The 50,794-nt window shown below is 29.4% G+C and carries 50 protein-coding genes, 1 tRNA gene and 2 other annotated features; of the genes, 46 read left to right on the plus strand and 5 right to left on the minus strand.

Annotated features, from left to right (window positions below; translation table 11 throughout):
* Positions 1–178: 178 nt before the first annotated feature.
* The 3 genes from HUU89_RS08665 to HUU89_RS08675 form a co-directional block, all read right to left on the minus strand.
* Positions 179–255 (minus strand) — tRNA-Arg (locus tag HUU89_RS08665).
* Between the two features lie 61 nt (positions 256–316).
* Positions 317–787 (minus strand): metallophosphoesterase family protein, encoded by a 471-nt coding sequence (locus HUU89_RS08670; protein WP_117864403.1) that lies wholly within the window; start codon positions 785–787, stop codon positions 317–319.
* 33 nt (positions 788–820) lie between these two features.
* Positions 821–1,726: a hypothetical protein gene (locus tag HUU89_RS08675; protein ID WP_175301548.1), complete on the minus strand. Its 906-nt coding sequence runs from the start codon at positions 1,724–1,726 to the stop codon at positions 821–823.
* 111 nt (positions 1,727–1,837) lie between these two features.
* Between HUU89_RS08675 and HUU89_RS08680 the strand changes: the two genes are divergently transcribed.
* The 36 genes from HUU89_RS08680 to HUU89_RS08855 all read left to right on the plus strand — a co-directional run bounded on the left by HUU89_RS08680 (position 1,838) and on the right by HUU89_RS08855 (position 39,123).
* Positions 1,838–1,987 carry a hypothetical protein gene (locus HUU89_RS08680; protein ID WP_022002244.1) on the plus strand — a complete coding sequence of 50 codons (150 nt, stop codon included), beginning with the start codon at positions 1,838–1,840 and terminating at the stop codon, positions 1,985–1,987.
* Positions 1,984–2,904, plus strand: a complete 921-nt coding sequence (locus HUU89_RS08685; RefSeq protein ID WP_022002243.1) for a hypothetical protein — start codon at positions 1,984–1,986, stop codon at positions 2,902–2,904. Before HUU89_RS08680 ends, HUU89_RS08685 begins: the two co-directional genes overlap by 4 nt.
* A gap of 76 nt (positions 2,905–2,980) precedes the next feature.
* Positions 2,981–4,264: a trigger factor gene (gene tig, locus HUU89_RS08690; RefSeq protein ID WP_107029915.1), complete on the plus strand. Its 1,284-nt coding sequence runs from the start codon at positions 2,981–2,983 to the stop codon at positions 4,262–4,264.
* 43 nt (positions 4,265–4,307) lie between these two features.
* Positions 4,308–6,629, plus strand: a complete 2,322-nt coding sequence (lon, locus tag HUU89_RS08695) for an endopeptidase La (RefSeq protein ID WP_032091604.1) — start codon at positions 4,308–4,310, stop codon at positions 6,627–6,629.
* A gap of 52 nt (positions 6,630–6,681) precedes the next feature.
* A complete protein-coding gene (gene yihA, locus HUU89_RS08700) occupies positions 6,682–7,281 on the plus strand; it encodes a ribosome biogenesis GTP-binding protein YihA/YsxC (protein ID WP_032091603.1) in 600 nt (199 codons plus the stop codon).
* Positions 7,282–7,342: 61 nt separating this feature from the next.
* Entirely contained in the window at positions 7,343–8,032 is a 690-nt protein-coding gene (locus HUU89_RS08705; protein ID WP_032091602.1) for a LysM peptidoglycan-binding domain-containing protein, read from the plus strand.
* On the plus strand, positions 8,001–8,921 hold the full coding sequence (locus HUU89_RS08710; protein WP_175301549.1) for a hypothetical protein: 921 nt from the start codon (positions 8,001–8,003) through the stop codon (positions 8,919–8,921). Before HUU89_RS08705 ends, HUU89_RS08710 begins: the two co-directional genes overlap by 32 nt.
* 15 nt (positions 8,922–8,936) lie before the next feature.
* Positions 8,937–9,144: a binding site (T-box leader), on the plus strand.
* A 32-nt stretch (positions 9,145–9,176) separates the two neighbouring features.
* Positions 9,177–9,851 (plus strand): hypothetical protein, encoded by a 675-nt coding sequence (locus HUU89_RS08715; RefSeq protein WP_032091600.1) that lies wholly within the window; start codon positions 9,177–9,179, stop codon positions 9,849–9,851.
* Complete coding sequence (locus tag HUU89_RS08720) at positions 9,829–12,450, plus strand: valine--tRNA ligase (protein ID WP_317992335.1); 2,622 nt, start codon at positions 9,829–9,831, stop codon at positions 12,448–12,450. Before HUU89_RS08715 ends, HUU89_RS08720 begins: the two co-directional genes overlap by 23 nt.
* A gap of 125 nt (positions 12,451–12,575) precedes the next feature.
* Positions 12,576–12,734: a hypothetical protein gene (locus HUU89_RS08725; protein ID WP_167389340.1), complete on the plus strand. Its 159-nt coding sequence runs from the start codon at positions 12,576–12,578 to the stop codon at positions 12,732–12,734.
* Positions 12,735–12,801: 67 nt separating this feature from the next.
* Entirely contained in the window at positions 12,802–13,185 is a 384-nt protein-coding gene (locus HUU89_RS08730; protein WP_032091598.1) for an SPOR domain-containing protein, read from the plus strand.
* Positions 13,186–13,278: 93 nt separating this feature from the next.
* Positions 13,279–13,737, plus strand: a complete 459-nt coding sequence (locus tag HUU89_RS08735) for a biotin transporter BioY (RefSeq protein ID WP_254697739.1) — start codon at positions 13,279–13,281, stop codon at positions 13,735–13,737.
* On the plus strand, positions 13,738–14,421 hold the full coding sequence (radC, locus tag HUU89_RS08740; RefSeq protein WP_119362975.1) for a RadC family protein: 684 nt from the start codon (positions 13,738–13,740) through the stop codon (positions 14,419–14,421).
* 23 nt (positions 14,422–14,444) lie between these two features.
* Positions 14,445–15,326 carry a rod shape-determining protein MreC gene (mreC, locus tag HUU89_RS08745; protein WP_022002231.1) on the plus strand — a complete coding sequence of 294 codons (882 nt, stop codon included), beginning with the start codon at positions 14,445–14,447 and terminating at the stop codon, positions 15,324–15,326.
* Positions 15,316–15,840 (plus strand): hypothetical protein, encoded by a 525-nt coding sequence (locus HUU89_RS08750; RefSeq protein WP_175301551.1) that lies wholly within the window; start codon positions 15,316–15,318, stop codon positions 15,838–15,840. The genes mreC and HUU89_RS08750 overlap by 11 nt, the downstream gene beginning before the upstream one ends.
* Entirely contained in the window at positions 15,824–16,399 is a 576-nt protein-coding gene (locus HUU89_RS08755; RefSeq protein WP_032091593.1) for a hypothetical protein, read from the plus strand. Before HUU89_RS08750 ends, HUU89_RS08755 begins: the two co-directional genes overlap by 17 nt.
* Positions 16,392–17,171 carry a septum site-determining protein MinD gene (gene minD / locus HUU89_RS08760; protein ID WP_022002228.1) on the plus strand — a complete coding sequence of 260 codons (780 nt, stop codon included), beginning with the start codon at positions 16,392–16,394 and terminating at the stop codon, positions 17,169–17,171. Before HUU89_RS08755 ends, minD begins: the two co-directional genes overlap by 8 nt.
* A gap of 26 nt (positions 17,172–17,197) precedes the next feature.
* Positions 17,198–17,734, plus strand: coding sequence for a peptidoglycan DD-metalloendopeptidase family protein (locus HUU89_RS08765; protein ID WP_175301552.1), 537 nt, complete (start codon positions 17,198–17,200; stop codon positions 17,732–17,734).
* A gap of 1 nt (position 17,735) precedes the next feature.
* Positions 17,736–18,440, plus strand: coding sequence for a site-2 protease family protein (locus HUU89_RS08770; protein WP_175301553.1), 705 nt, complete (start codon positions 17,736–17,738; stop codon positions 18,438–18,440).
* 41 nt (positions 18,441–18,481) lie between these two features.
* Positions 18,482–18,552: a sequence feature (ribosomal protein L21 leader region), on the plus strand.
* A gap of 16 nt (positions 18,553–18,568) precedes the next feature.
* A complete protein-coding gene (rplU, locus tag HUU89_RS08775) occupies positions 18,569–18,880 on the plus strand; it encodes a 50S ribosomal protein L21 (RefSeq protein ID WP_032091590.1) in 312 nt (103 codons plus the stop codon).
* The gene (locus HUU89_RS08780) at positions 18,880–19,203 is read left to right on the plus strand and encodes a ribosomal-processing cysteine protease Prp (RefSeq protein WP_032091589.1); all 324 of its coding nucleotides are present in this window, start codon (positions 18,880–18,882) and stop codon (positions 19,201–19,203) included. Before rplU ends, HUU89_RS08780 begins: the two co-directional genes overlap by 1 nt.
* A gap of 4 nt (positions 19,204–19,207) precedes the next feature.
* Positions 19,208–19,492 (plus strand): 50S ribosomal protein L27, encoded by a 285-nt coding sequence (gene rpmA, locus HUU89_RS08785; protein ID WP_022002223.1) that lies wholly within the window; start codon positions 19,208–19,210, stop codon positions 19,490–19,492.
* Between the two features lie 45 nt (positions 19,493–19,537).
* Positions 19,538–20,818 carry a GTPase ObgE gene (gene obgE, locus HUU89_RS08790; protein ID WP_175301554.1) on the plus strand — a complete coding sequence of 427 codons (1,281 nt, stop codon included), beginning with the start codon at positions 19,538–19,540 and terminating at the stop codon, positions 20,816–20,818.
* A 129-nt stretch (positions 20,819–20,947) separates the two neighbouring features.
* On the plus strand, positions 20,948–21,505 hold the full coding sequence (gene ruvA, locus HUU89_RS08795; protein ID WP_175301555.1) for a Holliday junction branch migration protein RuvA: 558 nt from the start codon (positions 20,948–20,950) through the stop codon (positions 21,503–21,505).
* A gap of 10 nt (positions 21,506–21,515) precedes the next feature.
* A complete protein-coding gene (gene ruvB / locus HUU89_RS08800) occupies positions 21,516–22,505 on the plus strand; it encodes a Holliday junction branch migration DNA helicase RuvB (RefSeq protein ID WP_022002220.1) in 990 nt (329 codons plus the stop codon).
* Positions 22,498–22,956 (plus strand): ComEA family DNA-binding protein, encoded by a 459-nt coding sequence (locus HUU89_RS08805; RefSeq protein ID WP_175301556.1) that lies wholly within the window; start codon positions 22,498–22,500, stop codon positions 22,954–22,956. Before ruvB ends, HUU89_RS08805 begins: the two co-directional genes overlap by 8 nt.
* Positions 22,947–24,953, plus strand: a complete 2,007-nt coding sequence (locus HUU89_RS08810; protein WP_175301557.1) for a ComEC/Rec2 family competence protein — start codon at positions 22,947–22,949, stop codon at positions 24,951–24,953. Before HUU89_RS08805 ends, HUU89_RS08810 begins: the two co-directional genes overlap by 10 nt.
* Before the next feature lie 23 nt (positions 24,954–24,976).
* Positions 24,977–25,927 (plus strand): DNA polymerase III subunit delta, encoded by a 951-nt coding sequence (gene holA, locus HUU89_RS08815; protein ID WP_175301558.1) that lies wholly within the window; start codon positions 24,977–24,979, stop codon positions 25,925–25,927.
* Between the two features lie 8 nt (positions 25,928–25,935).
* Positions 25,936–27,147 (plus strand): L-serine ammonia-lyase, iron-sulfur-dependent, subunit alpha, encoded by a 1,212-nt coding sequence (locus tag HUU89_RS08820; protein WP_032091584.1) that lies wholly within the window; start codon positions 25,936–25,938, stop codon positions 27,145–27,147.
* Positions 27,137–28,225 (plus strand): radical SAM family heme chaperone HemW, encoded by a 1,089-nt coding sequence (gene hemW / locus HUU89_RS08825; protein WP_175301559.1) that lies wholly within the window; start codon positions 27,137–27,139, stop codon positions 28,223–28,225. The genes HUU89_RS08820 and hemW overlap by 11 nt, the downstream gene beginning before the upstream one ends.
* A gap of 51 nt (positions 28,226–28,276) precedes the next feature.
* Complete coding sequence (locus HUU89_RS08830) at positions 28,277–29,920, plus strand: AAA family ATPase (RefSeq protein ID WP_032091582.1); 1,644 nt, start codon at positions 28,277–28,279, stop codon at positions 29,918–29,920.
* Positions 29,921–30,059: 139 nt separating this feature from the next.
* Entirely contained in the window at positions 30,060–31,088 is a 1,029-nt protein-coding gene (hrcA, locus tag HUU89_RS08835) for a heat-inducible transcriptional repressor HrcA (RefSeq protein ID WP_032091581.1), read from the plus strand.
* Between the two features lie 2 nt (positions 31,089–31,090).
* The gene (grpE, locus tag HUU89_RS08840; RefSeq protein ID WP_032091580.1) at positions 31,091–31,648 is read left to right on the plus strand and encodes a nucleotide exchange factor GrpE; all 558 of its coding nucleotides are present in this window, start codon (positions 31,091–31,093) and stop codon (positions 31,646–31,648) included.
* 18 nt (positions 31,649–31,666) lie between these two features.
* On the plus strand, positions 31,667–33,484 hold the full coding sequence (dnaK, locus tag HUU89_RS08845; RefSeq protein WP_032091579.1) for a molecular chaperone DnaK: 1,818 nt from the start codon (positions 31,667–31,669) through the stop codon (positions 33,482–33,484).
* A gap of 61 nt (positions 33,485–33,545) precedes the next feature.
* Entirely contained in the window at positions 33,546–34,667 is a 1,122-nt protein-coding gene (dnaJ, locus tag HUU89_RS08850; RefSeq protein ID WP_022002211.1) for a molecular chaperone DnaJ, read from the plus strand.
* 658 nt (positions 34,668–35,325) lie between these two features.
* Positions 35,326–39,123, plus strand: coding sequence for a family 20 glycosylhydrolase (locus HUU89_RS08855; RefSeq protein ID WP_175301560.1), 3,798 nt, complete (start codon positions 35,326–35,328; stop codon positions 39,121–39,123).
* A 263-nt stretch (positions 39,124–39,386) separates the two neighbouring features.
* Here HUU89_RS08855 and rpmB read toward each other — a convergent pair whose 3' ends face one another.
* The gene (gene rpmB, locus HUU89_RS08860) at positions 39,387–39,572 is read right to left on the minus strand and encodes a 50S ribosomal protein L28 (RefSeq protein ID WP_022002209.1); all 186 of its coding nucleotides are present in this window, start codon (positions 39,570–39,572) and stop codon (positions 39,387–39,389) included.
* A 286-nt stretch (positions 39,573–39,858) separates the two neighbouring features.
* On the opposite strand from rpmB, the gene HUU89_RS08865 reads away from it, so the two are divergent.
* From HUU89_RS08865 to galE, 7 genes are all read left to right on the plus strand, one after another.
* Positions 39,859–40,215 carry an Asp23/Gls24 family envelope stress response protein gene (locus HUU89_RS08865; RefSeq protein ID WP_022002208.1) on the plus strand — a complete coding sequence of 119 codons (357 nt, stop codon included), beginning with the start codon at positions 39,859–39,861 and terminating at the stop codon, positions 40,213–40,215.
* A gap of 12 nt (positions 40,216–40,227) precedes the next feature.
* Positions 40,228–41,889 (plus strand): DAK2 domain-containing protein, encoded by a 1,662-nt coding sequence (locus tag HUU89_RS08870; protein WP_175301561.1) that lies wholly within the window; start codon positions 40,228–40,230, stop codon positions 41,887–41,889.
* Between the two features lie 1,130 nt (positions 41,890–43,019).
* Complete coding sequence (locus HUU89_RS08875; RefSeq protein WP_175301562.1) at positions 43,020–43,373, plus strand: hypothetical protein; 354 nt, start codon at positions 43,020–43,022, stop codon at positions 43,371–43,373.
* 8 nt (positions 43,374–43,381) lie between these two features.
* The gene (locus HUU89_RS08880; RefSeq protein ID WP_256187412.1) at positions 43,382–43,744 is read left to right on the plus strand and encodes a substrate-binding domain-containing protein; all 363 of its coding nucleotides are present in this window, start codon (positions 43,382–43,384) and stop codon (positions 43,742–43,744) included.
* Between the two features lie 151 nt (positions 43,745–43,895).
* Positions 43,896–45,383, plus strand: coding sequence for a UDP-glucose--hexose-1-phosphate uridylyltransferase (locus HUU89_RS08885; protein WP_175301563.1), 1,488 nt, complete (start codon positions 43,896–43,898; stop codon positions 45,381–45,383).
* A complete protein-coding gene (locus HUU89_RS08890; RefSeq protein ID WP_175301564.1) occupies positions 45,383–46,666 on the plus strand; it encodes a galactokinase in 1,284 nt (427 codons plus the stop codon). The genes HUU89_RS08885 and HUU89_RS08890 overlap by 1 nt, the downstream gene beginning before the upstream one ends.
* Positions 46,666–47,667, plus strand: a complete 1,002-nt coding sequence (gene galE, locus HUU89_RS08895) for a UDP-glucose 4-epimerase GalE (protein ID WP_147579941.1) — start codon at positions 46,666–46,668, stop codon at positions 47,665–47,667. Before HUU89_RS08890 ends, galE begins: the two co-directional genes overlap by 1 nt.
* Positions 47,668–47,806: 139 nt before the next feature.
* On the opposite strand, the gene HUU89_RS08900 is transcribed toward galE, so the two are convergent.
* On the minus strand, positions 47,807–48,853 hold the full coding sequence (locus HUU89_RS08900) for a hypothetical protein (protein ID WP_147579940.1): 1,047 nt from the start codon (positions 48,851–48,853) through the stop codon (positions 47,807–47,809).
* 195 nt (positions 48,854–49,048) lie between these two features.
* Between HUU89_RS08900 and HUU89_RS08905 the strand changes: the two genes are divergently transcribed.
* The 3 genes from HUU89_RS08905 (at position 49,049) to HUU89_RS08915 (ending at position 50,476) form a co-directional block, all read left to right on the plus strand.
* Positions 49,049–49,204, plus strand: a complete 156-nt coding sequence (locus tag HUU89_RS08905) for a hypothetical protein (RefSeq protein WP_175301565.1) — start codon at positions 49,049–49,051, stop codon at positions 49,202–49,204.
* A 293-nt stretch (positions 49,205–49,497) separates the two neighbouring features.
* Complete coding sequence (locus tag HUU89_RS08910; protein WP_175301566.1) at positions 49,498–50,175, plus strand: hypothetical protein; 678 nt, start codon at positions 49,498–49,500, stop codon at positions 50,173–50,175.
* 64 nt (positions 50,176–50,239) lie between these two features.
* A complete protein-coding gene (locus tag HUU89_RS08915; protein WP_175301567.1) occupies positions 50,240–50,476 on the plus strand; it encodes a hypothetical protein in 237 nt (78 codons plus the stop codon).
* Positions 50,477–50,794 lie beyond the last annotated feature (318 nt).

Genomic DNA, 50,794 nt, shown 5'->3' on the forward strand with positions numbered 1-50,794 from the left:
GGCGTGTGCTCTATCCAGCTGAGCTACGTAGACATTGCTTACTTTCAACTGCTCATATATATTAGCATGAATATGAAATGATTGCAATAAAAAATCACAATTTTTTTAAATTTATATTTTATATTTTGAAGAGATATATATAAAATAAAAAACAACCCGAAGGTTGTTGTTTATTAAATGGCGTCCACGAAGGGATTCGAACCCCTGACCGCACGCTTAGAAGGCGTGTGCTCTATCCAGCTGAGCTACGTAGACATTGCTTACTTTCAACTGCTCAACTAGAATAGCATATATTTTTTTAAAAAGCAATACTTTTTTAAAAATCATCTAAATTTTTGAATTCAACCTTTAAATCTTTACCTTCTACATAAATAACACAATAACTTCGATTACTTCCTCCACGAGGTAAAGTTGTAGATCCAGGATTAATAAGTGTATAACCATCAACTTCTTTATACATAGGAACATGCGTATGTCCTGAAAGTAGTACATCACAGTTTGCTTCTTGCAAAGTATAGATCATACTTGTTTCACGATCCATATATCCAAAACGATGCCCATGAGCAACTAAAAAGTTTAAATCTTCAACTTTAAATTTGATTTGATTTGGAAAATCACTATACCAATCATTGTTTCCTTTAACACATAACCAATCTTGCATCATATATGTTTCAGCTTCACTATCACCACAGTGAACATAATAATCTCCATCGGGTTCTAGTTCCTTTACACGATTAATCATTTGATGATAACCATGACTATCTGACATTACTACTATTTTTTTCATTTTCATCACCAAAAACATTATAACAAAACTTTACTAGATTTGTACAATATTATCGATTGATGTACTTACATTTTGATCTTCTTGAATAAGTTCATTATTAATATAGATATGGACTGAACTAACATCAGGAAGTGATAAAAATGATTTTTCAAGACGACTATAAAGAGTAGGGGGAATATTTTCGCTATTATCTAGAATACGTGATGATAAATAGATAGAAAGTAAGCCATCGTTTAATTGTGATTTTTTAGTTGTTTCTACTTTAGTATTATTTTCAAAATGATCTAATAATAAAGATACTTTTTGATCAATTGTTTGATTTGTGTTTTGAATACGTGTTGTTGTAGGAATATAATATGTTTTTCCAGCAATTTCTTTTTCGTTATAAACAAGGACGGAAGAGGTTTGATAAAGATCAAAAGTGGATGTTTCAAAGTTATTAATACCTAAATTAGGAGTGATACAACTTAATGGTATTGTTGTATTTTCAAATGAAGAAACAGCTTTACCATCTATTTTCATATTGATTTTAGAAATACCATCTTTACAAAATAAATAGCTAAGAGCTTCACAAATATCTAAAGCTTGTTGATTATTTGATACTTTAAAATTATTTGTAAAATCAAATGTAAGTTGATTACTTTCCATAATTAAAGCATTAAGTTCTAATTTCTTATTAAAAATAGGATAAAGTCCTAATTGAGTAAAATCTTTTGATTTCATTGTTTCAATAATCCCTCGAATATTATTTTCCTTATTATCCTTAACACCAATATCTACAGAAACAGGAATAAGCGTTTCATCTTGATCTTTAAAAATAACTGTTTGCATATTAGCTTTCTTTTTCACTGTTTTAACATCATCATTTTTAAAATAAACAAAGGTTGCAAAAGCACATAAAAAAATCATTGAAATATTTCTTAAATATTTTTTATACATGAAATCACCTCACTATTTAAAATATGAAAAGAGTGATAAAATAGTCTTAAAATTTGCCTTTTTTAAAGATTTATTTTATATTATAATAGCGAAAATGAAGGAGGGATAGTTGTGCCACTTACTGATGATGATTTTGTGAAGACTGGGAAACTAGAGGGTTATAGTGAAATGATTCAAAAATTACATGAAGAAGAACAAACACAACCCGAAATCACTTATGATTTACAATTAGATGATGATGAGGATGAAGAAGAAAAATGATAGAAGATTTAATTGAAACAGGTCAATATAAAGAAGCGTTGCAATATTTAAATGATATGGATAATGAACAAGTACGTTATCAAAGACTTGTTTGTTTATATGGATTGAAAGAGTTACAACAAGCTAAAAGAGAAGGTATGAAAGCAAAAGTTCTTGCTGGAGAAACTTATTATGATGTTGTTGCTATTTATGTATCGATTTTAAAAGATTTAGAAGAGTTTGAAGAAGCTATTAATATTATTGTAGAGGAATTATCAATGCCTTATATTCCTTATCAATATGAAACAGTTTTTAATGCAGCTTATGATGAACTGTTATTAGCGAAACAAGAAGCATCTTTTGATGGGGTGACTCAAAAAGTCTTTAATGAAGAAGATATTGAAAATATTTTAACTAAAAAAGATACAAATGAAGATTTACTTTATATGGCTATTGAACAAATGGAAGGTATGAATATTCGTCGTATGATTGTTCCTATTCGTCAATTTATTAGAGATAATGATCAACCTGATTTTGCCAAAAGTTTATTAATAGAATTAATGATTGATCAAGAAATTGATGAAGATTTGGAAGTTGTTAAAAAAGGTGTGCACTACGACATTAACCCAAGTTATGCCCCAATGGTCTTGAATCAAGAATCTGGTGTTGAAATTTATAAATTGTTGATGGATGCTTTAGAAGATGATAATCCATCTTTACTTACGATGTGTGAACAATTTTTAAATTTTTATCTTTATTCAATCTATCCAAAATATATTGATGAACAAGATTATCGTAGTATTGCAGGAGCTATTCATTATCATTTAGCATCTTTACAATATATAGATATTGAATTAGAAGATATTGAGTATTTATATAATTGCAATCAAGAGGATGTAAAAGATGTATTGGAAACAATACAATCAATCGAATATTAAAATTTATTAATATAGTTGAATTTAAAAAAAGGTTAGTATATAATGTCTTTTGATACGGAATAAGGAGAAATATATAATGAGAACAACTACAAAAAAATTAGAAAATGCTGTTACTCAAATTAAAGTAACATTTGATAAAAAAGAATGGGCAGAAGCTCAAGACGCTGCTTTAAAAAGATTAGCTACAAGAGTTAAATTAGATGGTTTCAGACCTGGTAAAGCTCCAGTTGCTATGATTAAAGCTAGACTTGGAAAACAAGCTATCTATGATGAAGCTACTGATCAAATCTTACAAAAAAGATATGCTGATATCATGAAAAAAGCTGAAGTTGCTCCAATTGCTCAACCAACATTAAATATTGATAGTGTTGATAATGATAACTTAAAAATTACAATTTTATGTCCTGTTAAACCTGAAGTTGAATTAGGTGAATACAAAGGATTAGAAGTTAAAAAAGGTAGAGTAACTGTTGCTAAAAAAGATATCGAAGCACAAGTTGAAAACTATCGTCATCAATTCGCTGAATTAACAACTAAAGAAAACGGTGAAGTTGCTAAAGGTGATACAGTAGTTATGGACTTTGAAGGATTCATCGATGGTGAAGCATTCGAAGGTGGAAAAGCTGAAAATCATTCATTAGAAATCGGTTCTGGACAATTCATTCCAGGTTTTGAAGATCAAATGATCGGTATGACTTGTGAAAATGAAAAAGATGTTGTTGTAACATTCCCAGAAGATTATCAAGCTACTGAATTAGCTGGTAAAGAAGCTACATTCAAAGTAACTGTTCATGAAATTAAAGAAAAAGTTTTACCTGAAGCTGATGATGAATTAGCTAAAGATGTTAACATCGAAGGTGTTGAAACTTTAGATCAATTAAAAGATCATATTAAAGCTCAATTAAAATCACAAAAAGAAAATGAAGTAGAAAATAAATTCTTCTCTGATTTAACTCAAGCTTTAATTGAATGTTGTAAAGTAGAAGATAGCGAAGCTTTATTAAATTCTGAATTAGATACAATGTTAAGAGAAGTTGAAATGAACTTGCAACAACAAGGTTTATCATTTGAATTATATGAACAATTCACTGGTAAAAACAAAGATGCTATCAAAGCTGATTTAACTGATCAAGCAAAAGACAGAGTTAAATTAAACTTAATCTTAGCTGCTATCGTTGAAGCTGAAAATATTGAAGTAACTGATGAAGAACGTAATAGCGAATTAGAAACAATCGCAAATACATATAATAGAGACTTAGAAGAAATCAAACAAATCTTCGCTCAAAATATGTACCAAATCGATGCTGATATTTTAAATAGAAAAGCGTTAGACGTTGTTAAAGAAAACTTAAAGAAATAGTTTAAAAGACGCGTAAGCGTCTTTTTAAAAAAGGAGGATTATTATGAGTGAAAGTACATTATTAACCCTTCCTGTTGTGTGCACAAGAGGAATGATTGTCTTTCCGGGTAACCGTTTATCATTAGATGTTGGTCGCCCCCTTAGTTTAAAAGCACTTGAACTTTCAAGTCGTGACTTTGATAACAATATCCTATTTGTATCACAAATCAATCCTATTGTTGATGATCCAAAATATGATGATGTTTATCATGTTGGAACTTTATGTAAAATTGAAAAGAAAATCCGTCGCGATAGTGCAGGGACAATCAAATTAACTGTTACTGGAGAAAAAAGAGTTGCTCTTCGAGATTTTAAAATTGAAGATGGTTCAATTTTTTCAACAGCTGAAGTTTTAGAAGATATTTATGGAGACACAAATGAAGAAGTTGCTTTAGTAAGAAAAACAACAGCTTATTTTGAACAAGCAAGACGTCATATGCCTCATATTCCAGCTGAAAGCTTAACATTGCTTTCAAATGGAACATCAGCTAGTTTACTTGCTGATACAATTGGTCAATATTTACCAATTGATTTAGATAGAAAACAAAAAATTCTTGAAGAACAAAGAATTAATGAAAGATTATTCTTAGTAGCAAGTTCTATTGAATCTGAAAAAATGATTAGTCAATTAGAAGATACAATCAATAGAAAAGTCAAAGAAAGTATTGATGAAAATCAAAAAGAATACTATCTAAGAGAAAAATTAAGAGCTATTAAAGATGAACTTGGTGATACTGTTGATAAAGGGGACGATGCTGATCAAATTCGTAAAGAATTAGCTGAAAATCCATATCCTCAATATATCAAGGATAAAATTGAAGAAGAATTACGTCGTTTTGAAGCTATGCCACCAGCATCTTCAGAAGCGAACGTTGTAAGAACTTATATTGATTGGGTGATGAAAACACCTTGGTATCAAGAAACTAAAGATGAAGAGGATATTTCTAAAATTGAAGCTATTTTAGAAGAAGATCATTTTGGTTTAGAAAAAGTAAAAGAAAGAATTGTTGAACACTTAGCAGTTAAACAAATGACACAATCTTTAAAAGCACCAATTATCTGTTTAGCAGGTCCACCAGGTGTGGGGAAAACAAGTATTGCTAAAAGTATTGCCCGTGCTTTAGATCGTAAATTTGTTAAAGCTTCTTTAGGTGGGGTAAGAGACGAAGCAGAAGTTCGTGGACATCGTCGTACTTATTTAGGATCAATGCCTGGACGTATCATTCAAGGAATGAAAAAAGCTGGTGTTGTAAATCCTGTCTTCTTATTAGATGAAATTGATAAGATGGCAAGTGATTATAAAGGAGATCCTACAAGTGCAATGCTTGAAGTTTTAGACCCTGAACAAAATTCTCAATTCTCTGATAACTATATCGAAGAACCATATGATTTATCTAAAGTTTTATTCATTGCGACTGCTAATGATTTAGGAGGAATTCCTGGACCACTTAGAGATCGTCTTGAAATTATTGAAGTTTCAAGTTATACAGAACAAGAAAAATTAATGATTGTTAAAGAACATTTAATTAAAAAACAATTAGATGCGCATTCATTAAAACCTGAACAAATGATTATTTCTGATGATATCATCATGGAAATCATTCAACACTATACACGTGAAGCAGGTGTTCGTGAACTTGAAAGATATATTGCTAAATTATGTCGTAAAACTGTTTTAGCTATCTTAAAAGAAAAAGTTGAATCAGTTACAATTGATCAAGATAAACTTGTTGAATTCTTAGGAAAAGCACCATTTGATCATACTAAGAAACTTCCTCGTCCTCAAGTAGGTGTTGTTACTGGTATGGCATATACTCAATTTGGTGGAGATATTTTACCAATTGAAGTCAATCATTTTGATGGTACTGGTAAATTTATTATTACTGGTCAATTAGGTGATGTAATGAAAGAATCTGCTTCAATTGCATTAGATTATTTAAAAGCTAACAAAGAAAAATATGGCTTAGATGATAAAGCCTTTGAAAAACAAGATATTCATATCCATGTTCCAGAAGGAGCTATCAAAAAAGATGGTCCATCTGCAGGGGTAACTCTTACAACAGCTATCTATTCAGCGTTTACAAATAAACCTGTAAGAGATGATGTTGCGATGACTGGAGAAATCACTTTACGTGGAAATGTTCTACCAATTGGTGGATTAAAAGAAAAATCTATTTCAGCACATCGTTCTGGAATTAGAAAAATCATCATTCCTAAAGAAAATGAAAAGGATATCGAAGATATCCCAGAATCAGTAAGAAATGATTTAGAAATTGTTTTAGCTGATCATATCGATACAGTTTTAGAACATGCAATTGTTAAATAACGGAAACTTGAATTTCCGTTATTTTTTTTGTACAATAAAAAAGGTGAGAAAAATGGTAAAAATTAAAAAAGCAGAATATATATTATCAGCCGCATGGAAAAGCCAATGGCCTGAAGAAAGCTTTCCAGAAATGTGTTTAGCTGGACGATCAAATGTTGGAAAAAGTAGTTTTATTAATGCGATGTTATCTAGAAATGGTCTTGCAAAAGTATCAAGTACGCCAGGTAAAACAAGAACTTTGAATTTCTTTAATGTCAATGATGCACTTTATTTTGTAGATGTTCCTGGATATGGATATGCCAAAGTTGCTAATAATGTCACAAAACAATTCGGTAAAACGATGGATGAATATATTAGTGAAAGACAAACTTTAAGAGGTTTTATTTTACTTGTAGATTATCGTCATAAACCAACAAAAGATGATGTGATGATGTATGAGTTTGTTAAACATCATGGTGTACCTGTCATTGTCGTTGCGACTAAAGAAGATAAACTTAAACGTAATGATTTAAAGAAAAATGAAAAATTAATTAAAGATACATTACATTTTGATCCAAGTGATACATTTATTCGTTTTTCAAGTTTAAAGAAAAAAGGAATTCAAGAAGCTTGGAATGCAATTTATGAATTGTGTGATTTAGATTTTGAGTAGGGAAACCTACTTTTTTTCATATCTGATGATTTATTGCATAGACTTTGTTAGGAGGATGACTATGCAAAAAATATTTTACGAAAAGGAAATTGATTTATTACATCAATTAAAGGAATTAGTTTCTTTAACGGTTGATGAATCTATCGACTATAAGATTGAAGATCATGGTGTTAGAGCAGTGGGGAGTCTTGCTATTAAAGGAGAATATATTAGTCAAGAAAAAAGACATTTTTTAGAAAATGTGGAATTAGATGTTTATGCGGATGATCAAAAGATTATAGATCATCAAGATTTTCATTTAAAGGTTGAAGATTTTCATTATGATATTATTGATGGTAATTTGAAAATTAAAATTGAAGTTGGAGTGTATGGGGTTGAAGAAGGTGAAAATCGTTATATTCAACTTGATGAAGATCCTATTGATGAAATTGAAAAATTATCAAGGGATGTTGAGACGCAAACGATAAATGAACAAGTCGTTGCTGAGGCACCCGAAGAAATTCAAGATGTTGAAAAGTTACAAGAAAAAATTTATGAAACGAAAGAAAAAGAAGAAAAGGTTGATGATGACGAGGATCTAGGTGTTTATTATTTATATGTCGTTTTACCAAATGATACGTATGCTTCAATAGCTAGACAATACCAGGTAGATGAAAAAATGATTAGAGACTATAATCAAGATCTAAATTTAGATGCAGGACAAATTCTTATTATTCCTTATGCTCCAAAAGATCATTCAAACAAAGTATAATTTAGACGTAATTGGACTGATTCAAATCAGTCCGCATGTCTATAAAGTGAAAACAGCTAATCATTTTTATTGTGTTAAGATTGTTGATGAAAAGAAACTAGAAGTTGCTTATCAACATCTTAATACCTTACATCTCCATCATTTTATTCATTTGATATTAAATAATGAACAACACTATTTTACACCTTTTCAAGATCAATATATCTATCTTATGCCTTATTTACAAGAAGATAATCATATAAAAAAAGGAATGAAAATAAAAACATATTATCAAATCCTAGCGTATTTACACAATCATTCTTTTTTTATGCAACATGAAGAAGATGCTTTTTTTAAAAAGCAGTATGATGATCTTTTTTCTTTGATTCAACAAAGAAAAAATGATTATGAAGAATTAATGAGAGAATTTGAATTTAGAAAATTTAAATCTCCAGCAGGTTGGATGCTTGTTTTAAATTATTATCGTATCGTTCATTATTTAAATCAAGCACATTATTATTTAAGTCAATATCAAGAAATAATGAAAGGTAAAAATGAAATTAGACTTTCTTTAACGTATAATCATTTTAATAAGGAACATATTTTTGTTAGTGATGAAACACTTATTTCAATTGATCGAATGAAAATTAATTATTGTATTTATGATTTGATAGATATTTTTCAAAATCATGATGAACTCTATGATAGTTTACCGTTATTAGAATATTATTTAAAAGAAGTAAAGCTTTTAAAAGAAGAAAAAATCTTAATGCAATGTATTTTATCAATTGTTCCACAAGTTCAATTAAATTTACAAGAAGAAGTCAATATTTATCAAATGTCAAAATTAATTTGTTATTTAGATGGTTTACAAGAAATATTCAAAAAGTTAATGATTGACGAGAAATAGTCTATTTGATAGAATAGAACTGCAATGATTTGGAGGAGTAGTTCTTCTTTGTTTGATAGAGAGTCCCGTTTGCTGGAAAGGGATAAATGAAAAGAGTGAAGGTAGCCAAGGAGCATGTTAGATGAAATGAAGTAGTTTAACACGTAGAACTGCGTTAAAGTTTTAAGGTGCTAAGTTTTATGCTTAGAACTAAGGTGGTATCGCGATATAAGTCGTCCTTAGAGGGATGGCTTTTTTATTTTAAGGAGGAAAAAGATGAATTATTTTACAGAGTATTGGTATGTATGGATTATTTTTGCTATCATGTGTGTGTTCTTGTTTAGTTTTTATGGTAAAAAATTTAAACAATTAAAAGAAAAAAGAAAGCAATATGAAGAAAAATTAGCTCAAGAAAAAGATATGTTTTCTCATCTTACAAGTGATGTTTTTGATAAGATTGAACCAATTGATCTAACAAGAGCTGTTATTTTTCATATTAATGCGAAAGAAGATCGTCTATATGAAGATGATAACTATGATGGAAATATTATTCCTTATTTGACACATGAGGAATTATTGATTTATACAATGTACCAATTAGAATGTTCTTTAGAAGGGGGAAGAGGTTCAATCCATTCGTTTTTTATAACAGAACCTTATTGTAATTATCGACCTTATTATAAAGAAGCATTTGAAACAATGAAATGTTATGATATTGCTCATTTATTAGAAGAAGCTGAAAAATTAGCTATTTTAATTGAAAACGATCAAGAAGATGAAATTGATGAAACAAGTGAATACGCTACATACAATTTCTCTGATTTTACAAATGAATTTGTTTCTTTATTACGTTCTTCAGGAATTGGTGATAAATTAGGAGAATACATTAAAGAACATAAAGAAAGTTTTATTGAAAAGGATGATGAAAATGAAAAAAGAATTAGCGAGTAAATATGATCATAAAAGTGTTGAAAAAGGTAAATATCAACATTGGTTAGAAAAAGAATATTTTAAAGCAGGAGATGTTTCTAAAAAGCCTTATGCAATCGTTATTCCACCACCAAACGTTACAGGTAAACTTCATTTAGGACATGCTTGGGATACAACTTTACAAGATATGATTATTCGTTATAAAAGAATGCAAGGTTATGATGCTTTATGGCTTCCTGGTATGGACCATGCCGGAATTGCTACACAAGCTAAAGTAGAAGCAAGAATGAGAGAAGAAGGAATTTCTCGTTATGATTTAGGAAGAGAAGGTTTCTTAGAAAAAGCTTGGTCTTGGAAAGAAGAATATGCTTCTATTATTCGTGCTCAATGGGAAAAATTAGGTTTATCTTTAGATTATTCGAAAGAAAGATTTACTTTAGATGAAGGATTATCTCAAGCGGTTAAAGAAGTTTTCGTTCGTTTATATGAAAAAGGATATATTTATCAAGGTAAAAGAATTATTAACTGGGATCCTGTACAAAGAACAGCTTTAAGTAATATCGAAGTTATTCATAAAGAAATTGAAGGGGCAATGTATTATTTCAAATATAAAATTGTAGATAGTGATCAAGAATTAGTCATTGCAACAACACGTCCTGAAACAATGTTTGCCGATCAAGCTATCTTTGTTCACCCTGATGATGAAAGATATAAAGGTTTAGTTGGTAAATATGCAATCAACCCAGCTAATGGTGAAAAATTACCAATTATGGCTGATAGTTATATCGATATGGATTTTGGAACTGCGGTAATGAAATGTACACCTGCTCATGATCCAAATGACTTTGCTTTAGCTAAAAAATACAACTTAGACATGCCTATTTGTATGAATGATGATGGAACAATGAATGAACTTTGTCATAAATATCAAGGTATGGATCGTTTTGAATGTCGTAAACAATTAGTTGCTGATTTTGAAGCAGCGGGTATTGTTGATCATATTGAAAAACATTTACATCAAGTAGGTCACTCAGAAAGATCAGGAGCTATTGTTGAACCTTATTTATCAAAACAATGGTTCGTTAAGATGAAACCATTGGCTGAAGCTGCTTTAGCTAATCAAAAGAAAGATTCTAAAGTAAACTTTGTACCAGAAAGATTTGAAAAAACATTTACACAATGGATGGAAAATATCGAAGATTGGTGTATTTCACGTCAATTATGGTGGGGACATCAAGTACCAGCATGGTATCATAAAGAAACAGGTGAAGTTTATGTTGGAAAAACTGCACCAGAAGATACCGAAAACTGGACACAAGATGAAGATGTCTTAGATACTTGGTTCTCTAGTGCATTATGGCCATTTTCAACATTAGGTTGGCCTAATACAGAAGATCCTTTATTTAAAAGATACTTCCCAACAAATACTTTAGTTACAGGATATGATATTATTTTCTTCTGGGTAAGTCGTATGATTTTCCAATCATTAGAATTTACAGGTCAAAGACCATTTGAACATGTTTTGATTCATGGTTTAATTCGTGATGAACAAGGAAGAAAAATGTCTAAATCATTAGGTAATGGGGTTGACCCAATGGATGTTATCGATCAATACGGTGCTGATACATTAAGATTCTTCTTAACTACAAATTCAGCACCAGGTATGGATTTAAGATATATTCCTGAAAAACTAGAAGCATCATGGAATTTTATTAATAAAATTTGGAACTCAGCAAGATTCGTTTTAATGAATATTGATGAAGATTTAGAATATAAGGATTTAAAATTTGATCATTTAAATTTATGTGATAAATGGATTTTAAATCGTTTAAATAACGTAATTGAAGAAGTAGATGCCAACATGGATAAATTTGAATTCGTTAATGTTGGTAGCGAATTATATAAATTCATTTGGGATGATTTCTGTTCATGGTATATCGAACTTACAAAAGTTCATTTAAATAGTGACAATGAAGTTGAAAAACAAGCAAGTGCTCATACTCTTGTTTATGTATTAAATGCAATCGTTAGAATGTTACATCCATTCATGCCATTTGTAACTGAAGAAATTTATCAAGCAATTCCACATTTAGAAGAATCAATTTGTATTTCTAAATATCCAACAGTAAATCCTGATTTCAATGATGAAAACATCAACAAACAATTTACTTATTTAATGGATATTGTTAAAGGTGTTCGTGAAATTCGTGCAAACTATACAATTAAAAATGCAATCGAAGTGGAATACTCAATTGAAACAAAAGATGAAAACTTACAAGCTTTATTAGACCAATGTGTTCCTTACTTAAAGAAATTATGTAATGCAACTTGTGTTGGTTATAATCAAGAAGCTTCTAAAGATGTTGCGACAGCAATGATTCAAGGTGGTAATACATTGATCGTTGAACTTGGTGCTTATGTTGATAAAGAAGCAGAAAAACAAAAATTACAAGCTGAACTTCAAAAACTTGAAGGGGAAATTAAACGTTGTACAAATATGTTAAGTAATGAAAAATTTGTATCAAAAGCACCTCAAGCAAAAGTTGATAGTGAACGTCAAAAATTAGAAGATTATACATCTAAATATAATGCTGTTAAAGAAAAATTAGCAGCTATGTAAAATCAAGTTTGAAAAAACTTGATTTTTTTTAATTTTTAAAAGAAAAATACTCAAAAAATGTCTATATAAATAGTGAGGAAGTTAGTGGGTGTCTGTTCCTTAAATAAAAAAAGGAGGAAATGAAAATGCAAGAATTACAATTAACAAATCAAATGGAAATTATTGGTGGAGGAGTAGGAACATGGATTGTCTGTGTTGTTGTGGGAGCAGCCGTTTATAAAATGTTATATTCTTCTAGTGGTCGTATTTCAATTCCAAGACTTGTTTCTATTGAATGGAGATAATAGATGAAGGTACTTCGGTACCTTCATATTCTTTATTAATTTTCATAGACTAGAAAGAGGTGAGTCTATGAAAAAGAAAGGAATGCTTATTTTTACTTTTTTGATGCTTTTATGTAATACACTAACTATGTATTATGTAAATCGAGCACTTAAACAAGAAATCAATATCTATGTTGTCCAAGTAGGACGCTATAAAGAAAAAGCAAATGCTGAAAATACAATGAAACAAATAGAAGAATTAGGATATAAGAGTTCTATGTATCAAGATCAAGAGTATGTTGTTATTACTGATATTTTTATAAAACAAAAAGAGGCACATCAACAAGCAAAAGAGATTGCTGAAAAAGGAAATACATGTGTGGTTAAAGAATATTTTATAGATGATCGTTATCAAGAGAAGATTGAAAAAAAAGAATATAATGCAATTTATCAATTTTTAAAAACAAATTGACAAGGAAGTCACTCTTTGATAGTATGCTTTCAGGGGGTGAAAACTTTGAACTTCAAAACAAAAGAAATGTGTTATTGCGCACTTATGGCATGTATGATGGCTATATTTTCGCAAATTAAAATTGATTTACCAGGATATGTACCAATTACATTACAAACCTTTATGGTTTGTTTAATTGCATTGATTGCTCCTTGTAAAGTAGCAGTTAGTGCATGTGTTGTTTATTTGTTGATGGGAGCGGTTGGTTTACCTGTTTTTGCTGGATTTCAAGGTGGTATGGGATCACTTTTAGGTTATAGTGGGGGATATATCTTTTCGTTTCCAATAATGGTCTATGTTATTTCAAAATTAAAAACAAGAGTTCCTATTGGTTTAGCATGTATTATTGGAAGTGTGATCTGCTATTTTATTGGAACACTGTGGTTTATGTTTGTGACGAAGATGAATTTAAGTGCTTCTTTAATGATGTGTGTTGTTCCTTTTATACCTGGAGATCTTATAAAAATAGTATTAGCCTATTGTTTAAGTAAAAAAATAAAAGTAAAGCTTTAAATGATGTTGAATTGTCCTCGATTTGAAAGACCAAGAGAAAAAGCAATTTATAATGGGATTGAAACTTTATCGAATCAAGAATTAATTGCAGTAATTTTAAGAACAGGAAATAAAGAAATGTCTGTTTTAAATTTGGCTTCTTTATTATTAGAAGAAATAGGAGGGTTCCAAGCTTTAAAAGATGTAGACTATTATCAATTAACGAAAATCAAAGGTATTAAACAAGCAAAAGCAATTGAATTAATGGCAAGTATAGAACTTGCGAAAAGAATGCAAAAAGAAAATACAAAAAGATTTGTTATTAAAGAACCTCAAGATGGTTATGAATATATTAAACATAAATTGATGTTTGAAAAACAGGAAAAAGTCATTTTACTTTGTTTAAATAGCCGTTTAGAAATCATTCAAGAGAAATTATTATTTATAGGAAGTGGAGATGCTTCTATGTTAGAAACAAAAGAGGTATTTCAACATACACTTAGATGTGGTGCTAATCGAATTATTTTGATACATAATCATCCAAGTGGAAATCCTGCACCATCTGTAGAAGATGAACTAATAACGCAAAAGATTAAAGAAATGGCGGATTGTTTAGAAATAGAGTTCATAGATCATCTAATTGTTGGTAAGCATTGTTTTTATAGTTTTGCTTCAAAAAAAATCTATCAAAATAAAGAAGATTGATTTTTTTTAGTGAACTCTATATAATGAATGATACTAGAGGTGATTATATGAACAATCGTAGAAAAAAAAGAAATAAAAGAATTATTATTGGTGTTTTTGTCGTTGTTATTTTAGTATCAGTTATTGGTTTTTTTGTAGGGAGAAAACAATCCCGTTTAGAAAAGACATTAAGTAATTCTATTTCTATGATTGAATACTATATTATTAAAAAACCTATTTCTTTTGTAAATGATATCTTTAATGAATATAATGATTTAAAGGATGTTTATGATGAAAATAGAATTTTAAAAGAAAAGTTAGATTCTTATGTCAATATTGAATCTGAAAATGAAGTTTTACAATCAGAAATTAAAAAATTAAAGAAATTAACAGAAATGGATTATCTTCCAAATGATTATAAAACGAAGGCAGCTAGTGTACAAATACGTGATCAAACAAATTGGAATGATGAAATTACAATTGATGCTGGAAGTTTAAATAATGTTCAAGAAGGAATGGCAGTTTGTGATTCTAAAGGAATGATCGGTGTTGTTAGTCATGTAACGGAAATTAGTTCTACTGTTTCGTTACTTACAAGTGAAAATCCATCAAATCAAATTCCAGTAATGATTATTAATGGTGACCAAACGATTTATGGATTATTAAAAAATTATGATGTTAATAAGAAAGTTTTAAATATTACTTTACTTTCAGGAATTGATAAATTAGAAAAAAATGCGAAAGTTTATACTTCTGGTTTAGGTGGAGATGGAAAATGTCCTAAAGGAATTTATATTGGTAAAGCAAAAAAACTGGTAACTCAAAGTGATGGAACAACAATGACTTTAACTGTTAAAATGGCTGCGCAGTTTAAAGATTTATCTTATGTAAGTGTAGTAAAGAAGGTCAATGGTAATGAAGAATAAGCTTGTTAGATATTTAATTATCATGTTTATTTTCTTTGTTATCGACAGTGTTTTACGTTTTTATTTACCATCTTCAATTTTGAAATTAAATTTGACAATTGTTCCTTATGTTGGTGTGATGATGTTTGATTTATTGACGAATACAATTGATGAAGATCATCGTTATATTTTTGCAGGAATTTGTGGAATTTATTTTAGTGTAATTTATGGAAATTCTATTTTTGTATATGTCTTATTGTTCTTTATGTATTCTTTTTTTGAAAAGCGTTATATGAAAAAAGCTGTTATGACTTATTTTGAGGCAATTGTCATCGTTGTTTTGACAATTTTTGTACAGGAGAGTGTGTTATATTCTTTAATGTGGATAACAAATACAACTCAATTAGTGATAACAACATTTCTAATTAAGAGACTACTACCAACATTACTATTCAATATTGTTATTTTTAATGGGGTGTATTTTATCCACGATAAATTAAAACTTGAAGGTGATATTGATGTATATTTTAGTTAAGAATCTTAATGGACGTTTGATTTTTATAATGGATAATGAAGTCGATTTTGAAGTTTTATTAAATGAATTAAAAGGTCTTTTGGTGCAATCTTTCTTTAAAAAGAAGGATTATTACCCAAAGGCCTTTTTTGATTTGAAGGGTCGAATTTTGGAAAATGATGAGATATTACAATTTTTTGGTGTTCTTGTAGAATGTAAAAGTCTCTTGTTTGGTGGTTTTATAGAAGAAAAAACGGAGGAGAAAAAAGAATTAAGAATGATCGATGCTTCTATACATGCGGGAGAAAAAATAGAAATTTATGAAGATACATTAATTACAGGTAAAATCAATCCAGGGGCCATTGTTCAAGTGTATGCTAAATTATATGTCATGCAAGGTGTTTTTGGGATTATAGAAGGCCAAAGTGAAGAAGCTTGTATTTCCAGTCAAAGATTTAAGAATGCAACAATTCGCTTTTTTGGAAAATCTATACACCATTTTACAACTTTCGAAATGTCACTTGTTTATTATAAAGATAACGATATCGTTGTAGAAAAGGGGGATTACATACATGTCTAGAATCATTACTGTGACATCTGGAAAAGGTGGTGTGGGTAAAAGTAGTATCAGTGTTAATTTAGCAATTGCTTTGGCACATCAAAACTTAAAAGTATGTTTGATTGATGGAGATTTTGGTTTAAAGAATTTAGATGTTATGATGGGATTGGAAAATAGAGTTGTTTATGATTTAAATGATGTGATTTCTGGTAAATGTGAAATTCATCAGGTGTTGGTCAAAGATAAAAGAGAACAAACGCTTTATTTATTACCAGCGTGTAAAACGTTGTCTTTTCAAAATTTAGATGCATCGATCATGGCGGCACTGATTGATTATTTAAAAAATGATTTTGATTTTATTATTGTAGATTCACCAGCAGGAATTGAACAAGGGTTTACTTATGCCTCATCAATTGCTGATGAAGCAATTATTGTTGTTAATCTTGATCTTGCAACATTAAGAGATAATGACCGAGTGATTGGCCTATTGCTTAAAAAGGGAATACAGGATTTAAAGTTGATTATTAATAAAGTGAATTTAGATGATATTGAAGATGGCAAATCATTAACGATCGATGATGCTTTAGATATTTTATCCTTACCACTTTTAGGAATTGTTTATGAAGATCATGAAATGATTGAAGCTAATAATAAAGGACGCCCTGTTTATTTGTTGAAGGGTCATCTTTTACATGATTGTTTTGATAATATCGCACATCGTTTGTTAGGACATAAAAGAGCTTTTGCTAAATGTAAAAGGAGAGGTTTATTAAGTCGTATCTTTTTGGGATGATTTCATATGATGTAATAGGTGATTATATGTCAGATTTGGATGATGTAAGAAAACGCATTGAAAAAAGGAAAAGACCACTTAATGATCATAATTTCAAAAAGCTTTATAATGGGATGGTACGTTTGATGGTTATGATGATTGTTGTTTTAGGTTCATTGATTGTTTTGAAAAATCCAGAACTTGAACAAAAAATATTTAATCAAAAATATTTACAACAATTGATTACCTTTGTTTCACAAAGTGTTTTAGATTTTTTACCAGAAGATGTTAAAGTAAGTCAAGAATTACAATATACCTTGATCAAGGATGACTATTATAAAGGAACAGGAAATCAGGTTCTTGCAATGAATGACGGTAAAGTGATTGATGTAAAAAAACAACAAGTGACTATTTTAGATGAAAATGGTACGGAAATTACTTTTTCTAAGTTAAAAGATATTCAAGTAAAAAAATTTCAGAAAATCAAACAAGGAGATACAATTGCTTTGTATCAACAAAAGTTTAAAATGATATTTGAATATTTAGGAAAACAAATCACTTATCAAGAATATTTGGGGATGTAAAATGAAAATACATCCCCTTACTTATCTTTATTTACTTTTAGCCTTTATATCAGGTTCTTCTTATTATGTGGCTTTTTTATTTTTTTCTATTTTACATGAAATAGGTCATTATCTTGTGGCACTTTATTTTTCTTTTGAAATTGAAAAAATCATGATTCTTCCTTTTGGGGCTTTTTTATCGTTAAAAGATTTAGGAAAACATTATGTTTATGAAGAAATAGGGATGCTTCTTTGTGGTCCATTTATTAATCTTATTTGTTTTATTTTTTTTCTTCTTATAAAAGAACCATTGTTAGCTAAAATCAATATTTATATTTTAATATTCAACTTACTTCCAGTTTATCCTTTGGATGGTTCAAAACTTTTATTATTATTTTTATCTTATTTCATAGATTATCAAAAAGCCATGCAAATACAAATAAAAGTTTCACTATTGTTTATTTGTATTCTATGGATTATTACGAAACAAATAGGGAGAAAAATTATTTTAGGATATTTATTTTATCAAGTTATTTTATATCTTAAAAATTATCGTTTGATTTATATGGAAACATTAATGAGTGATCATCTTAGTAAAAAAAGAGTGAAAATAAATAAACATCTTGAATATTTTCGACCTTATCAAAATATCTATCATTTTCATCAAAGATTTTATGATTTTGACACAATAAAAATTTATTTGATAAAATCTAAGAAATCGCATTGACTTTAATTGGAATATTCAGTATAATGCACTTGTTGTAGACCTCTAGACTACAACCGCACATAAGAGGTATTAAATGCGTTTGCTGCCTTGGTTGGCGAGTCTTAGAAAAAAATTATAGGAGGTGCGGTATGTACGCAATTATCGAAACAGGTGGAAAACAATTAAAAGTTGAAGCTGGTGATGCAATTTTCGTAGAAAAATTAGAAGTTGAAGCAGGAGAAAAAGTTACTTTTGATAAAGTATTATTAGTTGGAGATGAAACTGTAACTATTGGTGCTCCTTACGTTGAAGGTGCTACTGTAGAAGCTACTGTAGAAAAACAAGGTAAAGAAAGAAAAGTAACTATTTATAAATATAACGCTAAAAAACATTACCACAAAAAACAAGGTCATAGACAACCTTATACAAAATTAATTGTTGATTCAATCAACGTTAAATAATGATTAAAGTTCAAATAAAAAGAAATAATAAATATATTACTCAAATTAAAATAAAAGGACATGCCCAGTTTGGTGAATATGGCAAAGATCTTGTGTGTGCTGGCGTAAGTGCTGTAGCTACAGGTATTTGCAATACTCTTGCTAAAAAGGGATTTCTAGAAGAAAAAAAGTGTGCAATTATTTTAAAAAATGGTAATATAATGATAGATGTGTATGAAAATGATGAAATAATGCAAGTGATACTAGAGACTCTTGTGATTAGTTTGGAATCATTTACAGAAGACTATCATCAATATATCAAGATAACCTATGAGGAGGAATAACATCATGATGTTTAAATTAGATTTACAATTATTCGCTTCTAAAAAAGGGGTTGGATCAACTAAAAACGGTCGTGACTCAAAATCAAAAAGATTAGGAGCTAAATTATCAGACGGACAATTCGCTACTGCTGGTTCTATTATTTATAGACAAAGAGGTACTAAAATTCATCCAGGTACTAACGTAGGAAAAGGTGGAGATGACACTTTATTCGCTATGTGTGATGGAATTGTTAAATTCGAAAGAATGGGAAAAGATAGAAAAAAAGTATCAGTTTACCCAGCTGCATAATGAAATCCCTGAAAAGGGATTTTTTTTTGAAAGAGAGGTGGAAGTATGCAATTTATCGATAAAGCTAAAATATATATTGAAGCTGGTAAAGGTGGAGATGGAACGGTGGCTTTTAGACGTGAAGCACATGTTCCAAAAGGTGGACCTGCCGGTGGAGACGGTGGAAAAGGTGGAAGCATTATTTTTGAAGCAACAACATCTTTATCAACGTTATTAGATTTAAAATATAAACGTGTTTATAAGGCACGTCCTGGTGGTAATGGGATGGCTAAAAAAATGCATGGTGCAGATGCAAGTGATTTAGTAATCAAGGTACCAGTGGGGACAGTTATTACGAATGAAGAAACTGGAAAAATTATGGCTGATTTAACAGAAGACAGACAACGTGTCGTTCTTGCTAAAGGTGGTCGTGGTGGAAGAGGAAATGCGCGTTTTGCAACTTCTCGAAATCCTGCACCACAAATTTGTGAAAGAGGAGAACCGGGAGAAAAATTTGATGTTTGCTGTGAGCTTAAATTATTAGCAGATGTTGGACTTGTAGGGTTCCCTTCAGTAGGTAAATCAACATTCTTATCTGTTGTTTCACGTGCAAGACCAGAAATTGCTGATTACCATTTTACGACTATTGTTCCTAATTTAGGAGTCGTTCAAGCAAAAGATGGTCGTAACTTTGTTATGGCTGACCTTCCAGGATTAATTGAAGGGGCAAGTCAAGGTAAAGGACTTGGTCATCAATTTTTAAGACATATTGAAAGATGTCGTGTTATTGTTCATATTATTGATATGGGTGGTATTGAAGGACGTGATCCTTATGAAGATTATTGTACAATTAATGAAGAACTTGGACAATATCAATATCGTTTATTAGAAAGACCACAAATTGTCGTAGCTAATAAAATGGATGAAGAAAATGCTGAAGAAAATTTAAAAGCTTTCAAAGAAAAAGTAGGAGAAGATGTTAAAGTATTCCCTATTTCAGCAATTATTCATGAAGGTGTTGATCAAGTATTATATGCTGTTGCAGATGCTTTAGAAATTGCGCCTAAGTTTGATATGGAAGAAGTAGAAGAAAATACAGTTGTTTATAATTATGAAGAAGAAGAGGCACCATTTGTTGTTCACAATTTAGGTAATGGTCAATGGACAATTACTGGTAAGAAGATTGAACGTCTTGTATCCATGACTTCTCTAGTAAGTGATGATGCAATTAAACGTTTATCTATTAAAATGCGTAATATGGGAATTGATGAAGCTCTTAGAAACGCAGGATGTCAAGATGGAGATGTTGTTTCTATTCTTGATTTTGAATTCGAATTCTATGATTAATGAATCAGGCTTTATGCCTGATTTTTTATTTTCAGTTAATAGATACTATGATATAATTGAGACAAATTTGACACAAATTTGAGACGAAATGATTCGTTTTTTATAATATAATAGTAATAGGAGAAATGTATGTATAGCTATATTAAAGGTTTGATTGTTGATATTCAAAGTGATCATATTGTTTTAGAAAATAATGGGATTGGTTATTTAATTTATGTGAGCAATCCTTATGCTTTTTCTAAAGGAAAAGAAGTGGTTGTTTATCTTTATCAACAAGTAAAAGAAGATGGTATTTTATTGTATGGATTTAATTTAAAAGAAGAAAAAGATTTATTTTTAAAATTGATTTCAGTTAAAGGAATTGGTTGTAAAAGTGCTTGTACAATGCTAGCAAGTGGAGATGTTGAAGGAATTTGTGAAGCTATTGAAAGTGGCAATATGACCTATTTAAAGAAAATACCAGGTATTGGACCTAAAGCAGCAGGACAAATTATTCTTGATTTACAAGGAAAAGTAACTGCTACAAAACAAACTGTCGTTAATCAAGAATTGGAAGAAGCTATGGAAGTATTAATTGCATTAGGTTATAAACAAAGTGAAGTAGATAAAGTTATTAAGAAATTGACAGATGAAAATTTAGATACAAATGGTTATGTCAAAAAAGCATTAAGTTTAATTGTTAAATAGGAGGGAAAACATGAACGAGGTTTTAGATCCTGAAATTGTAGAAGATGATGAAAGTTCGCTTCGTCCAAGTGATTTTGATGAATATATTGGACAAACAAATCTTAAAGAAAATTTAAAAGTGTTTGTAGGGGCTGCAAAGCTTCGTGATGAGTCGTTAGATCACGTTTTACTTTATGGACCACCAGGTTTAGGAAAAACAACTATGTCAATGATCATTGCTCATGAAATGGGAACTCATATTAAAATTACAACAGGTCCAAGTATTGAAAAAACAGGGGATCTAGTAGCTATTTTAACAGCTCTTGAACCAGGTGATGTTTTATTTATTGATGAAATTCATCGTTTAAATAAAGTGGTAGAAGAAATTTTATATCCAGCGATGGAAGATTTTTGTGTTGATGTTGTTATCGGAAAAGAAGCATCTACAAGATCGGTAAGAATTGATTTACCACCTTTTACCCTTGTTGGAGCAACAACGAGAGCAGGTGATTTATCAGCACCATTAAGAGACCGTTTTGGTATTGTTTCAAAATTAGAATATTATAGTGAAGAAGAACTGACTCAAATTATTGATCGTACAAGTCGTGTGTATAATATTGTTATGGATGATGATGCTAAAAGGGAACTTGCAAGAAGAAGTCGTGGGACACCACGTATTGCAAATAGATTATTTAGAAGAGTTAGAGACTTTTCACAGTTTTATGGCGATGCAACAATTACAAGAGATAGAACAATTGAAGCATTAGAAAGATTAAAAGTAGACAATTTAGGATTAGATGATGTTGATCATAAGTATTTATTAGGAATCATTCATCGTTTTAAAGGAGGACCTGTAGGACTTGAAGCAATTGCTGCATCTATTGGGGAAGAACCACAAACTTTAGAAGATGTCAATGAGCCTTATTTATTACAAATTGGTTTGATTAAAAGAACGCCAAGAGGACGTATAGCAACAGCTGAGGCTTATCGTCATTTAAATATTGAACAAGATTATGAATAGTTTTGAAAAGATAGGACTTATTGTCCTATTTTTTATTTCTCTCATTTATAGTTATGTAAAGCCAACAGCTATTGTTGAAAATATTCAAACCAAACAAAATATTATTATTTATGTAGAAGGAGAGTTTGAACAAAAACTCTCCTTTAAAACAAAACCAACAATTAATGATGTTTTAACAAAACTGCAAACAGATAACCATTATCAATTTAATGAAAATTATCAACTTACAAATGAAAGTAAACTTTATTTACCTCATGGTCAAAATCTGATTTCATTAAATCATGCTTCACTTGATGATTTAATGACATTAAAAGGAATAGGAGAAAAAACAGCCATAAAGATCGATGAGTATCGACAAAAAACACCATTTCAAACAATTGAAGATTTAATGAATATTCAAGGAATTGGTGAAAAGACATATCTTCGATTAAGGGAGTATTTATGTTTATAAAAGGAAAAGGTTTTTATCTAGCACTTCCTTTATTGGTGGTTGTTTTAGCTAAAATGTTACATCCTATTTTATATGTATTTCTTATTTTTTATTTTATTTTTCTGTATTTAAAACATTTTAAAATACTATTGAGTGTAAGTTTACTGTTATCATTTCTCTTATTTCTCTTTTTTTATTTACCACAACCTTTAAATCAAAATGAAATTTCAGGAAAGGTCGTAAGTAAAGACGATCAAAGTATTGTTGTCAAGAGGGGATATCATAAAGTAAAGGTTTATGGAGAATTTAAAAATATCTCGTTGTTTGATGATATTTCTTTGATAGGAAAACCTTATAACTTCCATCAAATACAAAATGATTATGCGTTTAATTATCAATATTATTTATATAGTTTAAATATTTTTGATACTTTACAACTTGAAAAAATAAAAAGTAATCAACATCAAGATCATCTATATCATTATTTAGAAAAAAGAATCAAGACATCTTCCAAAGTAAAAAGTCTGTTATCTTTATTTATTTTAGGAACAAAAGATGAACAGATGAAAGAATATTATCAAAAGTTAACGCAACTCTCGATTGTTCATTTATTTGCTCTTTCGGGTATGCATCTTACAATTTTACAGAAATGGTTGATGAATTTTTTAAAATTCTTTTTTTCAAAAAAAGGACAAAAATGTATATCTCTTATATTGATTGGGGTTTACATGTTTAGTATTCCTTATAATATTTCTTATTTAAGAGCGTATCTAATGCTTTTTTTACCAATGATTTTTGGTAAATGGTTAAATCAGTTGGATATTTTTTCTTTTTTAACAGTTGGTATGTTAATGTATAATCCTTATTTGATTTATAATTTATCTTTTATTTTTTCTTATTTGATTTATTTTTTTATTTTACTTTTACAAAACCAAAAAGCAGGGAAATATTATTTATTTTTAGGTTCAATTCCCATTATTATTTCTATTCAACATGTTTTACCGGTGTTTTCTTTTTTGATAGGTATTCTTCTAATGCCTTATATAGAAATGATTTATAAAAGTATGCTTTATTATTTATTACTTGGAAAATATGTTTTACCTTTTTTATCTTTAGAATATGAATTGTTATTAAAAATGATTGCTTTTATTTATGATTTTTCTTTTACATTGCTTTTTAGTCAACCGACTTTATTTTTTATAGGTGTTTATTATTATCTTTATTTAAAAGGAATTTATAAATTGAATGTCAATAGAACAGTAACCCAAGAAGTATGTCTATTATTAAGTGTGTTACTTGCTTTTTATTTTTATCCTTATTACAACATGAAAGGACAAGTTGTGATGATTGATGTGGGCCAAGGGGATTGTTTTTTTATTCAACAGCCTTATGCCAGAGGAAATGTATTGATTGATACTGGGGGATTACAAAAGAGTGATCTTGCGACTTCTCGGTTGATTCCTTATTTACAAAGTCAGGGCGTTTTTTATTTGGATGCCGTTTTTATTTCACATGAAGACTATGATCATTGCGGAGCGTTAGCGTCTTTGAAAGAACATTTTAAAGTTAAAAATGTTTTCTATGATTTTAAAAAAAAGAAAATTGGCGATTTAGTTTTTAAAAATTTAGCTTTAGATAAATATTATACAAATTCAAATGATCGCTCTTCTATTATTTACGTGACTATCAACCATTTAAATTATTTATTTACAGGTGATATTTCTAAAGAGGTAGAAAGTGATTTATATCAGACATATCATCATTTAGATGTCGACGTTTTAAAAGTGGCGCATCATGGAAGTAGCAGTTCTTCAAGTGAAGATTTGTTTAAAATGATTGATCCTAAAGTAGCACTTATTTCTGTAGGAAAGAATAATCGTTATAGACATCCATCTTATTTAACATTAAAAAGATTAGAAGCATATGGGGTGAAAATTTATCGCAGTGATCTTCAAGGAATGGTTAAGATTGTTTATTATGTAGGTAAGAATTATGTCATGACTTCAAGTGGTTTTTAGTTTATAATAGCTATGGTGATGATATGTTATATGTATTATATGGAACAGAGAGATTACTGATGGATCAACGTTTAGATAAGTTAAAAAAAGATCATCATTGTAATCAAGAACAGATGAATTATACAGTTTATGATGTTTCTAAAGAGGGAATGAAAGTTGTTTTAGAAGATGTAATGACACCTCCTTTTTTAAGTGATGAAAAAATGGTTGTTATTAAAAAAGCAGATTTTCTAACAACCAAAAAAATAAAAAAAGATAATCATGATATAGATTATTTTATGCAATGTTTACCTTATTTAGATAAAACAGTGCATCTTGTTATTTTTAATGATGAAAAGAATTTTGATGAAAGAAAAAAAGTTGTCAAGATGTTAAGAAAAGAAGCACAGTTTTATGAAATCAATCCTTTAAATTATTATAAAGTTTCTGATACAGCAAGACAGGCTGTTAAAAAAAGAAATTGTACTATTGATGATGATGCTTTAGAGTTACTTTTAAGTAGAAAAGGAACAAATTTAATGGATATTGCTAGTGAAATAGAAAAGCTTTGTTTATATACACAGCATATTGATATTCATTGTGTTGAAGAACTTGTCAATCGTCCCTTAGATGAAAATGTTTTTGATTTAACAACAGCTATTTTAAGTAAAGATAAACAAAAGATGATGTCTATTTATAAAGATTTAATGACAATTAATGAAGAACCAGTTAAATTGATTGTTTTGGTAGCTAATTCTATGCGTTTGATTTATCAAGTAAAATTATTAGATAGAAAAGGGTATACTGATCAAGAAATTGCTAAAATGTTGGCAGTTAATCCTTTTCGTTTGAAATATGTAAGAAAAGAAGGCCAATTTTTTCAAATAGATGAACTACTTAGATGTTTAAATGAATTATCTTTATTGGATGTTAAAATTAAGACGGGACAAATAGATAAAAAATTAGGCTTAGAATTATTTATGTTAAGAATATAGGAGAAATTATGGAATCATTAAGAGAATTGTTTAAGATAGGATTTGGACCATCCTCTTCACATACAATGGGTCCTCAAAGAGCAGCTTCTAAAATAAAAGAACAGTATCCAAATGCTTCACGTTTCGAAGTTGAATTATATGGGTCGCTTGCCTTAACTGGAAAAGGTCATTTAACAGATTATATTATTAAACAAACATTGGGCAAGCAAACGATTGTTCGTTTTAAAAGTGATCGTTTACCTTATCATCCAAATGGCATGAAATTTTATGTGTACCAAGATGAAAAAATTCTTGATACAATTACTGCTTATTCTATAGGTGGAGGAACTGTTGAATATGAAGGAAGTAAGTTGCAACAAACAAAACAAATCTATCCTCATAAAAATCTTAAAGAAATTATTCAATATATTGAAGACAATGGTATTTCCTTCTATGATTATGTTTTAAATTATGAAGATGAACATTTTAAGGCCTACTTATTTGAAGTGTTAGATAGTATGTTTACCTGTGTACAAAATGGCTTACATCATGAAGGAGTGATTCCTGGAAGGTTACAACTAAAAAGAGTTGCTAAAAGTATGTATCAACAAGCAATCAATACGCGAAGAGAAAGTGATCGAGAAAGATTGCTTGTTTCAAGCTATGCTTATGCTGTTTCTGAGGAAAATGCCTGTGGTAATAAAATTGTTACTGCGCCAACATGTGGAGCAAGTGGAATTTTACCAGCTGTTTTATTTTATTGTTATAAACAATTAGAAATTCCTCGTAAAGAATTGATCAAAGCTTTAGCGGTTGCTGGTTTATTTGGAAATGTCATTAAACATAATGCGACAATTTCAGGGGCTGATGGCGGATGTCAAGCAGAAGTTGGCAGTGCTTGTGCAATGGCTGCAGCAGCCTATGGTTGGATTTTAGAACTTAATAATTCTTTAATTGAATATGCTGCAGAGATGGGGCTTGAACATAATTTAGGACTAACATGTGATCCGGTTGGTGGCTATGTTCAAATTCCTTGTATTGAAAGAAATGGTTTTGGTGCTTTACGTGCAATCGATGCAGCAAGTTATGCTAAACAATTAGGTTATTTAAGAAAGAACAAAGTTTCATTTGATTCAATTGTGAATGTTATGAAAGAAACTGGAAAAGATTTAAATAGTGCTTATAAGGAAACTTCTTTAGGTGGACTAGCAAAGGAATTTGGTTTAAAAGATGGAGACTAGAAGTTTATATGTACACATTCCTTTTTGTGAATCTATTTGTAGTTATTGTGATTTTTGCAAGGTCTATTATGATCAAAAACAAAGTGATCTCTATTTACAAAGATTAAATGAAGAATTATCACAAATAGAGCAACATCATTTAAAAACGATTTATATTGGAGGGGGAACCCCTAGTGCTTTAAATGATGAACAATTAGAAAAATTAATGTCAATGTTAAAACCCTATAGTTTAGAAGTGGAAGAATATTGTATGGAAGTTAATCCAGAGTCAATGGATTATTATAAGTTAAAGATTTTAAAAAAAGGTGGTATTAATCGTTTAAGTATTGGTGTACAAACGTTTCAAAATCATTTATTAAAAGAAATAGAGCGTCATCATAATACAATCCAAGTAAAAAATATTATTAAATATGCTAAAGAAATAGGTTTTGATAATATCTCAATTGATTTGATGTATGGTTTACCAAAACAAACAAAAGAAGATATTCAAAAGGATATAGAAGTTTTAAAATCTTTAGATTTGCAACATGTTTCTTATTATTCTTTGATTTTAGAAGAAGGAACGATTTTAAAATATAAAAATTATCAACCTTTAGATGAAGAAAACGAATATCAATTAACATTATTCATTGATCAAGAATTAGAAAAAATAGGTTTTGAAAAATATGAAATTTCTAATTATGCTAAACAAGGATATCAATCGAAACATAATCTTATGTATTGGTACTATAATAATTATTATGGAATAGGATTAGGTGCTTGTAGCAAAATTGATGGACAAATTATAGAACATAGTCGATCACTTACTAAATATTTAAATGGTGATTTTAAAACAACAACAATTGATGAAACAAAAGAAGAAACAATGTTTAATCAAATAATGATGTCACTTCGTTTAAAAGAAGGGCTAGATTTAAATAAATTTAAAGAAAGATATCAAGAAGATGCCCGTATTCTATATAAAGAAGCGATTACTAGAAATATAGAAAAGGGTAGATTGATGATTGAAAATGATTATTTAAAAGCAACTCAAGAAGGTCAGTATGTTTTAAATGATATATTAATTGATTTTATGTAAAGTGGTATACGGATAATAAATGGTTTATAATAAAACAAAGAGGTGATGAACATGAAGGCAATACCAACAGGGGTATATGATTATCGAGAATTGAAACAAGAAAATTATTATTCTGTTGATAAAACATTAATGATTAAAGATTTTCTAGAAAGAAAAAGTAAAGTAACATTAGTGACTAGACCTAGAAGATTTGGTAAAACGATCAATATGTCAATGATGTCAGAATTCTTTGATATTACGAAAGATTCTAAAGAAATCTTTAAAGGTACGAAAATCATGGATACACCTTATGCAAGTGAGTTAAACCAATACCCAACGATCTTTATTTCTTTTGCAGACGCAAAAGAAAATAAAGAAACAATTGTTAAGTATATAAAAACACAATTACAAAATGAATATATACGATATCATTTTATATTTAATCAATTAAATGAATTAGAGCAAAATGATTATTTATATATTTTAGAGGGATTAAAGAATAAGAATAATGGTATTCTTAATGATGTGGATAATGCTATTGTATTTTTAATGCGTTGTTTAAAGAAATACTATGGAAAAGATGTTATGCTGTTTATTGATGAATATGATACACCTTTTATAGAAGCAAAAACTGGGAATTTTTATCAAGAACTCAAGGGAAGTCTAGCAACCTTACTTAGAAGTTCACTTAAGAATTCAGAAGATTTAAAATATGCCTTTATTACAGGAATACAAAGAGTAGCTAAAGAAAATATCTTCAGTGATTTAAATAATTTAGATGTCTATACTGTTTGTGACAGAGAATATAGCGAATACTTTGGTTTTGATAGTGATGAAACAAAAAAATTACTAGAATATTATGGATTAGAATTGAATAATGAAGTGAAAGAAATGTATGATGGCTATCATATAGGCAATCAGGATATTTATAATCCATGGTCAATTATGAATTACGCTAAAAGAAAGAAACTCATTTCTTATTGGGTCAATACCAGTGCCAACAGTATGATCAAGACAGCTTTAAAACAAGCAAACTATACATTTAAAAATCAATATGATAAACTCATTAAAGATGGTAAACTTGATACCTATGTTTCAATGCAGACAAGTTTCTTTGAAGAAGCAGATAACTCAACTTTATGGGGATTGTTTGTCAATGCAGGGTATCTTACAGTTACAAAAGAAATAGATCTTTTAAAAGGCAAATATCGTATAGAAATACCAAATAAAGAAGTGAAACAGGAATTTATAAAATTGACAGAATATCAGTTAGGATTAAGCAGTGGAACATTAGATACAGTAACTGAAAGTCTAGCCAAAGAAGATCAAGAAACATTTTTAGAAAGCTATCAAGAAATCTTAATGGTACCAAGTTATCATGATTTACAGAAAGAAAACAGTTATCATATGATGATGCTAGGAATGTGTTTATGTTTAAATAAAGATTATGAGATCATTTCTAATAGAGAAGTAGGAAAAGGAAGAGATGATCTCATCTTAAAAGCCAAAGATGAAAAGAAAACATCATTCGTCTTAGAATTCAAATATCTAAAAGAAGATAAAAAAGATCTTGAAAAAGCATTAGATGAATTATCTAATAAAGCTATTCAACAAATCAAGGATAATAAATATGATTATGGATTAAAAGGAAAAGTCATTTATATTGGACTTGCCCATCATGGTAAAGATGTAAGTATTAAATGGGTTGAAAGTTAAGGGCCTCTGTTAAGTAGACAGAGGTTCTTTATTTTACGATTTTTTTGATTTTTTAGCACCAAGTTATTGACAGTGCTAAAATAAAATGTATAATGTATTTAGCATAAGAGAAATAGGAGTGCTAAAGGTGGTGAACTTGATGTTAACAGCAAGACAAATGCTGATATTTAAATGTATAGTTGAAGAATTTATTGAAAATGCTGAACCGGTTGGATCCAAGGCATTGATGGTAAAATATCAACTTCCTTATTCAAGTGCAACGATTCGTAATGAAATGAATTTTCTAGAAAATTATGGTTATCTAGAAAAAACACATATTTCTTCTGGAAGAGTACCTTCTAAAGAAGGCTATCGTTTCTATGTTCATAATTTAGGAAAAGTTGATTTGGATGAAGGAACAAAAAATCAAGTTGCTACAATTATTAATAAGCATCGTCGAAATTTAAATGAGATGGTGCATGAAAGTTGTAACATGTTGAGTGAATTAACTCATCTTACAAGTGTTGCATTAGGAAATGCTTCAGATGATATGTTGCAACGCATCTCTGTTGTTCCTTTGGATGATGGACGTGTAACAGCAATTATCATTACAAGTCAAGGTCATGTTGAAAATAAAGTTTTCCAATTTTCAAGTGATGTAGAAATGGAAGATTTATTAAGTTGTGTTAATGTGATGAATGAATTATTGATAGGAACACCTATCAGTGAAGTAGCATTTCGTTTAGAACGAGATGTTCGACCAATTCTTACAACGCAAGTGAAGCAACATGAAGAATTATTTAATGCGTTTTTGGAAGCATTCGTTAAATTTGCTTCAAATAGTGTTTATTTTTCTGGAAAAGAAAATATTCTCTATCAACCAGAATTTAATGATGTGGATAAATTAAGAAGACTTGTAAGTGCTTTTGAAAATTCAAAAGTGTGGAAAACTCTACCATTATCGAGTGAGGATGGTATTCAAATCAATATTGGAAATGAAACACCTCTAGGAAAAATGAATGATGTTTCAGTAATCTCTGCTTCATTTAAAACAGGGGAAACATCAAAAGGTTCTATTTCGGTAATTGGTCCAACAAGAATGCCTTATGAAAAAGTAGTGGCATTAGTAGAGTATATATCTGAAAATATTGAAAAGGCTTGTTTAGAAGATAAACAAGATGAGAAATAGAGGTGAACAAATTGGCTGAGGAAACTAAAGTTGAAAAAGAAGTAACTGAAGAAGTTGAAGAAAACAAAGAAGCTGAGGCTGAAGTTGTTGAAGAGGAAAAAGTTGATCAAGAAGATCAAATTAAAATTCTTCAAGGTGAAGTTGATAAATGGAAAAATGATTATTATAAAGTGTTTGCGGATATGGAAAACATTAAAAGACGTATGCAAAATGAACATGCAAATAACTTAAAGTTCATGATGCAAGGTTTTATTGAACAAATGTTACCAATCGTTGATAACTTTGAAAGATCATTAGCAATTGAAAATCCAAGTGAAGAAGTGGCAAACTTCTTAAAAGGATATGAAATGATTTATAAACAAATCATGACATTATTAGAAAACCAAGGAGTTAAAGTGATTGAAGCTGAAGGTAAAGAATTTGATCCTAACTTCCATCAAGCAGTAATGACTGTAAGTGATGAAAACTTTAAACCTGGTATGGTTGTTGAAGAGTTACAAAAAGGTTATATGTTAAAAGATCGCGTTATTCGTGCATCTTTAGTAAAAGTAAGTGAATAAAATAGGAGGATTTATATTATGGCAAAAATTATTGGTATTGACTTAGGAACTACAAACTCATGTGTAAGTGTGTTAGAAAACAATGAAGTAAAAGTAATTGCAAACCCAGAAGGAAATCGTACAACTCCTTCAGTTGTATCTTTCAAAAATGGTGAAATTATTGTTGGGGAAGCTGCAAAAAGACAAGCAGTAACAAACCCTGATACAGTAATGTCGGTTAAACGTTATATGGGTACTGATCATAAAGAAAACGTAAATGGTAAATCTTATACACCACAAGAAATTTCAGCAATGATCTTACAAAACTTAAAAGCAACTGCTGAAGCTTATTTAGGTGAAACAGTAACAAAAGCAGTTATCACTGTACCTGCATATTTCAATGATGCTCAAAGACAAGCAACAAAAGATGCTGGTAAAATCGCTGGTTTAGATGTTGAACGTATCATCAACGAACCAACTGCTGCAGCATTAGCATTCGGTCTTGATAAATTAGATCAAGAACAAAAAGTATTAGTTTATGACTTAGGTGGTGGTACTTTCGACGTATCTATCTTAGACTTAGCTGATGGTACATTTGAAGTATTAGCTACTGCTGGTAACAATAAATTAGGTGGGGATGATTTCGATAAGAAAATCATGGACTACATCGTAGATGAATTCAAAAAAGAAAACGGAATTGATTTATCTAACGATAAAATGGCAATGCAACGTATTAAAGAAGCTGCAGAAAAAGCTAAAAAAGACTTATCTGGTGTAATGCAAACTCAAATTTCATTACCATTCATCTCAGCTGGTGCTGCTGGACCATTACACTTAGAATTATCATTAACAAGAGCTAAATTTGATGAAATTACAAGAGACTTAGTTGTAGCTACTGAAGGACCAGTTAGACAAGCATTAAGTGATGCTGGAATGCAACCAAGTGAAATCGATCAAGTATTATTAGTTGGTGGATCTACTCGTATTCCTGCTGTTCAAGAATCTGTTAAACGTTTACTTGGAAAAGAACCTAACAAATCAGTAAACCCAGATGAAGTTGTATCTATGGGTGCTGCTATCCAAGGTGGAGTTATCGCTGGTGACGTTAAAGATGTCTTATTATTAGATGTTACACCACTTTCATTAGGTATCGAAACAATGGGTGGAGTTATGACAGTATTGATTGAAAGAAATACTACAATTCCAACTACTAAATCACAAGTATTCTCTACTGCTGCTGATAATCAACCAGCTGTTGATATCAACGTATTACAAGGTGAAAGATCAATGGCTAGAGATAATAAACAATTAGGTTTATTCAAATTAGATGGTATCGAACCAGCTCCAAGAGGAGTACCTCAAATCGAAGTTACTTTCTCAATTGACGTTAACGGTATCGTAAATGTTAAAGCTAAAGATTTGAAAACTCAAAAAGAACAATCAATCGTTATTCAAAACTCTACAGGATTATCTGATGAAGAAATCGATCGTATGGTAAAAGAAGCTGAAGCTAATAAAGCTGAAGATGAAAAGAAACGTAAAGATATCGAAACAAGAAATAAAGCTGAACAAATGATCAATGAAATTGATAAAGCTTTAGCTGAACAAGGTGATAAGATTGATGCTAATCAAAAACAACAAGCAGAACAATTAAAAACTGAATTAAAAACTGCTTTAGATAACAATGATATGGCTACTCTTGAAGCTAAAATGTCAGAATTAGAACAAATGGCTCAACAAATGGCATCATATGCTTATCAACAACAACAAGCAAACCCTAATGGTGGTGCTGGACAAACAACATCAAATAACAATGATGATAATGTTGTTGATGCTGATTTCGAAGAAAAGAACTAATTACTTAAAAAACCAAGGTTCTTCCTTGGTTTTTTAAAAGTATTATAGAAAGGATGATTTTATGGCAAGTAAAAGAGATTTTTATGAAGTCTTAGGGATTTCAAAAACAGCAAACGCTGATGAAATAAAACGTGCATACCGTAAAAAAGCAAAACAATATCATCCCGATATCTGTAAAGAACCTGATGCAGAAGAAAAATTTAAAGAAGTTCAAGAAGCTTACGAAGTTTTATCTGATGATAATAAAAGAGCGGCTTATGATCGTTATGGACATGCAGCCTTTGAACAAGGTGCAGGTGGTGCTGGAGCCGGTGGCTTTGGTGGATTTGGTTTTGAAGATGTCGATTTAGGAGATATTTTTGGATCATTCTTTGGTGGCGGGGGAAGTCGTCGTCAAAGACAAAATGGACCACGTCGTGGTGATGATCATTTAATGCGTCTAGAAATTGATTTCATGGATGCAATCAATGGTGTTAAAAAAGATATTAAAGTAACTTATGATGCAGAATGTCCTCATTGTCATGGTAGTGGTGCAAAAACACCAAACGATGTACAAACATGTTCGCATTGTAATGGTACAGGAACTGTTTCTAAACAACAACAATCTCCATTTGGTACATTTGTAACACAAACAACATGTCCACATTGTAATGGTACCGGTAAAGAAATTAAAGTTAAATGTCCTGACTGTCATGGTAAAGGATATATTACAAAAACAGTTACTGTTCAATTAGATATCCCTGCTGGTATCAATGATGGTCAACAATTACGTGTTGCTGGTAAAGGTGGAAGAGGATCTAATGGTGGATCTAATGGTGACTTATTTGTAGAAATCCGTGTAAGAAACAATACACACTTTATTCGTGAAGGACGTAATATTTATGTTACAATTCCTATTAGTTCAGTTGATGCAACTTTAGGATGTGAGGTAGATGTACCAACAGTACAAGGTGACGTGAAAGTTAAAATTCCTGCAGGAACACAATCTGGAACAACTTTAAGATTAAAAGGTAAAGGTGTTAAAGATTTAAGAGGAAATGGATACGGAGATCAAATGGTTAAGGTTGAAGTTAAAATTCCTACAAAACTTTCTAGTAAAGAAAAATCATTGTATGAACAATTACAAAAATTAAGTAAAAAAGAATCTATCTTTGAATCATTTAAGAAAGGATTTAAAAGATAGAATAGCGAGTAAATATAGTGGGGTGAGTTCAGTTTCATCTCACTTTTTTGGCTTTTATAGTTGTATTGATAACTGGATTTTTGGGATGAATACAGTTTTTAAGCGTTTATTAATGGATAAAAAATTTTTTGTAATTGTAGTAGTTTGTTATGTTTTTTATTAATTGTTAAAAAAATCACAAAAAGCGGGATAATATGTTAAATATTATTGAATATATATTTATATCATGATATGATTCTTATAGAAGTGAATGTGATGTTAGGTTTTTATAAAAAAATACGGTCATTTTATTTAAACCTAACCACTTTTTTTAGCGAGAAATGTAAGCGCTTAAACGGATGTTTGCAGTTTAAAAAGAAAATTAGGAAAGGGGTTAAATTAGTACTTAAATAATACGTAAAATACTGGTGAATGATTAATGTTGATGTTAAGGGGTATTATTTATAGTTTTATGACTCGCTTAAATAGGCATTCACAAATATAGCAGAATTACTATTCTATTATAATAATTTACTAATATTCTGTTATTGATAAAACAATTGATAATAATTAGCATAAATTAAAGTTTTAGATAAGGTTTTTGGTTTTATATACCTAATTTACATCATTAATAAAAACTAGTATATGTATTAATTTATTAATTTAAAGTGAGTAGAAAATGAAAGGAAAAGTATCGAAGAATAAGTTTCTTAAAGTAGTTTTACCGGCACTTTTGGTAGTTGCTATTATTTGTCAAGCAGTCGGTTTTCAGGCAGTTTTAGCTAAAGGCAATGTTGCAACAACATCTAGCGACAGTATTTCAAACCTTACAGATCAACAATTACAAGCATTAACAAATCCTATTCTTCAATCTTACAAAGCAGATAGTAGCCATAAAGTTTGGAAAATGACTGACGATAGTCGATTAGCTGTTTTAGCAAATCAAACTAATATCGAAAATGCAAGATTACAAGAAGTGGTAAAATTAGTAAATTCAGAATTTGTTGAAAAAGAAATTATTTCATCTCCGTTAGCAATGGTTTATGCTCAAGAAAAAGATGTGAGTTATGGAGATATTTTGATTGATATTGATCAAACAAGTTCAATTACTAGTAGCTCTAATAGTAAAGAAGCATATAAAATCACTATTGGAGAAAATGGAGTTCGTTTAACTGGTGCTAGTGAAAATGCTATTATGCACGGATTAAGAACAATCCAAAATTTGATTATTACTAACGATGGATTAGTTTACGGTGAAATCGTAGATTATCCAAATGTTGCAGAACGCAGAGTACATGTCGATTGTGCTAGAAAATATATTTCTAAAGATTGGTTTATTCGTCAAATTAGAGAAATGTCATATATGAAAATGAATGCTCTTCAAATTCATTTTTCTGAAAATATGGGATTTAGAATTGAATGTGAAACAGATCCATCTATCGTTTCTGATCAATATTTAACAAAGACAGAAGTGAGAGAAATATTAGCAGAAGCTAAAAAATATGGTATTAATGTTATTCCATCATTTGATAGTCCAGGTCATGTTGATCAAATTTTAAAAGCTCATCCAGAATATGGGCAAGTTAATACTAGTGGAAATCATTATAAATCTGGTTTAGATGTTACTAATCCTGAAGCTATTGCATATATTCGTAGTTTATATGATGAATATATGGATCTATTTGAAGGATGTACTGATTTCCATATTGGTGGCGATGAGTATATGGAGTTTGACCGTGCACCATTTACTACAGAATATAAGAGTGTATTAAATTCATATGCAGTTAAAAAATATGGTCAAGGATATATTTGGAAAGATGTAATTGCTGGATATATCAATGATTTAGCAGAATATGTACATAATCGTGGATTTACACCAAGAATTTGGAATGATGGTGTTTATTATGGTGAAAATTCTTATGAAGGTGCACAAAAAATAAAAATGCATGACTATATTGGAATTGATTTCTGGTCACAAATGTCATGGAATTCAAGTATTGCAAATTTACAAACATTCATTAATAAAGGCCATGATACAATTTACAATATCAATGCAAGCTTTTTCTATTATGTATTACGTAATAGTAAACCTACAGATGGCAGAGAACAACATTCATTTGATAACTTAAATGCAGATCGTAAAATCTATAATGAATGGTCACCTGGAAAATTCCAAGGAAATCCAGCTGTAAATGATGGTTCTGATTTTATCAAGGGTGCTTCATTGGCAATTTGGTGTGATAATCCAAATTTATGTAGTGAAGATGTAATTACTGAAGATATTGCTGATGAGTTACGTGCATTAGCTTCTAAATCATGGAATACAAGTAGTAATTCAATTACTGATTTTGATAGTTTCCAAGAAAATTATACTAAATTAGGTAATGTTGCTGGATTTGAAAAAGGATCTACATTACCAGATGTTGGGGAATTCTTAACAGCGGGTGATTTAGGTAAAATTACTATTCGTTTCGTAGATGAAAACAATCAAGAATTAAAACACGAAGTAATTAAATACGGAACAGTTGGTGAAAAATTTGAATTTAGTGCAGATCCTATTTATGGATATCGTGTAATTGATAATAAACCAATTACTGGTACTTATACTAAAGAAGGTGCTGTTTATGTATTTACTTATGAATTATATACAGATAAAGCAGCTTTAAATAATGAAGTAACAAATGCATTAAAAGAAAAAGATTATATCAATGAAACATTTAGTGAATATAAAACAGCATTAATAGCTGCTAAAGCTATTAATGATAAAACTGATGCAACACAGGCAGAAGTAGATGAAGTATATGATGAACTTATCGAAGCTAAAGCAAAAGCAGTTAAAATAGAATATTATTCATTATATGTACAAAGTACATATCCACTAAAACAAGATGATTATGTTGGTGGATATGAAGCATATAAACAAGCTGTAGATGCTGGTAAAGCATTATTATCTAGCGATACTTTAAATGCTGAGACTGCTAAAGGAGCTTATGAAGCAATTAAAACTGCTAAATCAAACTTAGTAAAACCTGATGGAAACATTCCAACAATTACCGCTACAGATAACTATTACGAAAAGAATCAATGGTATCCAACTAAAGAATATAGTTATGAAAAAATGTTAGATAACGATTTGAATACTAAGTGCTGGTTTGGACAAGAACAAGCAGCGGATAAAGAATTTAAATTTACTTTTCCTACAGCTGTCAACATGACAAGTGTTCAAGTTATTCAACCTTCTAATGTAGGTGCTGATGCTTTAAAAGGTGCAGATATTGAAGTTTCATTAGATGGTGAAACATGGACTAAAGTTGGATCAATTACGGAAAATGATTTAGATTACACAGCAACATTTGAAAAAACAGCAGTAAAATATGTCAGAGTCCGTTTAACTGTAGCTAAACCAGGTTATTGGTATCAAGTTTCTGAAGTAAAATTTGCTTATGAACAACCACAAGAAGATAACACTTTAAGAGATATGATTAATGAAGCTGAAGAATTAGATATAAGCGGTAAGTCTTCCGTTTTAGTGTCTAATATGGTTGATGCTTTAATCGCTGGTCAAAAGGAATATGTTAAAGGTACTACTGATACTACAACTGTAGAAACAAATTTAAGAAATGCTATCGATGCATTAAAAAATGCAGCTGATACTACTGATTTATCAAGATTAATAGAAGAAGTACAAAAATTAAACGAAGCTGATTATACAGTAGATTCATGGAATGATTTAAAAATTTCTTATAATAAGGCATTAAAAGTTTTAGAAAATAAAACTGCCACTCAAGAACAAGTTGATAAGGCTTATGATGATTTAGATAAGGCTATTAAAGGATTAATTGATGCTCCTATAGCAGCGGATAAAACAGAGTTATTAAAAATTATGGAAACAACTAAAGAATTAGTTGAAAAAGATTATACTCTTGAATCATGGAAAGTATTAAAAGATGCACTAGATGAAGCTAATAAGGTAGTGGCTGATGATAATGCTACTCAAGAACAAGTTGATAAGGCTTATGATGATTTAGATAAGGCTATTAAAGGATTAATTGATGCTCCTGTAATAGTAGATAAAAAAGAATTATCAAATGTTATTGAAACAACTAATGATTTTGTTGAAAAAGATTATACGGTAGATTCATGGAAAGCATTTAAAGAAGCATTAGATCATGCAAAAGATGTTTTACAAAATGAAAATACAACTCAAGATGAAGTTGATCAAGCTTTAGCATCTCTACAAGATGCCATTAAGAATTTAAAAACAGTTTCTCAAACTGGAAATAATGATCAACCAAATCAAAAACCAAATGATCAAATACAAACAAGTATTAAAAAAGAAGATGACAATAAAACATCATCAACAAAAAATAACTCTCATATAAAAACTGGTGATGATATGTCAGTTGTACCATATATTTTACTTATGGCAACAGCTGGGGGTTATATTGCACTTCAAAGAAGAAATAAAGAAGATTAAATAATAAAAGCTATATAACACATATAAATGTATGGCTATATAGTGATTTATGATTTAATAAAATGTGTTATAGACTTTTATAGTCAATTTGGAGTTAAAGATAAAAGACATCGGATTTATTGCTTTTAAGGTAATGATCGATGTCTTTTTTTTTGAAAATAAAATTTTGCTTTTGTTGTATTGTTTATACTTTCTACAGGTGTTTTGTTTTTTAATAAGTTGTTTATAAACAAAAAAACAGTACTATGTACTGTCTTCATCTATTATCCAGCTTTTCTTAATGTTCTTAACTCTTTAGCAGAAATTCTAACTTTTGTAGGTTTACCATCTACTAAAATAGTAGCTTTTTGTAAGTTAACATTCCATTTTCTTCTACTTGAGTTTAACGCATGAGAACGAGTGTTTCCTGATAATGGACCTCTACCACTGATTTGGCATTTTCTTGACATGTTCTTTCCCTCCTTTAGTAGTTGTTCTACGTACTGTGTTATATTAACATTATTTATAGTATAATGCAAACATTTTTTTACAAAAAAGCTTTTTTTATCAATATTTGTGATTATAAATACTTTATATAATGATAAAAATGAGTTAATTTGTATTTTTTTTTAATAATATGTGATATGATGGCTTGTGGTTGGAAAGATACTAAAAGAGTGATTATAATTTGTAAATATTATATTTTTAAGGTATAATAATGTTTGAACATGAAATCATTTTAAGGAGGATAACTTGATGATTGAAAAAAATACAAATTTAGGATCAGTAAATATTTCTTTAGATGTAGTTTCTACTGTAGCTGGTGGAGCTGCTACTGAATGTTATGGTGTAGTAGGTATGGCTAGCCAAAAGAAATTAAAAGATGGATTTTATGAATTATTAAAGAAAGAAAATTATTCTAAAGGAATTATTGCGAGTGATGGAGAAACTGGTTTAATTTTAGATTTATATATCATTTTAGGATATGGAATTAAAATTAATGAAATTTTAGTTGAAGTTCAAAAGAAAGTGAAATACGTTGTTGAATCAACATTAGATGTCAAAGTTGAGGCAGTTAATGTTTATGTTCAAGGACTTCGTAATATCGATTAGTGGAGGAAAAATATGCAAATACTTACAGGAAAGCTATTTAAAGAGATGGTTTTATGTGGTGCGAATACTCTTCATAATAATCATCCTGAAATAGATGCTTTAAACGTATTCCCTGTACCTGATGGGGATACTGGAACAAACATGTCTATGACTTTTAATGCTGGAGCAGCAGAAATCAAAGATATGGATAGTGACAATATTTATGATATTGCTAAAAAATTATCTAAAGGTTTATTGATGGGAGCACGTGGTAACTCAGGTGTTATCTTATCACAAATCTTTAGAGGATTTGCAATGGGATTAGAAGGTCATGAAAGCGTTGATGCTGTTGCTTTTGCCAATGCTTGGAAAAGTGGGGCAGAAGTTGCTTATAAAGCTGTTATGAGACCTGTTGAAGGAACTATTTTAACTGTTATTAGAGAAGCAAGTGAAAAGATCGTTGAATATACTCAACCAGGTATGGAAATTGAAGATGTTTTCTCTTATTTTGTAAAAGAAGCAGAAAATTCATTAGAAAGAACACCTGAATTACTTCCAGTATTAAAAGAAGTAGGTGTTGTTGATAGTGGTGGAGCAGGTTTATTATTAGTTTTAACTGGATTTATGGCTGCTTTAACAGGAGACCGTGTTGATTTTGTTGATATTAAATCAGAAGGTCAAGTAAATGCAGGAACTGAATTAGAATCTGGTGAAGAAGGATATGGATACTGTACAGAATTTATTGTTCGTCTTGAACCTTCATTAATTGATAAATTCTCAGAAAACCAATTAAAGAAAGAATTAGAAAGAATTCCAGGAAACAGTATTGTCGTTGTACAAGATGAAGATATCGTTAAAGTACACGTACATACATTAAAACCAGGTGAAGCTTTAAACTTAGCACAAAGATTTGGTGAATTTGTGAAGTTAAAAATTGAAAATATGCAAGAACAAGCAAATAACTTACAAAATGCTGCAGCAAGTCAAGGAAGTATTGTAGGTGTTGATGATAGCAAACCTCAAAAACGCGAAGCTAAAGAAACAGCTATTATTTCTGTTTGTGCTGGACAAGGTGTAGAAGATGCATTCTTAGAATTACATTGTGATTATGTTGTAAGTGGTGGACAAACAATGAATCCATCTACTGAAGATATGGTTGCAGCTGTTAAAGAAGTAAACGCTAAAAATGTTATTATCTTACCAAATAACTCTAATATTGTAATGACTGCTCAACAAACAGCTACAATCTTAGAAGGAGAAGTCAATGTTATTGTTATTCCAACAAAAACAATTCCTCAAGGATTATCAGCATGTGTTATGTATAATCCAGAAGTTTCATTAGAAGATAATATTGCTGAAATGGAAGATGCTGATGCTAATGTTAAAACTGGACAAGTAACATTTGCGATTAAAGATACAAACATCGATGGTGTTGAAATTAAAGCAAATGACTACATGGCTTTAGTCGAAAAAGATATCGTTGCATGTAAACCAAATAAATTAGATGCTTTAAAAGTATGTTTAGAAAAACTAGTAGATGAAGATTCTGAATTAATTACTTTACTTGTTGGTGAAGATGTTGTTGATGAAGAAGTAGAAGAAATCGAAAGCTACATTGAAGATAACTTTGATGCAGAAGTAGATATTATCGAAGGAAAACAACCTGTTTATTCATTTATTATTGGTGTCGAATAAGTGTGCAGAAAAAACGTTGATAAATTCAACGTTTTTTTGCTAATTGAACTTTTATTTAACGTTTACGTATAGTCTTTGTGAATGTTTGAATCTTTTGGACAATTTAATTGTATTTTCTAAAGTAATTGTATAGTATTAAGAGCAAAAAAGTGACTGCATTTTATAGTCACTTTTTCATTTTGTGCCAGGCATGGCACTAATCCAGTTGGAGATAAACCAACAACAGGTATTTACCGCCAAGTGTAATGAACCACAAGTTGTTGTCAGTGATGGCAAGGATGGAGGAAGTGGTGTAGTGATTCTTTTGAGCGTACGAACAGAAACTTGATATAAGGCTAAATGGTGGATAAGACTGCATACCAAGTCGAAGTCCAAAAGGTAAACGTAAAACCAAGACAGTAAATCAAGATGTTGTGAAAGTTAGAGGATTATTGAATTACCCCGGGAGGTCTTGTGAACAACGAATTCCAGTAAACTTTAAAAACAGTAATGGTACCGTTGGTCGAAAAAAGGGTTGTCACAAGAAGTCAGCTTAGGTCGTAGTAGGTAGGACACACAGTACTGAAGGATCTAATGTTTATATGATGTTTACTCATCATAAGCAATGTTTGAACAGTTCGAAATCGAGAATGGTCTCATAATTGGAAATCGTAATTCCATGGAGATGAAGGTAGAGGGAATGGTTTCAAATATATTTACGAGTGAAGGGTGTAGTAAGTTTGAAGAGACTTCTTAATCAATCAATTTTAAAGAGTTGGAGCTCCAAAATGATTAAAAAGTCTCTTGAGGCTTATTTTTTTATCTTAAAGACCAAAATTGTATTTTGTAAAAAACAATTTCAAAACATGTCCGTATTTTGTTTCGTCAGTACAGAGATTGTGTAAGGAACTTTAAAAAGATGACACGAAATCAAAAAAGATGCAGTAAGGGGGCTATAAAAAGCCCTCTGAGCATTTCGTTTAGTGTAAGAATCTTTTTTTACTTCTTACACGAACCTTGAAAACGAAACAGCCTGCCCGTAGTGATACCAGAACTGAATAGGCATTCAGCGTGTTATACAGTGCTATACTTTTGAACAGGAAATTAGAGACACTTATTACTTATCTGTTTTACAGGGAGTTGAAAAGTATTTGAAAAAGAAAAAAATTATTTCTACAAAGGTTAGATATGATGATCTGGGTATAAAAGAATCATTAGAAAATGTTGATGGTATTATCTGTATAGGTAAATTTGAAAGAGAGCATCTAGATTACTTCAATGAAATATCTAACAATATTATTTTACTGGATATGGATTTGTCACCAATAACGCAGACTGGTGTGTCGTTAGACTTTGATGATGCAATGTACAAGGTTGTTCAATATTTTCATTCAAAAGGTCATAATAAAATTGGCTTTATAGGAAGAAATGAATACAATGAAATATCTTTACAAGCTACAACCAGAAAAAAAGTTTTATTAAATATTGCGAATCTTTTGACATAGATTATGAAATTTTCCCAACTGAGCATGATATGACAGGAGATGCTGGATATTCTATTATCAACCATATTATTTCAGAGGGAAGAGTTCCATCTACAATCTTTTGTATTAATGATCCGATTGCAATGGGAGCAATGCAAGCACTTCTCGATGCAGAAATTAAAGTGCCGGAAGATGTATCAATTATTGGATTTAATGATGTTGAAGCATGTAATTTTACAAGACCTACATTATCAACCGTTTATGCACCGTCTTTTGAAATGGGAGAAATAGGTGCATCTGTTCTTCATCATATGATTACAGGAGATGATATACATTATCCTCGAAGAATTCAGTTACCATGTCAGTTGAAAATTAGAAACTCATGTAAGTAATAGGTACTAGAAAATTATTCTAGTATCTTTTTTTATTTCTAATTAGTAAATGTTTACTAAATTTAAGTAAAGCTATTTTAAATAATTTACTAAATTATATTGTAAAGTTTACTAAAAAGGTTTATTATATTCGTGAAAAGAGGAGAAGAAAATGAACCACGAAATCAACAGATTGTTAAACTATGGATTACAAAATGGAATGATTTATGAAGATGACATAGATTATTCAGCAAACTTATTAGTAGATTTACTTAAACTTGATACTTTTGAAAAAGAAGATATTGATGAAAAATTAGAAACAGCAAACGATATAATTGAAAATATTTTATCTTATGCTGTTAAAAAAGGACTTGTAGAAGATTCAGTAGTATTTAAAGATTTATTTGATACAAAATTAATGAACTGTATAATGCCACGTCCAAGTGAAGTTATTAATCAATTCAATAATCTAAAAGAAGTATCTAGCAAAGATGCTACAGATTACTTTTATGATTTATCGGTAGCTTCAAATTACATAAGAAAAAACAGAACCGATAAAAATATCAGATTTAAAAAATTCTATAAGTATGGCGATATAGAAATCACCATTAATCTATCGAAGCCAGAAAAAGACCCAAAAGCAATTGCTTTGGCAAAAAATCAAAAATCTAGCAATTATCCAAAATGTTTACTATGTAAAGAAAATGTAGGATTTGCTGGTAATGTAAATCATCCTGCTAGACAAAATCATAGAATTATTCCACTAAAATTAAATGGAGATAACTATTATTTTCAATATTCGCCATATGTTTATTACAATGAACATTGCATTATTTTTAATAAAGAACATAAACCAATGGTTGTAAATAAGGAAACTTTTGAACATCTGTTATCATTTGTTGAACAATTTCCACACTATTTATTAGGTTCAAATGCTGATTTACCAATTGTTGGTGGTTCGATTCTGTCACATGATCACTATCAAGGTGGAAATTATGAGTTTCCAATGGATGGTGCCAAAGTTTTTAAAACTATAACACATAGAGATATTCAAATCGATTTCTTACAATGGCCACTTTCAACTGTAAGACTAATCTCAAAGAACAAGGAACATATCATTCATTTATCTGAACATATTTTAAATAAATGGATTAATTACTCTAATGAAGATATTGATATTATTAGTCATACAGAAGGAACAAGACATAATACAATTACACCAATTGCCAGAAAAAAAGGTGATAATTATGAAATGAATTTAGTATTCAGAAATAATAGAACTACTGAAGAATATCCATTAGGTATTTTCCATCCACATCAAGAATTACATCATATTAAAAAGGAAAATATTGGTTTAATCGAAGTTATGGGATTGGCTGTTTTACCAGCAAGATTAAAAGATGAACTTACATTATTAGAAAAATGCTTAATTAATGAAGCTGACATCAATGATTATGAATCATTAGAAAAGCATAAAGATTGGTTTGAAGAAATCAAAAATCAAGAATGGACAAAAGACAATGTCAAAGATCAATTACAATATGAATTAACAAAGGTGTTTGTAAGAGTATTAGAAGATGCAGGTGTTTTCAAATTGGATGAAAAAGGTAAAAAATATTTTATAGAATTTATTGAAGAAGCAATTGAAGGAGAAGAATAATGAAAAGAGCAAGCCAAATTATTAATGATATCCAAAATAATAAAGCAGATAGTTTATTTTTAGATATCTATCAAGATGAGTCAATGATTGAATTTCAAAAGAAAAGATATGTAGATGCAATTGAACAATACATTAATCTATATAAAGATGAAGAAGTAGAAATCTTCAGCGTACCTGGAAGAAGTGAAGTATGTGGAAATCATACAGATCATCAACATGGTCAAGTTTTAGCAACAGCAATAAATTTAGACATTATTACAGTAGTATCAAAGGATGAAGAAAAAGTATTATTAAAAGATAAATACACTTCTAATCCAGTGTATATCAATGATTTAGATATGAAGGAAGAAGAAAAAGACACATCTGAAGGATTGATCAGAGGTATCTTATATAGATTTAAAGAATTAGGGTATAAAATTGGCGGATTTAAAGGATTCAGTACAAGTAATGTTTTAGCAGGTTCTGGTTTATCATCGTCAGCAGCATATGAAGGAATGATTGGTGTTATTCTTTCTGGATTATATAATGATATGAAAGTCGATTCAGTTGAAATTGCTAAAATCGGTCAATATGCTGAAAATGTATATTTTGGTAAGCCATGCGGTTTAATGGATCAATGTGCTTGTGCAGTTGGGGGTTTAATCCATATTGATTTTAAAGATAATTCTAATCCAGTTGTAGAAAAAATTGATAATGATTTTTCTCAGTATGGATATAGCTTATGTATTGTAGATGTTCATGCATCACATGCTGATTTAACACCTGATTATGCAGCTATTCCATCTGAAATGAAAGAAGTTGCAGCTTATTTTGGTAAAAAATTCTTAAGAGAGGTTTCAGAAGAAGGATTCATTAAAGAAATTTCTAATATCAGACATAGCATTGGTGATAGAGCAGTAGCAAGAGCCTTACATTATTTTGAAGAAGATAAAAGAGTTGGAAAAATTACAAAAGCATTAAAAGATAATGATTTTGAAACATTCAAAGCATGTATTAAATCTTCTGGAGACAGCTCTTTCAAATATTTACAAAACATTTATTCTAATAATGATATTAATAATCAAGCTGTCACAATTGCGTTAGGATTAAGTGAATTATTTTTAGAAGGTCATGGAGTATCAAGAGTTCATGGGGGTGGATTTGCTGGTACAATTCAAGCATTTGTTGAAAATAATTATGTTCAAGAATATAAAAAGAAAATTGAAGAAGCGTTTGGAAAACATTCATGTCATGTGTTAAAAATTAGAAAATATGGAGCAATGAAAGTAGAGGTAGGAGAATAATGAAAGTATTAGTAACAGGTGGTACAGGTTATATTGGAAGTCATATTTGTGTTGAATTAATTCAAGCTGGTCATGAAGTTATAGTGATCGATGATTTTTCAAATTCCAAACCAGAAGTATTAGGCTATATTAAAGATATTACTGGAAAAGAAGTAAAATTTTATGAATTCAATATTTTAGATGAAAGTAAAACTGAACAAGTATTTAAAGAAAATAAGATTGATTCTGTTATTCACTGTGCAGCTTTTAAAGCAGTAGGGGAATCAGTAAAAAAACCAATTGAGTATTATACAAATAATTTAACAACAACTTTAATTGTTGCTAAAATGATGAAAAAATACGGTGTCAATAATATTGTATTCTCATCAAGTGCAACAGTATATGGTGATCCTGAAGTTGTCCCACTTACAGAAGATTGTAAGTTAGGTGAAACAACTAATCCTTATGGAGCAACAAAGGCAATGATGGAAAGAATTTTAACAGATGTACAACATGCTTGTACTAGCATGTCAGTAACATTACTTAGATATTTTAATCCAATTGGAGCACATGAATCTGGATTACTTGGAGAAGATCCAAAAGGAATTCCTAATAATTTAATGCCATATATTATGAAAGTTGCAACAGGAGAATTACCATGCTTAGGTGTATTTGGTGATGATTATGATACACCTGATGGAACAGGCGTAAGAGATTATATTCATGTTGTAGATTTAGCTAAGGGGCATGTACTTGCTATTGAAAAATATTCAGAACCAGGAGTTCATATTTGTAATTTAGGTACTGGAGTTGGATACAGCGTATTGGATATAGTCAAGGCATTTGAAAGAGTAAATGGTGTAAAAATCAATTATGAAATCAAAGATAGACGTCCAGGAGATATTGCTACATGTTATGCTGATCCTTCAAGAGCAAAGAAAGAACTTGGTTGGGTTGCTACTAGAGGTATTGATGAAATGTGTAGAGATACATGGAATTTTGCAAAAAAACATATGAAATAAAAAATAGATTGTAATTAGCCACACTATTGTGGCTAATTACAATTTTTTTATAAAGATATGATGATTTGGTATGAATGAAATTGTGAAGACACTTAGTAATTTCACATTTAATTATGTAAATATAAAATCATTTAATCTTTTATTTGTTGACTTTAATAGTATAATTTTGTTCTGATACTTCAAGACTGTCTAAATCGATATATTTATAGCCTTTGAGTATTTTTATGTAGTTTCCTTTTGAATTCTTTGAAATGTTACCTTTTTTGTCACATTTTTTATAGGCAAGTGCAATATTTTTTTGATTAATTGTTTTAAACAATAGATAACCATCTGCATCTTTATGAGATTGAAATTTTATAGGCGATTCTATCTTTGTATAAGTATTTTCAAAAGAAAGTGCGTTTTCTCCAAGTTCTCCAAAATTAAAAATAGAAAAAAAGGAGATAAAAGTTGTAACGACAATAATGGTGAACATACAAAAAAATGGACTATCAGGAGATACAAATATCTCTTTTAGTTTTTCTTTATCAGCCTGTTTTATAATGTTTACAGTATCAATACAGCCTATGCTTCCAAAGGGAAAGAAAGATAATACAAAGATATAAACATTTGTTATGATAGCAAAGTATTTGTCATTAAATAAAAGCATTATACAAATTCCATAAAGAATATATAGAACTAAAGTAAGACATAATCCATATTTTTTATCAATATTTTTGGCTATCCAGTTATTTTTAAAATATAGAGAAGCAAACAACAATAGAACAAAAAATAATATCAACATACTTATAAACATACAAAAGTTATATTTTATTTTTGTAATAAGTTTTATTAGGATGAAATATAAAACATAAAAATAAACTTGAAGACAACATGAAACCTTAAAATAATAAAGTCTTTTATTTTGCGTCATCTTTTCTTTTACTTGATTTTTTATAATAGAAATAAAAAACAATGATAAAAATGTAGGAATGATCAACTCTGAAATAAGAGAAATCAGAGGCAAAGAGACTATTATGCTGGTTAATTTTAGTGCTTTAGAATAGCCACTATAAATTTGCCATAACATAAATGATAAAAATGTAATTGTAAAAATAACCAATAACTTAGTAGAATATTTTTTTTGGGAAAATTTCTCCAAAAGATAAGTATTTAAATAACTAATTGCAGTACTTAATAATTCCATAAATAATAAATTCCTTTCCTTTTTTATAATTATATTTGTAATTAATAATATACTCATAAATAATTTAAATTTACAATAAAGAACAAAAAAGAAAAAATTTAATAAATATTTTTCTTGAATACCTTGCTCTATAATTAATTTGATAATAATGATATAATTTCATTAACTATCTAAGAAGATAGATGGAGGGTTATTATGAAGTATGTACTTATAGGAAATGGAATAAATATACAATTTGGTGGAACTGCATATTCAAACTACTTTATTTTGGAAAGAATAAAGTCAAAAGCTAAAATAGGAGGATATGCTAAATTATTTGATAATTCAATTACTGGAGAAGATATATTATAAATATTTTTAATGGATTCGTAAATATTGCTAATGGAATAAAAACTGGAAAATACGATAAATTAACAGATGATATTGAATTAAAGGATGCTTTTAATGACTTTAAGAAAAGATATAAAAATAAAATAAAATATTCATATAATATTATGTCAGAGGATTGGTTTTTACTTGTTGAAGCTTTCTTTTTATAAAATGATGGTTTATCTGATAACAAAGAACTATCAATTCAAGGATTTAAAATCATGATACTTGATAGTATTTATAATGAAGGAAAATTACAAGAAATATATAAAAGTATGTCAAAAAAAGTAAAAGATTACTTTGCTGACTATGATGAAATATTTACTTTGAATTATGATAATAATATAGAGCATTTAATGGGAAAAAACGTTTTTCATTTACATGGGGACTTTAGTGTTCTTGCTGATAGTGAAAATCCAAATACTGTAAATGGGTATATACGAAATAAAGAAGGAAAAACTGTAGTAATACCTGGATATGAACACTGTTATTGTAAGGCTTTATTAAATTACAGTGGTAAATTGAAATTAAAAAAAGCGGAAGAAAATCATCAGCTTATAGTAGAATATGATAAGAATTATAAAGATGAGTACTTACAAAATGATAATTATATAAACTGGTTAAATAGTTTAAAAGTAAGTGATGAAAACAGCTACAGAATAATTATGACTAAAATAAAACATCCTGAACTTAAAGCAGCATCAGAATATTATTTTGAAAATTTTAAAGATATCAAGGATGAATTACATATAAATGGTTTATCACCTAATAATGATGATCATATATTTAATTTAATAAGAAATAATAAAAATATTAAACGTGTAATTTATTATTACTATTCTCAACATGAAAAAGAATATATTGATAAGAATTTTCCACAAGATATTTTTATATCAAAATCTGTTGAAAGTTTATGGGAAAGTCTAGGTTATAAAAAAGAAAAAAAATTTTAATTATTTCTTTCCAAAGGAAATTGATGATTTTGTTGACATTGTTAATGAATTTTCTAAAAGAAAAATGACTAAAGAGGAAATAATATATGAAATAAATTCGATTTCTTTAAGTAAAATGAAAATGCTATATACACAGGTTAAGAGCATACTAGATACAAAAGAGCTTCAAGGCTCATCAAATAATCAAGAAGAATTTGAAAAAAAACATGAATATGTGAATTATATTGCATTACAAGAAGGAATAAATCCATCATCGATATATATAATTTATTTTATGTATTCAAGTATTTCAAAAAAGTAATATCAAGAATATTATTGTTTATATGTTCGATAGAACTATTTAATACCATAATTTTTATTATACTGTTTTATTCTTATAACTATATTATGAATATTAGGTTATAAAGTAAAAAAACAGGACGCATTAATCAGTATTGTAATTGACACAAAAAAATGGAAGTGCTATCATAATAGTGTAATAGATGGATTGTAATAGTATGTATATGACTACACAAAACCTGCTTACGGATGCTTTTTATTCTGTAATCAGGTTTTTATTATTTAAGGAGCTAACTATATAAAATTCAAGTGATTTTATGAAAAAGTTTGAAAATATTTA

It is taken from the genome of Faecalibacillus sp. H12 (assembly GCF_013361255.1).
Classification (GTDB): Bacteria; Bacillota_I; Bacilli_A; order Erysipelotrichales; family Coprobacillaceae; genus Faecalibacillus; species Faecalibacillus intestinalis.

Bases quoted from the DNA above. Each gene is read 5' to 3' on its own strand.
- HUU89_RS08670 (WP_117864403.1), bottom strand. From the start codon at position 787: ATGAAAAAAATAGTAGTAATGTCAGATAGTCATGGTTATCATCAAATG.
- HUU89_RS08675 (WP_175301548.1), bottom strand. From the start codon at position 1,726: ATGTATAAAAAATATTTAAGAAATATTTCAATGATTTTTTTATGTGCT.
- HUU89_RS08685 (WP_022002243.1), top strand. From the start codon at position 1,984: ATGATAGAAGATTTAATTGAAACAGGTCAATATAAAGAAGCGTTGCAA.
- tig (WP_107029915.1), top strand. From the start codon at position 2,981: ATGAGAACAACTACAAAAAAATTAGAAAATGCTGTTACTCAAATTAAA.
- lon (WP_032091604.1), top strand. From the start codon at position 4,308: ATGAGTGAAAGTACATTATTAACCCTTCCTGTTGTGTGCACAAGAGGA.
- yihA (WP_032091603.1), top strand. From the start codon at position 6,682: ATGGTAAAAATTAAAAAAGCAGAATATATATTATCAGCCGCATGGAAA.
- HUU89_RS08705 (WP_032091602.1), top strand. From the start codon at position 7,343: ATGCAAAAAATATTTTACGAAAAGGAAATTGATTTATTACATCAATTA.
- HUU89_RS08710 (WP_175301549.1), top strand. From the start codon at position 8,001: ATGCTCCAAAAGATCATTCAAACAAAGTATAATTTAGACGTAATTGGA.
- HUU89_RS08715 (WP_032091600.1), top strand. From the start codon at position 9,177: ATGAATTATTTTACAGAGTATTGGTATGTATGGATTATTTTTGCTATC.
- HUU89_RS08720 (WP_317992335.1), top strand. From the start codon at position 9,829: ATGAAAAAAGAATTAGCGAGTAAATATGATCATAAAAGTGTTGAAAAA.
- HUU89_RS08725 (WP_167389340.1), top strand. From the start codon at position 12,576: ATGCAAGAATTACAATTAACAAATCAAATGGAAATTATTGGTGGAGGA.
- HUU89_RS08730 (WP_032091598.1), top strand. From the start codon at position 12,802: ATGAAAAAGAAAGGAATGCTTATTTTTACTTTTTTGATGCTTTTATGT.
- HUU89_RS08735 (WP_254697739.1), top strand. From the start codon at position 13,279: ATGATGGCTATATTTTCGCAAATTAAAATTGATTTACCAGGATATGTA.
- radC (WP_119362975.1), top strand. From the start codon at position 13,738: ATGATGTTGAATTGTCCTCGATTTGAAAGACCAAGAGAAAAAGCAATT.
- mreC (WP_022002231.1), top strand. From the start codon at position 14,445: ATGAATGATACTAGAGGTGATTATATGAACAATCGTAGAAAAAAAAGA.
- HUU89_RS08750 (WP_175301551.1), top strand. From the start codon at position 15,316: ATGAAGAATAAGCTTGTTAGATATTTAATTATCATGTTTATTTTCTTT.
- HUU89_RS08755 (WP_032091593.1), top strand. From the start codon at position 15,824: ATGTATATTTTAGTTAAGAATCTTAATGGACGTTTGATTTTTATAATG.
- minD (WP_022002228.1), top strand. From the start codon at position 16,392: ATGTCTAGAATCATTACTGTGACATCTGGAAAAGGTGGTGTGGGTAAA.
- HUU89_RS08765 (WP_175301552.1), top strand. From the start codon at position 17,198: ATGTCAGATTTGGATGATGTAAGAAAACGCATTGAAAAAAGGAAAAGA.
- HUU89_RS08770 (WP_175301553.1), top strand. From the start codon at position 17,736: ATGAAAATACATCCCCTTACTTATCTTTATTTACTTTTAGCCTTTATA.
- rplU (WP_032091590.1), top strand. From the start codon at position 18,569: ATGTACGCAATTATCGAAACAGGTGGAAAACAATTAAAAGTTGAAGCT.
- HUU89_RS08780 (WP_032091589.1), top strand. From the start codon at position 18,880: ATGATTAAAGTTCAAATAAAAAGAAATAATAAATATATTACTCAAATT.
- rpmA (WP_022002223.1), top strand. From the start codon at position 19,208: ATGATGTTTAAATTAGATTTACAATTATTCGCTTCTAAAAAAGGGGTT.
- obgE (WP_175301554.1), top strand. From the start codon at position 19,538: ATGCAATTTATCGATAAAGCTAAAATATATATTGAAGCTGGTAAAGGT.
- ruvA (WP_175301555.1), top strand. From the start codon at position 20,948: ATGTATAGCTATATTAAAGGTTTGATTGTTGATATTCAAAGTGATCAT.
- ruvB (WP_022002220.1), top strand. From the start codon at position 21,516: ATGAACGAGGTTTTAGATCCTGAAATTGTAGAAGATGATGAAAGTTCG.
- HUU89_RS08805 (WP_175301556.1), top strand. From the start codon at position 22,498: ATGAATAGTTTTGAAAAGATAGGACTTATTGTCCTATTTTTTATTTCT.
- HUU89_RS08810 (WP_175301557.1), top strand. From the start codon at position 22,947: ATGTTTATAAAAGGAAAAGGTTTTTATCTAGCACTTCCTTTATTGGTG.
- holA (WP_175301558.1), top strand. From the start codon at position 24,977: ATGTTATATGTATTATATGGAACAGAGAGATTACTGATGGATCAACGT.
- HUU89_RS08820 (WP_032091584.1), top strand. From the start codon at position 25,936: ATGGAATCATTAAGAGAATTGTTTAAGATAGGATTTGGACCATCCTCT.
- hemW (WP_175301559.1), top strand. From the start codon at position 27,137: ATGGAGACTAGAAGTTTATATGTACACATTCCTTTTTGTGAATCTATT.
- HUU89_RS08830 (WP_032091582.1), top strand. From the start codon at position 28,277: ATGAAGGCAATACCAACAGGGGTATATGATTATCGAGAATTGAAACAA.
- hrcA (WP_032091581.1), top strand. From the start codon at position 30,060: ATGTTAACAGCAAGACAAATGCTGATATTTAAATGTATAGTTGAAGAA.
- dnaK (WP_032091579.1), top strand. From the start codon at position 31,667: ATGGCAAAAATTATTGGTATTGACTTAGGAACTACAAACTCATGTGTA.
- dnaJ (WP_022002211.1), top strand. From the start codon at position 33,546: ATGGCAAGTAAAAGAGATTTTTATGAAGTCTTAGGGATTTCAAAAACA.
- HUU89_RS08855 (WP_175301560.1), top strand. From the start codon at position 35,326: ATGAAAGGAAAAGTATCGAAGAATAAGTTTCTTAAAGTAGTTTTACCG.
- rpmB (WP_022002209.1), bottom strand. From the start codon at position 39,572: ATGTCAAGAAAATGCCAAATCAGTGGTAGAGGTCCATTATCAGGAAAC.
- HUU89_RS08865 (WP_022002208.1), top strand. From the start codon at position 39,859: ATGATTGAAAAAAATACAAATTTAGGATCAGTAAATATTTCTTTAGAT.
- HUU89_RS08870 (WP_175301561.1), top strand. From the start codon at position 40,228: ATGCAAATACTTACAGGAAAGCTATTTAAAGAGATGGTTTTATGTGGT.
- HUU89_RS08885 (WP_175301563.1), top strand. From the start codon at position 43,896: ATGAACCACGAAATCAACAGATTGTTAAACTATGGATTACAAAATGGA.
- HUU89_RS08890 (WP_175301564.1), top strand. From the start codon at position 45,383: ATGAAAAGAGCAAGCCAAATTATTAATGATATCCAAAATAATAAAGCA.
- galE (WP_147579941.1), top strand. From the start codon at position 46,666: ATGAAAGTATTAGTAACAGGTGGTACAGGTTATATTGGAAGTCATATT.
- HUU89_RS08900 (WP_147579940.1), bottom strand. From the start codon at position 48,853: ATGGAATTATTAAGTACTGCAATTAGTTATTTAAATACTTATCTTTTG.
- HUU89_RS08905 (WP_175301565.1), top strand. From the start codon at position 49,049: ATGAAGTATGTACTTATAGGAAATGGAATAAATATACAATTTGGTGGA.
- HUU89_RS08910 (WP_175301566.1), top strand. From the start codon at position 49,498: ATGTCAAAAAAAGTAAAAGATTACTTTGCTGACTATGATGAAATATTT.
- HUU89_RS08915 (WP_175301567.1), top strand. From the start codon at position 50,240: ATGACTAAAGAGGAAATAATATATGAAATAAATTCGATTTCTTTAAGT.